This window comes from Kocuria sp. KRD140 (assembly GCF_017168375.1).
Classification (GTDB): Bacteria; Actinomycetota; Actinomycetes; order Actinomycetales; family Micrococcaceae; genus Kocuria; species Kocuria marina.
This window is the reverse complement of the sequence record NZ_JABFAW010000002.1, coordinates 224,990-281,502: the sequence shown is the minus strand read 5'-3', so window position 1 is coordinate 281,502 and position 56,513 is coordinate 224,990. Positions and strand designations below refer to the sequence as shown.

At 69.2% G+C, this 56,513-nt stretch carries 53 protein-coding genes, 1 other RNA gene and 1 pseudogene (1 of these 55 cut by a window edge); 40 read left to right on the top strand and 15 right to left on the bottom strand.

The genetic code is table 11. The features are described 5' to 3' along the window. Positions 1-619, top strand: part of the annotated coding region (locus tag J1M36_RS03520) for a trypsin-like peptidase domain-containing protein (protein ID WP_241246787.1) (this coding region is incomplete at its 5' end). The annotated region extends 683 nt beyond the left edge of the window; 619 of its 1,302 annotated nt are in view. Positions 620-715: 96 nt separating this feature from the next. Here the strand turns inward: J1M36_RS03520 and J1M36_RS03515 are convergent. Next, positions 716-1,180, bottom strand: coding sequence for a tRNA (cytidine(34)-2'-O)-methyltransferase (locus J1M36_RS03515; RefSeq protein WP_064845800.1), 465 nt, complete (start codon positions 1,178-1,180; stop codon positions 716-718). Between the two features lie 158 nt (positions 1,181-1,338). Between J1M36_RS03515 and J1M36_RS03510 the strand changes: the two genes are divergently transcribed. The 10 genes from J1M36_RS03510 to secA all read left to right on the top strand — a co-directional run bounded on the left by J1M36_RS03510 (position 1,339) and on the right by secA (position 14,565). Further along, entirely contained in the window at positions 1,339-2,568 is a 1,230-nt protein-coding gene (locus tag J1M36_RS03510) for a cysteine desulfurase family protein (protein WP_206478667.1), read from the top strand. A 146-nt stretch (positions 2,569-2,714) separates the two neighbouring features. Beyond that, positions 2,715-3,869 carry a tRNA 2-thiouridine(34) synthase MnmA gene (mnmA, locus tag J1M36_RS03505; RefSeq protein WP_064845802.1) on the top strand — a complete coding sequence of 385 codons (1,155 nt, stop codon included), beginning with the start codon at positions 2,715-2,717 and terminating at the stop codon, positions 3,867-3,869. Between the two features lie 67 nt (positions 3,870-3,936). Continuing rightward, a complete protein-coding gene (locus tag J1M36_RS03500) occupies positions 3,937-4,323 on the top strand; it encodes a chorismate mutase (protein WP_064845803.1) in 387 nt (128 codons plus the stop codon). After that, positions 4,320-5,330: a hypothetical protein gene (locus J1M36_RS03495; protein ID WP_206478666.1), complete on the top strand. Its 1,011-nt coding sequence runs from the start codon at positions 4,320-4,322 to the stop codon at positions 5,328-5,330. Before J1M36_RS03500 ends, J1M36_RS03495 begins: the two co-directional genes overlap by 4 nt. A gap of 85 nt (positions 5,331-5,415) precedes the next feature. After that, positions 5,416-6,102, top strand: coding sequence for an MtrAB system response regulator MtrA (gene mtrA / locus J1M36_RS03490; protein ID WP_131332627.1), 687 nt, complete (start codon positions 5,416-5,418; stop codon positions 6,100-6,102). Beyond that, positions 6,099-7,964 (top strand): MtrAB system histidine kinase MtrB, encoded by a 1,866-nt coding sequence (gene mtrB / locus J1M36_RS03485; protein ID WP_206478665.1) that lies wholly within the window; start codon positions 6,099-6,101, stop codon positions 7,962-7,964. Before mtrA ends, mtrB begins: the two co-directional genes overlap by 4 nt. Beyond that, the gene (locus J1M36_RS03480; protein WP_241246786.1) at positions 7,961-9,751 is read left to right on the top strand and encodes an LpqB family beta-propeller domain-containing protein; all 1,791 of its coding nucleotides are present in this window, start codon (positions 7,961-7,963) and stop codon (positions 9,749-9,751) included. The genes mtrB and J1M36_RS03480 overlap by 4 nt, the downstream gene beginning before the upstream one ends. A 94-nt stretch (positions 9,752-9,845) precedes the next feature. Then, complete coding sequence (locus J1M36_RS03475; protein ID WP_206398938.1) at positions 9,846-10,733, top strand: ComF family protein; 888 nt, start codon at positions 9,846-9,848, stop codon at positions 10,731-10,733. 82 nt (positions 10,734-10,815) lie between these two features. Then, positions 10,816-11,520, top strand: coding sequence for a ribosome-associated translation inhibitor RaiA (gene raiA / locus J1M36_RS03470; protein WP_131332630.1), 705 nt, complete (start codon positions 10,816-10,818; stop codon positions 11,518-11,520). A 267-nt stretch (positions 11,521-11,787) separates the two neighbouring features. After that, entirely contained in the window at positions 11,788-14,565 is a 2,778-nt protein-coding gene (gene secA, locus J1M36_RS03465) for a preprotein translocase subunit SecA (RefSeq protein WP_206478664.1), read from the top strand. A gap of 22 nt (positions 14,566-14,587) precedes the next feature. On the opposite strand, the gene J1M36_RS03460 is transcribed toward secA, so the two are convergent. Continuing rightward, the gene (locus J1M36_RS03460) at positions 14,588-15,037 is read right to left on the bottom strand and encodes an Rv3235 family protein (protein WP_131332632.1); all 450 of its coding nucleotides are present in this window, start codon (positions 15,035-15,037) and stop codon (positions 14,588-14,590) included. A 179-nt stretch (positions 15,038-15,216) separates the two neighbouring features. After that, complete coding sequence (locus J1M36_RS03455; RefSeq protein ID WP_206478663.1) at positions 15,217-16,083, bottom strand: hypothetical protein; 867 nt, start codon at positions 16,081-16,083, stop codon at positions 15,217-15,219. Positions 16,084-16,222: 139 nt separating this feature from the next. Here J1M36_RS03455 and J1M36_RS03450 point away from each other — a divergent pair, with 139 nt between their 5' ends. Further along, on the top strand, positions 16,223-16,789 hold the full coding sequence (locus tag J1M36_RS03450; protein WP_085107607.1) for a hypothetical protein: 567 nt from the start codon (positions 16,223-16,225) through the stop codon (positions 16,787-16,789). Between the two features lie 24 nt (positions 16,790-16,813). On the opposite strand, the gene J1M36_RS03445 is transcribed toward J1M36_RS03450, so the two are convergent. Next, a complete protein-coding gene (locus tag J1M36_RS03445; RefSeq protein WP_085107605.1) occupies positions 16,814-17,029 on the bottom strand; it encodes a helix-turn-helix domain-containing protein in 216 nt (71 codons plus the stop codon). A 227-nt stretch (positions 17,030-17,256) separates the two neighbouring features. On the opposite strand from J1M36_RS03445, the gene J1M36_RS03440 reads away from it, so the two are divergent. The 3 genes from J1M36_RS03440 to J1M36_RS03430 are packed head-to-tail and all read left to right on the top strand — an operon-like array spanning position 17,257 to position 21,140. Further along, positions 17,257-17,919 carry an SAF domain-containing protein gene (locus J1M36_RS03440; protein WP_193519909.1) on the top strand — a complete coding sequence of 221 codons (663 nt, stop codon included), beginning with the start codon at positions 17,257-17,259 and terminating at the stop codon, positions 17,917-17,919. After that, positions 17,916-19,535, top strand: coding sequence for a CpaE family protein (locus J1M36_RS12660; protein WP_193519908.1), 1,620 nt, complete (start codon positions 17,916-17,918; stop codon positions 19,533-19,535). Before J1M36_RS03440 ends, J1M36_RS12660 begins: the two co-directional genes overlap by 4 nt. Positions 19,536-19,556: 21 nt before the next feature. Next, positions 19,557-21,140: a sensor histidine kinase gene (locus J1M36_RS03430; protein ID WP_206478662.1), complete on the top strand. Its 1,584-nt coding sequence runs from the start codon at positions 19,557-19,559 to the stop codon at positions 21,138-21,140. 79 nt (positions 21,141-21,219) lie between these two features. Here J1M36_RS03430 and J1M36_RS03425 read toward each other — a convergent pair whose 3' ends face one another. Next, entirely contained in the window at positions 21,220-21,468 is a 249-nt protein-coding gene (locus tag J1M36_RS03425; RefSeq protein WP_019309413.1) for a WhiB family transcriptional regulator, read from the bottom strand. 509 nt (positions 21,469-21,977) lie between these two features. Here J1M36_RS03425 and J1M36_RS03420 point away from each other — a divergent pair. Then, entirely contained in the window at positions 21,978-22,409 is a 432-nt protein-coding gene (locus J1M36_RS03420) for a hypothetical protein (protein ID WP_206478661.1), read from the top strand. A 150-nt stretch (positions 22,410-22,559) separates the two neighbouring features. Here the strand turns inward: J1M36_RS03420 and J1M36_RS03415 are convergent, their stop codons facing one another. Continuing rightward, complete coding sequence (locus J1M36_RS03415) at positions 22,560-26,936, bottom strand: FtsK/SpoIIIE domain-containing protein (RefSeq protein WP_206478660.1); 4,377 nt, start codon at positions 26,934-26,936, stop codon at positions 22,560-22,562. Between J1M36_RS03415 and J1M36_RS03410 the strand changes: the two genes are divergently transcribed. The 6 genes from J1M36_RS03410 (at position 26,935) to J1M36_RS03385 (ending at position 33,669) form a co-directional block, all read left to right on the top strand. Next, complete coding sequence (locus J1M36_RS03410; protein WP_206478659.1) at positions 26,935-27,108, top strand: hypothetical protein; 174 nt, start codon at positions 26,935-26,937, stop codon at positions 27,106-27,108. The two genes, J1M36_RS03415 and J1M36_RS03410, sit on opposite strands and share 2 nt — an antisense overlap. Positions 27,109-27,128: 20 nt before the next feature. Beyond that, on the top strand, positions 27,129-28,310 hold the full coding sequence (locus J1M36_RS03405; protein ID WP_064845818.1) for a glycosyltransferase family 4 protein: 1,182 nt from the start codon (positions 27,129-27,131) through the stop codon (positions 28,308-28,310). Positions 28,311-28,553: 243 nt separating this feature from the next. Continuing rightward, the gene (glf, locus tag J1M36_RS03400) at positions 28,554-29,741 is read left to right on the top strand and encodes a UDP-galactopyranose mutase (RefSeq protein WP_035965266.1); all 1,188 of its coding nucleotides are present in this window, start codon (positions 28,554-28,556) and stop codon (positions 29,739-29,741) included. Beyond that, complete coding sequence (locus tag J1M36_RS03395) at positions 29,738-31,768, top strand: glycosyltransferase (RefSeq protein ID WP_206478658.1); 2,031 nt, start codon at positions 29,738-29,740, stop codon at positions 31,766-31,768. Before glf ends, J1M36_RS03395 begins: the two co-directional genes overlap by 4 nt. A 98-nt stretch (positions 31,769-31,866) precedes the next feature. Continuing rightward, positions 31,867-32,739 (top strand): ABC transporter permease, encoded by an 873-nt coding sequence (locus tag J1M36_RS03390; RefSeq protein ID WP_064845819.1) that lies wholly within the window; start codon positions 31,867-31,869, stop codon positions 32,737-32,739. Positions 32,740-32,742: 3 nt separating this feature from the next. Next, the gene (locus J1M36_RS03385) at positions 32,743-33,669 is read left to right on the top strand and encodes an ABC transporter ATP-binding protein (protein ID WP_064845820.1); all 927 of its coding nucleotides are present in this window, start codon (positions 32,743-32,745) and stop codon (positions 33,667-33,669) included. A 90-nt stretch (positions 33,670-33,759) separates the two neighbouring features. Here J1M36_RS03385 and J1M36_RS03380 read toward each other — a convergent pair whose 3' ends face one another. Then, entirely contained in the window at positions 33,760-35,793 is a 2,034-nt protein-coding gene (locus tag J1M36_RS03380; RefSeq protein WP_206478657.1) for a DUF6541 family protein, read from the bottom strand. Positions 35,794-35,976: 183 nt separating this feature from the next. Between J1M36_RS03380 and J1M36_RS03375 the strand changes: the two genes are divergently transcribed. From J1M36_RS03375 to J1M36_RS03330, 10 genes are all read left to right on the top strand, one after another. After that, positions 35,977-36,642 (top strand): glycosyltransferase family 2 protein, encoded by a 666-nt coding sequence (locus tag J1M36_RS03375; protein WP_239318262.1) that lies wholly within the window; start codon positions 35,977-35,979, stop codon positions 36,640-36,642. 13 nt (positions 36,643-36,655) lie between these two features. After that, positions 36,656-37,147 carry a DUF2304 domain-containing protein gene (locus tag J1M36_RS03370; RefSeq protein WP_098053997.1) on the top strand — a complete coding sequence of 164 codons (492 nt, stop codon included), beginning with the start codon at positions 36,656-36,658 and terminating at the stop codon, positions 37,145-37,147. A gap of 951 nt (positions 37,148-38,098) precedes the next feature. After that, positions 38,099-39,424 carry an ATPase, T2SS/T4P/T4SS family gene (locus J1M36_RS03365; protein WP_241246785.1) on the top strand — a complete coding sequence of 442 codons (1,326 nt, stop codon included), beginning with the start codon at positions 38,099-38,101 and terminating at the stop codon, positions 39,422-39,424. Next, the gene (locus J1M36_RS03360) at positions 39,421-40,278 is read left to right on the top strand and encodes a type II secretion system F family protein (protein WP_064845824.1); all 858 of its coding nucleotides are present in this window, start codon (positions 39,421-39,423) and stop codon (positions 40,276-40,278) included. Before J1M36_RS03365 ends, J1M36_RS03360 begins: the two co-directional genes overlap by 4 nt. Then, positions 40,275-41,219, top strand: a complete 945-nt coding sequence (locus J1M36_RS03355) for a type II secretion system F family protein (RefSeq protein ID WP_064845825.1) — start codon at positions 40,275-40,277, stop codon at positions 41,217-41,219. The genes J1M36_RS03360 and J1M36_RS03355 overlap by 4 nt, the downstream gene beginning before the upstream one ends. A 42-nt stretch (positions 41,220-41,261) precedes the next feature. Beyond that, positions 41,262-41,486: a hypothetical protein gene (locus J1M36_RS03350; RefSeq protein ID WP_094067118.1), complete on the top strand. Its 225-nt coding sequence runs from the start codon at positions 41,262-41,264 to the stop codon at positions 41,484-41,486. Then, complete coding sequence (locus J1M36_RS03345) at positions 41,458-41,868, top strand: TadE/TadG family type IV pilus assembly protein (RefSeq protein ID WP_064845826.1); 411 nt, start codon at positions 41,458-41,460, stop codon at positions 41,866-41,868. The genes J1M36_RS03350 and J1M36_RS03345 overlap by 29 nt, the downstream gene beginning before the upstream one ends. Next, complete coding sequence (locus J1M36_RS03340) at positions 41,846-42,304, top strand: hypothetical protein (RefSeq protein ID WP_241246784.1); 459 nt, start codon at positions 41,846-41,848, stop codon at positions 42,302-42,304. The genes J1M36_RS03345 and J1M36_RS03340 overlap by 23 nt, the downstream gene beginning before the upstream one ends. A gap of 8 nt (positions 42,305-42,312) precedes the next feature. Continuing rightward, positions 42,313-42,885, top strand: coding sequence for a pilus assembly protein TadG-related protein (locus J1M36_RS03335; protein ID WP_241246783.1), 573 nt, complete (start codon positions 42,313-42,315; stop codon positions 42,883-42,885). Positions 42,886-42,991: 106 nt separating this feature from the next. Further along, a complete protein-coding gene (locus tag J1M36_RS03330; RefSeq protein ID WP_206478656.1) occupies positions 42,992-43,129 on the top strand; it encodes a hypothetical protein in 138 nt (45 codons plus the stop codon). Positions 43,130-43,321: 192 nt separating this feature from the next. On the opposite strand, the gene J1M36_RS03325 is transcribed toward J1M36_RS03330, so the two are convergent. Further along, the gene (locus tag J1M36_RS03325; protein ID WP_156523380.1) at positions 43,322-43,483 is read right to left on the bottom strand and encodes a hypothetical protein; all 162 of its coding nucleotides are present in this window, start codon (positions 43,481-43,483) and stop codon (positions 43,322-43,324) included. Between the two features lie 27 nt (positions 43,484-43,510). Beyond that, positions 43,511-44,683, bottom strand: a complete 1,173-nt coding sequence (locus tag J1M36_RS03320; protein ID WP_206478655.1) for a sugar phosphate nucleotidyltransferase — start codon at positions 44,681-44,683, stop codon at positions 43,511-43,513. Positions 44,684-44,763: 80 nt separating this feature from the next. On the opposite strand from J1M36_RS03320, the gene prfB reads away from it, so the two are divergent. Together prfB and smpB are read left to right on the top strand one after the other, a co-directional pair. Continuing rightward, positions 44,764-45,882 carry a peptide chain release factor 2 gene (prfB, locus tag J1M36_RS03315; protein WP_064845828.1) on the top strand — a complete coding sequence of 373 codons (1,119 nt, stop codon included), beginning with the start codon at positions 44,764-44,766 and terminating at the stop codon, positions 45,880-45,882. Between the two features lie 110 nt (positions 45,883-45,992). Beyond that, the gene (smpB, locus tag J1M36_RS03310; protein ID WP_055085472.1) at positions 45,993-46,481 is read left to right on the top strand and encodes an SsrA-binding protein SmpB; all 489 of its coding nucleotides are present in this window, start codon (positions 45,993-45,995) and stop codon (positions 46,479-46,481) included. Between the two features lie 10 nt (positions 46,482-46,491). Here the strand turns inward: smpB and J1M36_RS03305 are convergent, their stop codons facing one another. Further along, a complete protein-coding gene (locus tag J1M36_RS03305; RefSeq protein ID WP_206478654.1) occupies positions 46,492-48,234 on the bottom strand; it encodes an ABC-F family ATP-binding cassette domain-containing protein in 1,743 nt (580 codons plus the stop codon). 275 nt (positions 48,235-48,509) lie between these two features. Between J1M36_RS03305 and ssrA the strand changes: the two genes are divergently transcribed. The 4 genes from ssrA to J1M36_RS03285 all read left to right on the top strand — a co-directional run bounded on the left by ssrA (position 48,510) and on the right by J1M36_RS03285 (position 50,754). Next, positions 48,510-48,877: a transfer-messenger RNA gene (gene ssrA, locus J1M36_RS03300) on the top strand. A gap of 199 nt (positions 48,878-49,076) precedes the next feature. Continuing rightward, entirely contained in the window at positions 49,077-49,397 is a 321-nt protein-coding gene (locus J1M36_RS13145) for a DUF3237 family protein (protein WP_369334587.1), read from the top strand. 76 nt (positions 49,398-49,473) lie between these two features. Continuing rightward, positions 49,474-49,587 carry a DUF3237 family protein gene (locus J1M36_RS03290; RefSeq protein WP_206478652.1) on the top strand — a complete coding sequence of 38 codons (114 nt, stop codon included), beginning with the start codon at positions 49,474-49,476 and terminating at the stop codon, positions 49,585-49,587. A gap of 330 nt (positions 49,588-49,917) precedes the next feature. Continuing rightward, on the top strand, positions 49,918-50,754 hold the full coding sequence (locus J1M36_RS03285; RefSeq protein WP_206478651.1) for a DUF4190 domain-containing protein: 837 nt from the start codon (positions 49,918-49,920) through the stop codon (positions 50,752-50,754). 73 nt (positions 50,755-50,827) lie between these two features. On the opposite strand, the gene hisN is transcribed toward J1M36_RS03285, so the two are convergent. Genes hisN through J1M36_RS03265 form a run of 4 tightly spaced genes read right to left on the bottom strand, consistent with a single transcriptional unit; the run spans position 50,828 to position 54,653 of the window. Beyond that, positions 50,828-51,634, bottom strand: coding sequence for a histidinol-phosphatase (hisN, locus tag J1M36_RS03280; protein ID WP_206478650.1), 807 nt, complete (start codon positions 51,632-51,634; stop codon positions 50,828-50,830). Between the two features lie 4 nt (positions 51,635-51,638). Continuing rightward, a complete protein-coding gene (gene rsgA / locus J1M36_RS03275) occupies positions 51,639-52,754 on the bottom strand; it encodes a ribosome small subunit-dependent GTPase A (protein ID WP_085106370.1) in 1,116 nt (371 codons plus the stop codon). A 4-nt stretch (positions 52,755-52,758) separates the two neighbouring features. Beyond that, positions 52,759-54,099, bottom strand: a complete 1,341-nt coding sequence (gene aroA, locus J1M36_RS03270) for a 3-phosphoshikimate 1-carboxyvinyltransferase (protein WP_206478649.1) — start codon at positions 54,097-54,099, stop codon at positions 52,759-52,761. Positions 54,100-54,116: 17 nt separating this feature from the next. Next, positions 54,117-54,653, bottom strand: a complete 537-nt coding sequence (locus tag J1M36_RS03265; RefSeq protein WP_064845833.1) for a DoxX family protein — start codon at positions 54,651-54,653, stop codon at positions 54,117-54,119. A gap of 210 nt (positions 54,654-54,863) precedes the next feature. Between J1M36_RS03265 and J1M36_RS03260 the strand changes: the two genes are divergently transcribed. Both J1M36_RS03260 and rsrA read left to right on the top strand, forming a co-directional pair. Next, a complete protein-coding gene (locus tag J1M36_RS03260; RefSeq protein WP_064845834.1) occupies positions 54,864-55,544 on the top strand; it encodes a sigma-70 family RNA polymerase sigma factor in 681 nt (226 codons plus the stop codon). Positions 55,545-55,547: 3 nt separating this feature from the next. Continuing rightward, complete coding sequence (rsrA, locus tag J1M36_RS03255) at positions 55,548-55,814, top strand: mycothiol system anti-sigma-R factor (protein WP_064845835.1); 267 nt, start codon at positions 55,548-55,550, stop codon at positions 55,812-55,814. 453 nt (positions 55,815-56,267) lie between these two features. Here rsrA and J1M36_RS12655 read toward each other — a convergent pair. Then, positions 56,268-56,513, bottom strand: a pseudogene (locus J1M36_RS12655) (lysophospholipase); the annotation flags it as partial.

Here is a 56,513-nt window from a genome sequence, read left to right as displayed (position 1 = left end):
CTCCCAGCAGGGCGGCGGCGGGCAGGACTTCTTCTTCAACTTCCCGGACAACGGGCAGTCGAGCTCGCAGTCCGCGAAGTCGAGCGTCTACCTCAACGTCCTGCAGACGGACGCGGCGATCAACCCCGGCAACTCGGGCGGCGCGCTCGTGAACTCGAGCGGTCAGGTGATCGGCATCAACGTGGCGATCGCCTCGGCGGCGGGGTCCTCCTCGAACGACTCCTCCAGTTCGGGGAACATCGGTGTGGGATTCTCGATCCCGTCCAACACGGCCAAGCGGGTCGCGGACGAGATCATCAAGGACGGCAAGGCCACGCACGGCTACCTGGGCGCGTCCGTCTCCGCCTACACGCCGTCCGGGAGCAACTCGGAGCAGTTCTCCTCGGGTGCCCTCGTGCGCAGCGTGCAGGACGGCTCCCCGGCCGCGGACACCGGGTTGCGCGCGAACGACGTGATCACGCAGTTCAACGGCAAGCGCATCACGGACGCGGACGCTCTCACCGCCGGCGTGCGCGAACTCGCGGCCGGGACGGAGGCGGAGGTCACCTACCGGCGCGGCGGGGACGAGCACACGGCCAAGGTCAGGGTGGGCGACGCCGCCGAGCAATCGGGCAAGTAGGCGCCCGCGGCTCCGGCCGCGCCGACGGCGTTCACGACGGCGCTCGCAGGGTGTGCATATGCACGGTACCCGGCGAGCGCCGTCGTCGTGGCGGGATCACACGCCGTCGGGGAAGCCCAACTGCCGCCAGGCCTCGTAGAGTGCGATGGACGCGGAGTTGGCGAGGTTGAGGGAGCGGCGCCCGGGCAGCATGGGGATCCGGACGTGTTCGGTGACGTGCTCGTCCTCGAGGACATCGGTGGGCAGCCCCGTGGACTCGCGGCCGAAGAGCAGGACGTCCCCGTCCTGGTAGGTCACGTCCGTGTGGCGGGTGCTCGAGTGGGACGTGAACGCGAGGACCCGGGCGTCCCCGAGCGCGTCCCACAGTGCTTCCACGCTGGGGTGCACGTCCATGACCGCGAGATCGTGGTAGTCCAACCCTGCCCGGCGCAGGTGGGCGTCCCCGAACGTGAAGCCCAGGGGCTCCACGAGGTGCAGGCGCGCGCCCGTACACGCCGCGAGGCGGATGGCGTTTCCCGTGTTGCCGGGGATCTCGGGGGTGTGGAAGACGAAATGCAGCATGGCTGCGAGTGTAGGCGCGTCCGTGCGGCACGGCACCGGCGGGGCGCGGGGCGTTGTATCGACGCAGCCGGGGGTCTCACCGGCGGTGCGCTGGGGAGGTCGCACCGGAGGTGCGCGGCCGAGGGAGGGCCGCGGTGGGCGCGCCTAGAATTGGACCCATGCCCACACCACGCGTCTACATGGATCACGCCGCCACGACCGACATGCTGCCCGAGGCCGTCGAGGCCTACGTGGCGCAGGCCCAACGCGGCGGCAACCCCGCGTCCCTGCACTCGGGTGGGCGCTCCGCGCGCATGGCCCTGGAGACCGGACGGGACAGCGTGGCCGCGGCGTTGAACGCGGAACCGGTGGAGATCATCCTCACGTCCGGCGGGACGGAAGCGGACAACATGGCCGTGCTCGGGCTGTTCCGGGCGGCCCGGGACGCGGATTCGCGTCGCACCGTGATCGCGCTGTCCACCGTGGAACACCACGCGGTATCCGAGGCCGCCGAGTGGCTCGCCGCGCACGAGGGCGCCGAGCTCGCGTGGCTCGAGGTCGATGCCGACGGCCGGGTGGACCCCGACGATCTGCGGGAGCTGCTCGCCCGCCGCGGCGACGAGCTGGCCCTGGTGACTGTGATGTGGGCCAACAACGAGGTCGGCACGGTGCAACCGATCGCGGAGCTCGCGGCCCTGTGCGACCGGGTGGGGGTGTCCTTCCACGTGGACGCCGTGCAGGCGTTCTGCGCGGTGCCCGTGGACGCGCACTTGCCCGGGATCAGCACTCTTGCGGTGTCCGCACACAAGCTCGGCGGTCCGATGGGTGTGGGCGCGCTGTACGCCCCCCGCACGGTGACGTTGGCCGCCACGAGTTTCGGCGGGGGCCAGGAGCGCAGCGTGCGTTCCGGCACGGTCAACGCCGCGGGGGCGGCCGCGTTCGGTGCCGCAGTGCACGCCGCCCAGCGTGATGCGCACGCCGAGTTCGTGCGTCGCGCACGATTGCGCGACACCCTCGTGGCGGGGATCCGCGAACGGGTCCCGCAGGCCGTGCTGCGCGGGCCCGAGCCCGGCGCACCCGAGGACGAGTGGGCGCGCCCCACGCGGCTGCCGGGCAACGCACACTTCACGTTCCCCGGGTGCGAGGGCGATTCCATGCTCTTCCTCTTCGACGCCGCGGGGGTCGCGCTGTCCACGGGCTCGGCGTGCAACGCGGGCGTCCCGCGCGCATCCCACGTGTTGCTGGCCATGGGGGTTCCCGAGGAGACCGCGCGCGGTGCCCAGCGCTTCTCCCTGGGACACTCGAGCACGCCGGACGACGTCGCCGCGGTGTTGGCCGCCGTGGCGGAGGTCTACGACCGCGCCCACACCGCGGGGCTGTCCGGGCACGTCCCGGGCTTCGCGTCCTGAGCAGTGCCGTCAGGAACCGCGGAGTGGCCGGGAACGGCGGGGTCGGGAACTGCGGCGCCGTCGGGAATAGCCCCGGCGGCGCGCTGGTTGTTAAACCGGTTCGACCAACAATTTTTTTGACCCTCGACGGACCTGGAGGAATTGACGTGCGTGTTCTGGCAGCGATGAGCGGCGGTGTGGACTCGGCGGTGGCCGCGGCGCGCGCCGTGGACGCGGGGCACGACGTCACGGGCGTGCACCTGGCGCTGTCCCGCACCCCGGGCACGCTGCGCACGGGCGCGCGGGGGTGTTGCACGATCGAGGACTCCCGGGATGCATGGCGCGCGGCTGAGAAGCTCGGGATCCCGTACTACGTGTGGGACTTCTCCGAACGGTTCCAGGCGGACGTCGTGGACGACTTCGTGGCCGAGTACGCTGCGGGGCGTACCCCCAACCCGTGCATGCGCTGCAACGAGAAGATCAAGTTCGCGGCCCTGCTCGAGAAAGCGCTCGCCCTGGGGTTCGACGCCGTGTGCACGGGCCACTACGCCAAGGTCGTGACGGATGCGGACGGGCACAAGGAACTGCACCGCGCGGCCGATTGGGCCAAGGACCAGTCCTACGTGCTGGGCGTGCTCACCGCCGAGCAGCTTGAGCACGCGATCTTCCCCCTGGCCGAGACCCCGTCCAAGGCGCAGGTGCGCGCCGAGGCTGAGGAGCGCGGGCTGTCCGTGGCCAAGAAGCCCGATTCGCACGACATCTGCTTCATCCCGGACGGGGACACCCGCGGGTGGCTCGAGGACCACATGGAGCTCGCCCCCGGGAGGATCGTGGACACCCAAGGCACCGAACTCGGTGAGCACCGCGGCGCGCACGCCTACACGGTGGGTCAGCGCCGGGGTCTGCACATCGGCCGGCCCGCCCCGGACGGCAAGCCCCGCTTCGTCCTGGAGATCCGGCCCAAGACCAACGAGGTGGTCGTGGGGCCGGAGGCCCTGCTGTCGATCGACGTCATGGAGGGCATCCGCCCGTCGTGGGCTGGGCTCCCGCCCCGCGAGGTCGCGGCGATGGCCGAGGACGTGGACGGTCGCTCCGATGAGTTCCCCGTGACGGTCCAGGTGCGCGCCCACGGCGATCCCGCGCCGGCGCGCGCGTGGCTCACCCGGCAGGACGGGCAGCAGCGGTTGTCCGTGCGCCTCGACGAGCCCCAGCGCGGTGTGGCCCCCGGGCAGACCATGGTGCTCTACCAGGGCACCCGTGTGCTGGGCCAGGCCACCATCGACGCCGCCTTCGCCGATCGCGCGGCCGCGGCCGCGTCCTGAGCCCCACGTGGGGCGGCATGACCGCCACACGACCGGGCGCCGGGCGCGCCACTATTACAGTGGACGCATGAGTGCAGTCACCGACCCCGCCGACCACGCGCCCGTCGACTCATCGGGAGCCGATTCACCGGGCACCGACCGTCCCGCGGACAGCGCGTTGACGCGCTTGGAAGCCATTCGCGGCACGATCGACAACATCGACGCCGCACTCGTGCACCTGCTCGCCGAACGCTTCAAGGCGACCCAACAGGTGGGCAAGCTCAAGGCGGAGAACGACCTCCCGCCCTCGGACCCCGAACGCGAGAAGACGCAAATCCACCGGTTGCGCCGACTTGCGGAGGCCGCACACCTGGATCCCGAATTCGCGGAGAAGTTCCTGAACTTCATCATCAGCGAGGTCATCCGCCACCACGAGGCCATTTCCGAAAACCACCAGCGCAGCACCGACGCATGAGCGAAGCAGTCACCGCGACCCTCACCCGTTCCCTGCGTGGCACGGACCCCCTCGAGACGTTCACCGTGCTGCGCGGCGAGCTGGGCGCACCGCACCTGGCCACCGTGCCGCTGCTGCCGGAACGGGGTCCGCACGCCGAGCTCGCGGCCCGCACGTGCGCCGTGCTCGATTCCCTCTACGCGGACCGGCAGCCCCACGGGTGGCGGATCAGCGGTGTCCCCGGCGACGACTCCCGCCGTGCACGCCGGCAACTGGAGAGCGACCTCAACGTGGTCGCGGACGTCCTGGGCGCCGAATCCGGCGCGGACACCGGACCGATCGCCTTCTCGCTGCTCGGCCCGGTCTCCCTCGCGGCGACCGTCCACGTGCACAACGGGGAGAAGCTGCAGTCGGATCCCGGCGCTCGCCGTGATCTCGCGCAGTCGTGGTGCTTGGGCGTCGCGGACCTCGTGGCCGTGCTGCGGCGCAACACGGACGGGCGCGGTGTCGTGCTGGTGCTTGAGGAACCAGAGCTGGAACGCGTGGTGACCGGGCGCATCCCGACCGCGAGCGGCTACCGCACCCTGCGTGCGCTGCCGCGCCAGGAACTGCGCGCCACGCTCTCGGACGCCGTGGCCGCGTGCCGTGCGGCGGGGGCGGAGACCGTGGTCCTGGACGCGGGCGCCGTCGGGATCGACTGGACCCCGCGGGTCGGCGCGGACGCCGCCGTGCTTGGTCTGCCGGACGGGCCCACCGAGCAGTGGGAGCCCCTCGCGGCCCTGCACGAGGCGGGGGTGCGGTTGTGTTTCGACACCGTCCCTGTGGCCGGGCGCACGCCCGTGTCCGAGCTCGTGCGGCGCGTGCTGGGCCCGTGGCGTGAGCTGGGCATGGATCCGGCGGCGTTGCTGGGAACCGTGCTGGCGCCGTCGGCGCGGATCAGCGAGCTCACCCCGCCGCACCTGCCGGACGCCCTGCGGCGGGTGACGCACCTGGGCGGCGCGCTCACCGAGGCGTGCAACGAGGGTTGAGCCCGGCCAGGCCGTAGAATCGAGGGCGTACACGGACGCCGATCCCGGCCGCTCCGGGTGTCAGGGACGAGCGCGAAAGCGGGCCATGAAAGCAAGAATCCTGGTGGTGGACGACGACGCCGCGTTGTCCGAAATGATCGGCATCATCCTCGCGTCCGAGGACTTCGAGCCCGTCTACTGCTACGACGGCGCCGGCGCCCGGGACGTGTTCCGCGCCTCCGAACCGGACCTCATCCTCCTGGACCTCATGCTCCCCGGCATGGACGGGATCCAGGTGTGCCAGCAGATCCGCGCCGAGTCGGACATCCCGATCGTGATGCTCACCGCCAAGTCCGACACCGCGGACGTGGTGCGCGGGCTCGAGGCCGGCGCGGACGACTACGTCCCCAAGCCCTTCAAACCCGCCGAGCTCGTGGCCCGCGTCAAGGCGCGTCTGCGCCCTATGGACCGCGGGGCCACCCAGGAGATCACGCTCGGGGACATCGTGATCGACGTGACCGGGCACAGCGTGACCCGGGCCGGGCAGGAGATTTTCCTGACCCCGCTGGAGTTCGACCTGCTCGCGACCCTGGCGCGCTCGCCGCACCAGGTGTTCAGCCGGGACGAGCTGCTGCGTGACGTGTGGGGCTACCCCCACGCCGCGGACAACCGCCTGGTCAACGTGCACGTGCAGCGGTTGCGCTCCAAGGTGGAACGCGATCCGGAGAACCCGGAGGTGGTCCTCACGGTGCGCGGGATCGGCTACAAAGCCGGGGGACACGCGCATAAATGACGTCCGCCCCGGCGCGACCCGTGGCGCACAGCCCCGCCGAGCGGCGTCGACCCAAACGCTTCCGCAGGATCCGGCTGGGTCGGCGCATGCTCATCCGCCGCTGGCGGCAGTCCCTGCAGTTTCGCGCGATCGCCGTGGCGCTCACGCTCACGTCCGTGGCGTTCCTCGCCACGGGTAGCTTTCTGTCCCACCAGATCGCGGACCGGTTGTTCACCGACCGCCTGGACCAGGTGCTCGAGGAGGCCCGCAGCGACATCCGCACCGCCCAGGCGAGCTTCGACGCCTCGGACGCCTCCGACCGCACCGAGGTCCAGGCGCTGATCAACTCCACGCTGGGCGGGCTGAGCCAGGACACGAGCACCACCGACCACCGCTGGATCCTGATCCCCCTGGACCAGGGCGCGGGGCAGTTGTTCGTGGGCGTGCAGACCGAGAGCGCGTGGATGACCTCCGCCACCGTGCCCCAACAACTGCAACGGCGCGTGGCCAATGGGGACGGCACGTACTGGCAACCGGCCTCGGTCCGCATGGCGGAGAACGAGCCGGAGAAACCGGTCATCGTGATCGGGGACGTAGTCCAGCTCAACCAGAACTCTCGCTACGGGTTGTACTTCGTCTACGATTTCTCGGACCCGCAGGCCACCCTGGACTCGATCCACGCGGTGCTGTTGCTGTCCATGGTCGCGCTGTTGCTGCTCGTGGGAACCATCGTGTGGTACGTGACCCGGGAAGTGGTGCGCCCGGTCTCGAGTACGGCGCGCGTGTCGCAGCGGTTGTCCGAGGGTGATCTGGACGTGCGCATGGAGGTCCACGGCAGCAACGAGGCCGCCCGGTTGAGCCGTTCGTTCAACCGCATGGCGGATTCCATCCAGGGGCAGATCACCCAGCTCGAACACCTCTCGTCCATGCAGCAGACCTTCGTCTCGGACGTCTCCCACGAGCTGCGCACACCCTTGACCACTGTGAAGATGGCCGCGGAGGTGCTCTACAATGCACGCGAGGACTTCGATCCCGTCAACCGGCGCTCCGCCGAGCTGCTGCACAACCAGGTGGACCGCTTCGACTCGTTGCTCTCGGACCTGCTCGAGATTTCACGGTTCGACGCCGGCGCGGCCCGCCTGGACATGGCGTCCACGGACATCTTCACCGTCATCTACGACGTCGTGGAGGCGTGCGCGCCGCTCGTGCTCGAATCAGGTTCGGAGCTCACGGTGCGGTCCACCCTGACCCGCTGCGTGGTGCAGATGGACCAGCGGCGGATCGACCGGATCCTGCGCAATCTCGTGACCAATGCGCTCGAGCACGGGGAGAGCAAGCCCGTGGACATCTACGTGGGCGCCAACGAGAACTGTGTGTCCGTGGCGGTGCGCGACCACGGCATCGGGATGACCGAGGAGCAGACGACCAAGGTCTTCAACCGGTTCTGGCGCGGGGATCCCGCGCGCGCTCGCACGGTGGGCGGTACGGGCCTGGGGCTCGCGATCGCCACGGAGGACACGCGGTTGCACGGGGGCGCGCTCACGGTGTGGGCCGAACCCGACAATGGCGCGTGCTTCCGGCTCACCCTGCCCCTGCTGCGGAACCAGGTGCTGGATCCAGAGCAGCCCAATCCGCTGCCCATGCCACCCGTGGAACAGCACAACGAATCCACCGCTCGGGTCACCGACACCGGTTCGTTGCAGCTCACTGCCCCGGCCGTGCGCCCGAGCGAGGACCGGGACACGGGCCAGCTGCTCATGGACTTTTCGGACGCCGACGTGGCCGCCGGGGAGCCAGCCGCGACGACGGATGCGAACGTTTCGGCACAAGAGCGCACGGGCTCGAGCGCCTCGCGACACCGTGATCGGACGGAGGAATCATGAATCCCGCAGACCACGATCGGACCCGTGATCGGGCGGATGCCATCCGGGCCGTCGGGGACACGCGCCGGGTGAGCGACGTCGTGTTCGGGACCACGCGGCGTCGGGCGCGGTACACGGGCCTGGCGTGCGCGATGGTTCTGGGCCTGACCCTCTCCGCGTGCGGGGCCATGCCGCGCTCCGGGCCCGTGCACAAGGTGATCGAGCCTACGGAGCAGACCCAGCAGTCCGCGATGCCCTTCAATCCCCAGGGGCCCCGGGTGGGGGCCACGGCCCAGGAGATTGTGGAGGGGTTCCTGGCCGCCGGGGTGGGCGCGCAGGACGACTACTCCGTGGCCCGCCAGTACCTCACACCGCAGCTCGCCGCGACCTGGAAGCCGGATACCCGCGTGCTCATCCACTCGGGGGAGCCCACCACGGTGCCGCGGCTCAACGACGGCGAATTCCGCACGAGCATGGAGGTCAGCGGGGAGCTCAGTGCCAGCGGCGTGCTCGCCAAGCAGCCCTCGGGCAGCACGCGCGTCCTGGATTTCGTGCTCACCTCGGTGGACGGGCAGTGGCGGATCTCCCGGGCGCCCGACGGCGTGGTGGTCCCGCAAGCGGACTTCGAGAAGATCTTTTCGCCCACCAACCTCTACTTCTACTCGGCTCAGGACAGCAAGTACCTCGTTCCGGATCCGCGGTGGTTCGCGACCCGCTCCACGACCTCCACGGCGGCGGTGCGCGCGCTCATGCGCGGGCCCGCCGCGTATCTGGGCAATGCCGTGACCAGTGCGATCCCGCAGGGTACCGCGCTGTCCCGTTCGGCCGTGCCGGTGTCCGGGGGGACCGCGGCGGTGGACCTCACGCTCGCGAGCTTCGACCCCGCGGAGGTGAACCAGGCACGCCGGATGGAACAACAGCTGCGGGCCACCCTGCGCACCATCCCGAACGTGGACGACGTCGAACTGCGGATCAACGACGCCCCGGTGGACACCTCCGGCGGCAGCGACAACGACCCGATCCAGACCGTGACCGTCCCCAACCGGCAAATCGGGGTCTCCGACAACAAGCTCGCGTTCTACCAGGGCGGCCAGACCGAACTGATCCCGGACCTCACGGTGCCAGAGGGCGTCACGCTCAGCAAACCGGGAATGGGCGTGGAGGCCGGGGCCTTCGGGTTTGTGGACAGCGCCGGTTCCACGGTCTACACCGTGTCCCCCGGACAGCAACCCCGGCAGCGGTGGTCCGGGTACAAGCCCACCCGGCCGAGTTTCGACAACCTGGGGTGGGTGTGGGGCGCGGACCGCTCCGGGACCGTCCGGGTCGTGCGGGCGTCGTCGGAGGGGCAGGGTGACACCGTGTCCGCCTCGTGGCTCGACGACCAGCACGTGGCGTCCCTGCGGATCTCCCGCGAGGGCAGCCGGGCGCTCGTGGTCACGACCGACGCCGCCGCGACGCGTTCCACCGTGTGGATCGCGGGCGTGGTGCGGGACGCCTCCGGCAGACCCACCGAACTCGCGAAGGGCAATGCCGTGGCCACGGGCGTGGACGTGGACACCGCCCAGTGGATCGGCCCGGACGAGTTCGTGTCCAGTGCCCTGGACCAGGACACCAACGCGCAGCCCCGCCGGTACACGATCGCGGGCAAGGTGGACGAGCTGCCTGCCCTGACCGGGGTGACCTCCCTGGCCGGGGGCAACGGGTCCGCCGCGGTGTACGGCGCCTCGGACGGGCGGCTCTACATGCTCACGGGCAGTTCCTGGGCGCTGCAGAGTGAAGAGGTCACGGACACCGCATTCGCGGGGTGAGCACCCGTTCCTGAGTGGGTGCGCCGTGCGCTGCGCGCTGCACATGTCTGCCGTACCGGGGACGGACACCGTCCGCGCACCGTGAACTGGTGCCATGACCCGCTCCCGCCCCGTCGTTCCGTACCGCTCCTCGGCGGTGCCTCGTTCCGCGCTGTACGACGCCGCTCCGGGCAGTGGCACCGTCGGCGCACCGTGGCGTCGCCCGTCGGTTCTCGCGCGGTGGGACCGTCGGGCCGCGGTCGTCAGCGGGTGGTGCACGCAGGCCCTGGACCTGGTGTTACCGGTGTCGTGCGCGGTGTGTGCCGCCCCGGGCGCCATACTGTGCCGTGCGTGTCGGATCGTGCTGCGCCGCGCCACGGCCCGGCCGCACCTGGTGACACCCCCGGCGGCGCTCGCCGCGTCCGGTGTGCGGGTCGTCGTCGCGGGGGAGTACGAGCACGAACTCGCCTCGTGCGTGCTGTCCTTCAAGAACGGCGGCCGTACCGACCTCGCTCCCGTACTCTCCGCCGTGCTCTCGGCAGCCCTGGCGACCGTGGCGCGCGAGCTCGGCGACGACAGGCCCACCCTGTACTTGGTGCCGGTGCCCACGAGCGCCCGCGCGCGGCGGCGTCGATGGTTCGATCCGGTCGCCACCCTGCTGCGCGGCGCGGCCCTGCCCCCGCGGTCGCACATCGCACCCGCCCTCACGCACCGCGCGGTGGCCGGGAGCGGCACCCAGAAGGGCCGCGGGAGGATCCAGCGCACCCGGGCGCTACGCGGGAGCCTGCGCGCCCGGGACATGTCGGGACTCACGTGCGTGGTCGTGGACGACGTGCTCACCACGGGCGCCACGGCCGCCGAGGCCGTCCGCGCCCTGACCGCGGCCGGGGCCAGGGTACCCGCGGTCGTGACCCTCGCGGGGGTGCGCGTAGGGCGTTCACCGGGGGAGAACGCAGGATCATCGGATGTCGTCATCCATGAATTTCCCCGTTGTTTCCTCTAGCGTTAGATCACGGGAAGCATTGAAGGTGTCCCGTGTGGGAGAGCAGCACATCCCGCGTCATCCCCAAGATGTGGAGGGTCTCATGGAACTGAACATCCTAGGCCGCAACGTCACCCTGCCGGACCGATTCAAGGAATACGTCGAGGAGAAGAGCGAGCGCTTCCAACAGCTCGGCGACAAGGTCCAATCCATCGAGGTCAAGGTCACCAAGGAACACGCCGCCTCCGGCCACCAGGGCATGCGGGTGGAGATCACCGTTGTGGGGCGCGGGCCCCTGGTGCGCGCCGAATCGCGCAACGACGACAAGTTCGCGGCGTTCGACGAGGCCTACGCCAAGCTCGTGGAGCGGTTGCGTCGGGCGCGTGACCGCCGTAAGGTCCACCGCACCGGGCACCAGAGGCCCATCGCCGTGCACGAGGCCACGGGATCGCTGCCCGTGGACCCTTCGGGACCGACTCCCACGTATGCCAGCCAGGAAGAACTCGCGGCGGCCGAGGACGAGGCCTTCAGCACCGAGTACCCCCTGAGCGACCCCCCTACCCCCGTGGAGATCCGGCGCAAGCGCTTCCCCGCCCACGAGATCACCGTGGACGAGGCCGTGGACCGGATGGAGCTCGTGGGTCACGACTTCTTCCTGTTCGTGGACAAGGAGACCCAGGAACCCTCCGCCGTGTACCGCCGTAAGGGGTGGGAGTACGGGGTGATCAGTCTCAGCAATGACGGACGCTCCGGGGAGGAGAAGGCGCGGGCCTACCAGCCAGACACCGCGAACTCAGAGGCCTCCTGAGTATTCACAGCACCGCACCGAGGACGGGCCCGCGACCGCGTCGCGGGCCCGTCCCGTGCCCGGCGAGCGGGTAGCGGGAACCTGGTCGTTGCCCGTCCCGCGCCTGCCGAGTGGGCATCGGGGATTCGGTGGCTACCCGTCCGGGGGCCACCCGGTGCCCGGCGCGATGGCACGCGGCCGGCGTCCAGCCTGGCTCACGTACACTGTTCGGCGGTGCACCCAATGTCCTGCCGGTGCCCACCATTGATCTCGGAGGAGCGAACACACGTGGCGTCATTCCTGGAAAAGGTTCTTCGCACTGGGGACAAGCGGGTCCTGAAGCGGCTGAGGACTTACGCCGACGCCGTCAACAGCCTCGAGGACAGTTTCAAGGAACTCTCCGACGCCGAGCTGCGCGCCGAGACCGACTCGTTCCGGGAGCGCATCGAGGGCGGCGAATCCCTGGACCGGCTTCTTCCCGAGGCGTTCGCGGCCGTGCGGGAAGCGGCGTCCCGCACCCTAGGTCAGCGTCACTTCGACGTCCAGATCATGGGCGGTGCCGCTCTGCACCTGGGTTACATCGCGGAGATGAAGACCGGTGAGGGCAAGACCCTGGTGGCCACGGCGCCGGCCTACCTCAACGCGCTCGCGGGCAAGGGCGTGCACGTGGTCACGGTCAACGACTACCTCGCCGAGTACCAAGCCAACCTCATGGGCCGTGTCTACCGTTTCCTGGGGTTGGAGACCGGCGTGATCCTGAGCGGTCAGGACCCTGCGACCCGGCGTGAGCAGTACGCCGCGGACATCACCTACGGCACGAACAACGAGTTCGGCTTCGACTACCTCCGGGACAACATGGCCTGGTCCAAGGAGGAGCTCGTCCAGCGTGGGCACAACTTCGCGATCGTGGACGAAGTGGACTCCATCCTCATCGACGAGGCGCGGACCCCGCTCATCATCTCCGGACCGGCCTCCGGGGAAGCCAACCGGTGGTACCGCGAGTTCGCGACCATCGTGCAGAAGCTCGACCCGGAGACCGACTACGAGGTCGACGAGAAGAAACGCACCGTGGGCGTGCTCGAACCGGGGATCGAGAAGATCGAGGACTGGCTCGGCATCGACAACCTCTACGAGTCGCAGAACACCCCGCTGATCGGGTTCCTCAACAACGCGATCAAGGCCAAGGAACTGTTCCGCGCGAACAAGGACTACATCGTCGCGGGTGGCGAGGTGAAAATCGTGGACGAGCACACCGGCCGAGTGCTGTCCGGGCGGCGCTACAACGAGGGCGTCCACCAGGCCATCGAGGCCAAAGAGGGCGTGGAGATCAAGCCCGAGAACCAGACAATGGCCACCATCACACTGCAGAACTACTTCCGTCTGTACGACAAGCTCTCGGGCATGACGGGTACGGCCCAGACCGAGGCGGCCGAGTTCATGAACACGTACGAGATTGGCGTCGTGGCCATCCCGCCGCACCGCGGCATCGCCCGCGAGGACAAGCGGGACGTGGTCTACAAGAACGAGGCCACCAAGTACGCCGCCGTGGTGCGGGATATCGAGGATCGCCACGAGAAGGGCCAGCCAGTCCTCGTGGGCACTGCGTCCGTGGAGAAGTCGGAGTACCTCTCCCGTCTGCTGGCCAAGCGCGGTGTGCGCCACGAGGTGCTCAACGCCAAGAACCACGCGCGTGAGGCCGCGATCGTGGCACAGGCCGGCCGTAAGGGCGCGGTCACCGTGGCCACCAACATGGCCGGTCGAGGCACCGACATCATGCTGGGCGGTAACGCCGAGTTCAACGCCGTGGAGAAAATGGCCGAACTCGGCCTGGACCCCGAACGCGATGCCGAGAAGTACGAGGCGCGGTGGCCCGACGTCCTCGCGGAATGCGAGGCCTCGACCAAGACGGAACACGAGGAGGTCCTCGAATCCGGGGGGCTCTACGTCCTGGGCACGGAGCGCCACGAGTCCCGCCGGATCGACAACCAGTTGCGCGGGCGGTCCGGTCGTCAGGGGGACCCGGGGGAATCCCGGTTCTACCTGTCCCTGTCGGACGACCTCATGCGCCTGTTCAACCCCGGTGCGGCGCAGCGCCTCATGGCGATCGCCCCGGACGACGTCCCCGTGACGGGTCGTTTGATCACCTCCGGTATCGCCAACGCGCAGAACCAGGTGGAGGGGCGCAACGCCGAGCAGCGCAAGAACGTGCTCAAGTACGACGACGTCCTGAACCGCCAGCGCGCCGTGATCTACCGGGATCGCAAGCGGATCCTCATGGGCGACGACATCGAAGATCAGATCCGGCAGTTCACGGACGAGGTCATCACGTCGGTGATCACGGAGCACACCGGGACGGGTCACCCCGAGGACTGGGACCTGGACGCGCTGTGGACCGCGCTGCGGGCCATCTACCCCGTCTCCCTGACCCGCGACGAGGTCCTCGAGGAAGCGGGCGGCCGCCCGCGGTTGACCTCGGACTTCCTCCAGGAGCAGATCCTCTCGGACGCCGCGGTCACCTATAAGGAACGCGAGGACGAACTCGGTTCCAAGGCCATGCGCAACCTCGAGCGCCGGGTCCTGCTCTCGGTGATCGGGCAGCGCTGGCCCGAGCACCTCTACGAGATGGACTACCTCAAGGAGGGGATCGGGCTGCGCGCCATGGCCCAGCGCGATCCGCTCGTGGAGTACCAGCGCGAGGGCCACGCCATGTTCCAGGAGATGATGGCCGCCATCCGCGAGCAGACCGTGGTGACGCTGTTCAACCTGGAGGTCCGCAAGCAGCGCACCGGCGCGGACGGTGGTGCCGTGGAGCTCACGACGCCCCAGCGTCCCGCGTTCCTGCAGTACACCGCCCCGGACGAGGACGGCACGCCGAGCGCGGCCGTGGAGCCCGAGCCCCGGGTGTCCTCCGACGACGAGCCTGCGGCGGAGACCGAGCCGGCGACGACGAACGGGGCCTCGGATGCCGACGGTGTCACCTCCGCTGGCGAGGGGGCCAACCGCGCCCAGCGTCGGGGGAAGTCCGCCAAGGCCAGCGGCAAGGCGAAGCGGGGCAAGCGGCGCTGAGGCCCGGCTGGACCCGGCGAGATCACCCGACCTCCAGATGGGTGACCCGCCACTGCCGCGCGATCCGCTCGATCCGTAACGCCACGGCGCGCGCCCGGGTGGATTCCTCCACCACGAGGGATGCCTCGTAGCACCCGGGGGCTGGGCTGCACACCCGGATCCGCCGGATCCGGGCGGCGCGGTGCACCTCGAACACGGCGCGCCGGTCCGGGCACTGTTCCTGCACGAGCTTGAGCATGGCCGCGCGCTGGGTGAAGCGTTCCACGACCTCAGGCTCCGTCCACCGGGACAGTTGGTTCGCCGGGCGGGTGCCCGCGAGGATCTCCACCGCGGCTTGCCCGATGCTGCGGGCGATCGCGCCGACCCGCTCCATCTCGTTCTTGCCCGTGAGGGCCGCCACCGTGCGGTCCTGGCGCCACGTGTAACCGCCCGCGGGAGTGCGGGGTGCTGATTCGGGGACGGCGATGCTCATGGTGTGCTCCTCGGTGACGAAGGGTGGGCCGGACGGCCCGGGGACGATGGAGAGAGGTTGTGGCCCCGCCGCGAGGCGAGTTCCCGACGGTGTTCCGGGGCCCGCGTGGGTCGCGGGCGGGTCCTGAAGTGGCCGTGTTTGGAGTCATGGATCCCAGGGCGGACCTGCCTGGGGTAGACCTATCCGGTGCAGCGCTCCTCGTGCGGTGTGCCCGCCGGATCGAGCAGGTGGGGCGGAACGCGTAACTGGTCCCCGGGGCGGATCAGATCCCCCTGGTGCGCCACGGCGTTCAGCTCGAGCCACGCCGGGAGGTTGTGGCACACGGTGGCGTCCGTGGCCCCCGGCCCCAGCAATTGTTCGGTGAGGCCCCACAGGGTGTCCCCGGCCATCACGGTGAGGACGCCATTGGAGACGCGCTGCCCAGCGGGCGGGTTGGCCGGCTCGAGCATCGGGGTCGAGGCCTCCGGGGCCCGTACAGGAGCGGCCGTGGATTCGGGGGTCGCTTCCGGGCCGCTCGTCTGCGCTCCGGGTGCGGTGTCGGGAACAGCTTCCTGAACGGATTCCGGCGCGGGGGCGGAGGGCTCCGCGAGCTGCTCGGTACCGGCGGTGGCCGGGGCCCAGAAGGGGTCGAGGGCGGCGTCGTCGGCGTGGGCGGGCGCCACGACCACGAGCTGCACGCCCACGAGGGCGACCGCGGTGCGCGCAACCAGGGCGGGCGTGAGGCGCGTGGCCCACCGCTCCAGGCCGTGCCAGCGCAGTCGCCGGGCCGCCCGGGCGAGGGCGAGCATCACCAGTCCACCGACCCACCACCCGGCCACGGCGAGGCACGCACCCGCCGCGATCACCGCGACCAACAGGTCGGGGTCTTGACCGGATCCTGTGGCGCGCAGAGTCTGCGCATATCCGAGGCCCAGAACCCCCAGCGCCCCGGCCAGCACGGGGACGCCGAGCCACGCGACGGCCAAGCGGGTGCCGGTGGAAGGTGCCGATCGATGGATCGCAGACATCTTTGCCTCCGAATAGTGCTGTTTGATGTCGTTTGACATTTTTAGATCATTCAGCGGTCTCACTCGGCTGTCAATCATCGTTGCAATTGCATTCATGTCGGCATGACATCCGACGCGGAGCCGGCCCCTGCACGCCGTAGCGTGACCTCAGGACCACGAGACCCAAGGACGGTGGCGGATGCGCTGGGACGACCTCTTCGAGGACATGGAGGCCCAACTCGAGCAGGCCAGGGTGCGGCTCGTGGAGCAGGAGGCCGTGGAGACCGCGCGGGCGGAGCTGTCACGGCTCACGCTGCTCGAGCGGCTCGCGGCACACCGCGGCGGTCCCGTGCGGTTGCGCCCAGCGCGCGGTGACACCCTGGAGGGAGAGCTCGCGGACGTGGGCTCCGGCTGGGTCGTGGTGCGCGAGCGGCACCTCCAGCACCTGGTCCCACTGCACAGCGTGGTGTGGTGGGAGGGACTACCGCGTCGCTTCGAAGTGCTCCCGGAACGTTCGACCATCCGCAGGCTCGGCATGGGCCACGTCCTGCGCGCCCTCAGCACCGCGCGCGTGCACGTGCGGGTCGTGCTGCAGGACGAATCCCGTCACGGGGAGATCGAGGGCACGGTGGACGCCGTGGGTCAGGACTTCTTCGACGTCGCGGTGCACCCGCAGGACCAGTTCCGCCGACGTAGCTCGGTCACCGCGGTGCGCACGGTGGGGTTCCATGCCGTGGCGCTGGTCTCGTCCCTCGATGCGGGGTGAGTCGCCCGGCGTCCCAAGGGTGTGTCAGTGCAGGGTGCCCTCACGCACCGCTTGCTCGGTGCGCTCGTAGCCCTGTTGGATGTACTCCTCCAGCTTGACCGTCTCCACGCGCCACTGCCCCCGGCCGCCCACCTGGATCGCGGGAAGCTCCCCCGAACGCACCATGGCACGCGCTTGCGGGACGGAGATCGAGAGGATCTCGGCGACGTCCGCGAGTGTGAGGAATCGCTGCTGGGACATTCCGGTCCATCACTTTCTTAGGTGCCGTTGCATGCTGTTTCATTGGGGTTCGCTCGTCATTGTCCCACGTGAGGGGGTAGGCGGCGGGTTATCAACAGGTCCTGGGCGGAATGAACACGTGGCCACCTCCGTCCACAGGTTGTTCGTCACACTTCCCAGCGCGGTGTGCGACGCGGCACACTCGGGTGCAGCCGGCGGGGGCCGGCGCATCACGAAAGGATGTCAGCATGGGGAGCACCGCGGCGCTCGAGCGCTCGGGACGGTCCACGGCCGCACGATTCCGCAAACCGTCCTGGCGGGATCCGCGGCTGCTCGTGGGGCTGCTGCTGGTCCTGCTCTCCGTGCTGGGGGTGACCCTGCTGGTCGCCACGGCCAACCGTACCCAGCCGTACTACGTCGCGGCCAACGACCTCTCCGTGGGGCAACGGATCACGCGGGAGGACCTGGGCACGGTGGACGCACACCTGCAGGATTCCTCCGCGCAGTACGTCCCGGACGGGCAACTGCGGGAGAACGCGGTGGTGACCCAGCGCGTGGCGCGCGGGCAACTCGTGCCGGCTGCGGCGGTGGGCACCGCGGACGAGCTCGACCGCACACCTGTGGGGGTCGCCCTGACCACCCCCATGCCGGCCCAGGCGGAGGCGGGGTCCCGCGTGGACGTGTGGGTGGCCGAGCCCAAACCCACGGGGCGCGGGTACGGGGCGCCCGAGAAACTCGTCACGGGCGCGGAAATCGCGCGCGTGGACACCAAGGACACGGCGCTTGGCGGTAACGCCTCGGCCACGGTCTACGTGCTCGTCACGCAGGCCCAGGTGGGTCCGCTCGTGGACGCGCTCGGCAACGACGCCAAGGTGACCCTGGTGCTCAACACGGCGGGTTCCGGCTCGTGAGTATCTCAGTGGTGACGCTCGGGACGAGCACGTGGCCGCTCGTGGACCGGCTCGAACGCTTGCACGGGGACGTCACGGTGGTGCGGCGCTGTCTGGACCTCGCCGAGCTGCTCGCGTGCGCCCACACCCGCATGGCCCACGTGGCGCTCGTCGCGGAGGGCGCCGAGGAGCTCACCGCGAGCCTGCTCGATCAACTCGAGACCGACGACCTGCGGGTCCTGGTGGTCGAGGGACACGACGAGTCCCGCGTGCAGCGTCTGGGTGTCGGCAGCGTACCCCCGGACGCCACCGGGGAGGAGCTGGCCCGGATCATCACCCGCGCGATGCTCGGTCCCGCACGCTCGCCGTCGTCGGTGCGGGACGACGGCGCTGCGGCGCCGGGCGAACGCCCGGCACCCGAGCGTAAAGCGGCGTCGAGAGGAACGTCGTCAAAGGGAATGGCATCGAAGGCAGCGGTATCGAACGGCGCGGCGGCGACTGATGCACCCGCGGACGGGCCGGCGTCGCGCGAAGGAGCAGCCGGGCGAGCCGCGGGCCGAGCAGTCGCAAAGTCCGCATCCTCCCCGGACAGCACCCATGGGGAAGGTCACATCGGCCCCGACGCCGCCGGACTCGGCTCGGGGGCTGCCGTACCCGGTGGGTCATCCGGCGATCCCGCGACGGCGCACGACCTCGATGACTCAGACGCCCTCGACCATGCCGAAGCCTGCCGGGTGATCGCCGTGTGGGGACCGATGGGGGCCCCCGGCCGCACGGTCACCTCGCTCAATCTCGCCGCCGAACTTGCCCTGCTCGGGCGGCGTGTGCTGCTCGTAGACGCGGACACCTACGCCGCCTCGGTCGCGGCGAGCCTCGGGATGCTGGACGAAGCCGCGGGGCTGGCGCAGGCGTGCCGGCTCGCCGATCAGGCGCGGCTGGACCGGGAGGGATTGCGACGCTGCGCGAGCACGGTGTCCGTCGCGGGCGCCTCGCTGGACGTCCTGACCGGGATCACCCGCTACGACCGCTGGCCCGAGATCCGGGGTTCCGCCCTGGACCTCGTGCTCGACCGTGCCCGGAAGGACTACGACGCCGTGGTCGTGGACACCGCCTCCGGCCTCGAGTCCGACGAGGAGATCAGTTCCGACTTCATGGCCCCGCGGCGCAATGCCGGGACGCTGACCGCGGTCGCGGCCGCGGACGTGGTGATAGCACTCGGCGCAGCGGACACCCTCGGCGTACCGCGGCTCGTCAAGGCTCTGCCGGACCTGTTGGACGCGGCACCGGACGCGCGGATCGTCGTCGTCATGAACAAACTGCGCGCCGCCGCCACCGGTCGCTCCGCGGCCGAGTCCGTGCGGGAGGCCTGGGAGCGCTTCTCGCCCGGGCACCCCGTGGCCCACACCCTCTCGTGGGACGCCAAGGCGTGCGACGACGCCCTGCTCGCCGGTGCTGTGCTCTCGGAGACAGCGCCACGCAGCACGCTACGTCACGAGATGAGTGGGCTCGCGGAGCTCGTGCGGCGGATGCGTGAGCCCGATGCACACGAGGGCGCGGCAGAACCCGTGGGCGCGGGAGCGGGTCCGGCGGGGACTAGGCTGGGGCGTCGGATGGGCGCGTGGTTGCGCCGCGGTTGAGCATCGGAAAGCGAGCGTTCCATGGCCTTCACGGATCCGTTGCGATCTGTCCCGGACTTCGACGCCGGGGACGCCGAGTGGCTGCACCTGCTCGTGGGGGACTGGCAGATGGTCGCGGACCTGGGCTTCGGGGACCTGCTGTTGTGCTTCCCCGCGGACGCGATCCCCGCCGCCGAGAGCCCCACGGGGGATCCGATCCCGGGTGAGGGCAGCGAGTTCCTCGTGTTGGCGCACGCCCGGCCCACCACGGGACCCACCGCTTACCAGAAAGACATGGTGGGGGAGGTCGTGGGTGGCGAGGCTGCGTTCACACTGCGCAGGGCGTGGGTGGACCGGCGGATCGAATGGGCCGGTCCGTCCGAGTGGTCGAGCCTCGCGTCGCGGTCGGTCACCCTCGTGCCGCTCGTGCGCAACAACCGCACGATCGCCGTCCTCAGTCTCACCGCGGACCCCCAGCACGACCGCTTGCCGTCCCGCATGGAACTCGTGTACCACGAGCTGGCTTCGGCCCTGCTGCGCATGGCGAACCAGGGGACGTGGCCGGATTTCGCGGTGCGCACCGATTCCCGCCGGGGCGCCCCGCGCGTGGGCGACGGCATGATGCGGCTCAACGCCGAGGGGAGCGTCGAGTTCTGTTCCCCCAACGGTCTGTCCACGTTCCGGCGGCTGGGTCTGGCGGGGGACATCACGGGGCAGAACCTGTTGCACGTGGCACGCCAGTTGCCCCTGACCGCCCCCGGCGTGGACGAGACCCTGGCGCCCGTGCTCGCGGGGACCATGCCGTGGCGCGCGGAACTGGCCACCGGCAAGGCCTCCGCCACGCTGCGTGCGATCCCGCTGCGGGAGGGCCCGGAACGCACCGGGGCGCTGTTGCTGTGCCGGGACGTCACGGAACTGCGGCGCCGCGACCTGCAGCTCGTGTCCAAGGACGCGACGATCCGGGAGATCCACCACCGGGTCAAGAACAACCTGCAGACGGTCTCCGCCCTCCTGCGCCTGCAGTCCCGGCGCATGCATTCCGACGAGGGACGCAACGGCCTGCAGCAGGCCATGCGGCGCGTGAGTGCGATCGCGCGCGTGCACGAGTCCCTGTCCCACGAGATCTCGGAGGACGTGGACTTCGACGACCTCATCCGCCACCAGGTCAAACTCGCGGTGGAGACCGCCTCCGCGGGCCAGCACGTGCGCACCCGGGTCAGCGGCCGGTTCGGGCGGTTGCCGTCCAAGAGCGCGACGTCCGTGGCCCTCGTGGTCAACGAGATCGTGGCCAACGCCGTGGAGCATGGGCTCAAGGACCGGGACGGCACCGTGGAGCTCGCGGTGACGCACCGGCAGGACGAGGTCACGGACGCGGGAGAGAGGTACCGCGTCGTCGAGATCGCGATCAACGACGACGGGCGCGGCATGGGGGACGCCGTGATCGAGGAATCCGGTGTGGACGCCTACCGCCCACCCGCGGAGGGCGAGGGACTCGGGATGCAGATCGTGCGCACGCTCGTGGCCGGTGAGCTGCAGGGCGGCATTCGGTGGCAACCCGCTGACGGGGGTGGGACGAGCGTGATCATCACCGCCCGGTTCCCGCGGGCGACGTCCGGGCGCTCCTGACACGCCCAGCCGGCCGCGGACGACGGCGGCCCGTGACCTGCTCGTGGGAACAGGTCACGGGCCGCCGTGGGGAACGGACTCAGGAGGCGCGGCGGGCGCGGGCGGCGCGGCGCTTCAACGCACGCCGTTCGTCCTCACTCATACCGCCCCACACACCGGCGTCCTGACCGGATTCGAGGGCCCACTGCAGGCACGTGTCCATGACCTCGCACGTGCGGCACACGGCCTTGGCTTCCTCGATCTGCAACAGGGCGGGGCCGGTGTTGCCCACCGGGAAGAACAGTTCGGGATCCTTTTCGAGGCAAGCTGCGCGACTACGCCAATCCATGACGGCACGGCTCCTTTCGGGTTCGTGGGTGCGGGCCCGTGCGCATCCCACGCAATGCGGCAGCGGGCCGCGTCGCGGATTTCCGGGGGGAATGACACACAGAAAAGGCCCGTGAATGTCGGGCCTTGGGGATTCTGCCCACTATTTTCCCACGTAAACACACAGTAAACAAGGGTGTGAGCGCTATATCACATCCCAAGGCGCCCCTCGCAACGATTGCCGCCGGATGTCCGTGCGCGAGGCCGGCCCCTGTACCGGCGGCTGGGACCCACCGATGAGACGGACCCGTGGGGCCGGTTGCTCGGGCCGCTGCCCGCGCGGCCGACGGCCGGCATCGGTGGCCGGGACCGAGTGTTAGGACCGGTCTCCCGAATGAGCCGCGGCACCGACTGGTGGCATCGGCCTCCGGCATCAGCGGACGGGACAGGTTCCCGGCATCCGTCACCGGCCGCGGGCCGATGCGGTCACTACAGTGGGAGTGCTCCCGTTCCCGCCGAAAGGTTTTCCGCATGGCCGCCCCGGATCGTCGTACCGCCCCCGGAGCCGCGAGCTCCCGGCCCTGGACCGCATCCGTGATCACCGTGCTGGTGGCGTTGGAGGGTGCGGCATTGCTCGCGGTTGCCGTGGGCCTGGTCGTCTCCCTGTTCTCCGTGCATGTCCTACCCATCGCGGGGATCATCTTCGCGACCGTGGTGCTCGCCGCGGGTGCGTTGTGGCTCGGCGCGGCGGCCCGCGGGACCTGGCGAGGTTTACGCTGGCCGCGCGCCGCGGTCCTGGTGTCTCAGGCGTTCTTGTTGATCGTCGGACTGTCCTTCCTGCAGCTCACCGTGGGCTTCTGGGGGATCGTGGTCGCGGCGATCGCGGTGGTCACCGTCCTGTGCTTGTTCGCACCGCGCACCGTCGCCTGGATGCATCGCACCCACGACGACGTCGCTCGCTGACCTCGTGGGACCTCCCGCGGAGCACGCCGGGACCTCAGGCACCGATGCTCGCGCGAGCCGGCAGTGATGGCGTCCACCGCAACGGCCCCCGGGTGACCGGACGGTTGCGGGGCGTGGCCCGCCGAACGGGGCCGAGCGTCGTCGTACCTCTCACCCTGTGACCGCCTGCGCGGGCGCGGGCAGCTGCACCGGTTCCGCGAGGCCGCGGTGCACCCAGACCGCGCGGCCGGGCGGCCCGCCCAGCGCAAGGCCCGTGAGGGACACGCCGAACACGTCACCGTCGAACACCCGCCGTGGACGCACCAGGAGCGTGTCCGCGTGCTGTCGCCACGCGAGTAGCGGGGGAAAGGTCCCCGCGAGCGCATCCGTGAGGCGCACGCCCACGATCATTCGTGCCCCGGGCTGGGCCGAGGCGGTGGCTGAGCTGTCCGCCGCCTGGTGGGACTCGACCGGGGAAGCATGCGCGGACCACGCGGTGGCCAGTGCCCGAAGGACATCGGAGGTGAGGTGGTCGGCGTCGTCGATCACGATCGTGGCCGACCGATCAGCTGACCTGGCGGCGTGCAGGAGCTCCTCGGCCTCGGCTGCGGTGCTGGGGGAGCCGGCGAATACGAGATGTCCAGGCCCGCCGTCTCCGGATGCGCGTGCAGCCAACCCGGAACGGGCGGCGTCAAGGAACGTGGATCGCCCCGACCGCGCCGGGCCGGCGACGATCAGGGTCGAACCGGGACCCCACGGGTGAACGGCGCATTGCCCGTCCCGCGTGACACCCAGCACCAAGCCGGCCACGGACCGATCGGGGACATGCCACACGGTGGGCAAGGGGAACGACGTGGGCCACGGGTTCGCCGGCTGGTGCGTCGGGCCGTCGGTGCGCCGTGCGTCCGGGGAATCCTGGGACGCGGCGGCGAGTGCACCCGCAGGTTCATCGGGCCGTGGCGGAACGAGCCGGGCATCCCGGAGGCCCGTGGGCACGGTGGGTCCGGGCGGGGCACTGTGGGCGACCGCGGGCGCGTTGGGTCCGAGCCACCTGGCGAGCTGGACGACCGCGAGGTGCCCCGAAGAATCCTCCACGCCCCACGGCGTGCAGCGGGCGGCCATCGGGCCCGCGAGGGCGGCTCGCTCGGGATGCGGCGTGAACGGGGGCAGGCGGGGCCACTGCACGAGGGCATCGTTGCTCTGTCCTTGTGGGAAGTACAAGCGGTTGGAGCCGAGGTGGGAAGCGCGTCCCGCAACCAGCGCGCGATCCCCCGCGACCACGCAGGACAGCCCGCCGGACGCACCCGTGGCCATGAGAGACACCAGCTCGTCCTCCAGATGCGCCCACGTGCTCGCACGCAGGACCTGGCAACAGCGATCCCAGTCGTCCACGGCGAGGACGGCGCGTGACGGGGGATCCCTGGGAACGGTGGACGCGTGCTCGAGCCCCTCATGGAGTTGTCGCACCAGGTGGGCCACGTCCCCGGGCTGGTCCGCACGGGCACAGCCGCGGACAGCGGGGTGCAGGGGCCGACCGCCCGCCGTGGTGAGCCCCTCCACGGGCTGGCCCGAGGCGGTGAGGACGTACACCGCCACCCCCGTGTGTGCCTCGTCCGTGGCGGTCGGGATTCGGATGTGGGCGCAGCGCCGCAGCACATCGCGCAGTCCCTTGCGCGTGGCCTCGGGACGTCCGATCAGCAACAGCGGCCCGTCCTGCCACGGGTGCCACGAGACCCGCCCGCACCAGTGGGCCGCCGGATTCTCCGCGGCACCCAGATCCACCTCGTCACCGTCGGTGCGCACCGCGGGCACGTGGCGGGGCAGGGGCGGTGGGACAGCGGCGTCGGCGGGAACGCGAGACGATGCCATATCAGTGGAGGTGGGCGGCGGATACCCGTGCCAGGCGCGGGAGACGTCGCGCACCGCGGCGGTGACCCCGGCTTCCCGCTCCGAGGACGCGGTGAGGCGGACGTGCCCGGTTCCCGCGGCGGGCGGGCTCGGAAGGGGTCCGGGATCGAAACGAAGCACCAGGGGCTCGGGCCGCGGTGGGATCATACGGGTCAGGACCGCCGCCTGCACCTCCACGGGCCGCCCGTCCCCGCGGTCCAGGAACCCGCGGCCCGGGATGCCCGGGGCGATGCGGGCCGCCGCGGCGGTTCCGAGTACGTCCATCGACTCCTGATCACTGCGCACGCGCAGACACAGTGCCTGGGTGATGTTGGCGCGCACGTCCGCGCTCAATGCACCCTGGGGACGCTGGGTCGCGAGCACGAGGTGCACACCGAGGGAACGGCCCACCGCGGCAATCACCGCGAGCTGTTGCCCTGCATCCGGGAAGGCATCCGTGAGCATCCTGGCCTCGTCCACCACGACCACGAGCTCCCGTAGGGGAAGTGCACCGCTCGCGGCGCACAGCAGCTGCGCCATATCATTGAGCCCGAGGGAGCACAGGACCCGCTCGCGGCGCTGCACCTCGGAGCGTAGGAAGGCCAGGGCGCGGCGGACCTCGTCGGGTCCCAGGTCCGTGAGCAGGGTCGTGACGTGCGGTAGCCCCGTCAGCGGGGCCAGGGCCGCCCCGCCCTTGAAGTCGATGAACACGAATTCCAGGCGCTCGGGTGGGAATGCGTGTGCGAGCCCCGTGACGAGGGTGCGCAGCACTTCCGACTTCCCGCATCCCGTGGTGCCCGCGACGAGCAGGTGCGGGTTCTCGTCGTCGAGCCGGACGTCCTCCGGCCCCGCGGATGACACGCCGAACACCGCGGCCAGCGCTGCGTTCGACGTCGCGGGCTGGGGACGAGCGGCGGACCCGCCACGGCACGTGCCGACGAGCGAGGTGGAGGTCGGACCGAGGTGCGCGGCCACCAGCTCGTGCGAGCCCACGCGGCGAGGCAGTGGCCCACCGTGAGCGCCTCCCGCGGCTCGTCGCCACGCGCGGATCGCCGCCTCTGCGGTGTCGAAGGTCACGGTGTCCGGCGTGAACGCGAGGTGCGTCCCGAGCCCGGTCTCCGCAAGCCCCGGAACGGCATGGACCACTCGGCTGCTGAGCCGCAGGCCGTCCGGTCCCGCGGTGACGACGGTGTCCCCGGGGGCACCCTCCGGGTCTGCCGTCACGATGATGCGAAGCGTCCCGGGCGTGGCCGGCGCGGTGGCGGCCCACGCCGGTGTCACGACCTCCAACGCGACGTCCCGGTCCGGTGAAGAGGCCGTGGGATTCTCGCGGGGTGCTGCGAGCAGATCGTGGGCCACGGGCGGGCGCCATGTGATGCCCGGGGACACGCGCAATGCGGCGAGCGCCGCGTGCCCCGTGAACAACTGCACGGCCAGGGCATGGAGAACACCCTCCGCGCGTTCCCGGTCGAGAACCAGGGTCAGGCTGCCGATCCCCGCCAGATCCAGTAACACAGGAGCGTGGGAGTGGAATGCCGCGCGAGGCGCCGTCGCACGGTCACCGACGATGTGCGCGGACCGTGCCGCGTGACCCAGCCGGACCCACCGACGTGTCCGCTCAGCAGGGGCGCCGATCCGTCCGGGCATTGTGGCGTCATGGGACAGTGCGGTGGCCGGGCGGGGTCCGCCGCCGTCACTCCGGGACGGGCTGCGCACCGCCCGGCCGCGCGCCACGATCTCCGCGGCCGACGGCGCCGCCTTCTCACAGCGGCGCAGGTCCCGTTGGAGTGCCGCGGCCAGGCGACGTCGATGATCGCGCCGCGCGCCGCGCTCGCCGAACCAACCCACCGCGGACGTGACCGCACCAAGGGCACTGAAGACCAGGAAGAACCACCAGTGGGTGACCACCGCGATACCGATCCCGGCCAGGAGGGGGAGCAGACCCGTGATCAGGGCGATCCGGGACTTCCCGACCGCGGGGGAATCCACACGCAAGGGGTGGGCCGGATCCGCCTCCTGGGCGGTGAATCCTGCCGGGGGCACCGCCGGATCCGGCCAGGCCAGGTCCTCGGTGTGCGCCGGGGGGAACGAGACCCGCAGGGTGCACGCGCGACCGTCCGCCCGCACGCGGACCCGGTCGCCGTGCCGCAGTGCTGCGCCTCCCGGGAGCACCCGCAGGCCCACGTCATCCATGATCAGGGTCGGTTGGGCGGGGTCTTTCCCTAGCTGCGACGCGGGGAGCAATCGTGGCTCGTGGGGCGTGAGGCCGAGTTGATGCGTTCCGCGGGCCAGCGGGAAGCGCGTTCCCACCCCGACGCCCTCCACGGCCACGAGATACGCGGTCTCCTGTGAATCCGCGAGCGGCACGACCGGGGATGGGGGACCCGGCGTCGAGGCCCGAGCGGGCCCGGCCGGCACGTCCGCGTCGTCGAGGGTCCGTGCCTCCGGGGTCAGGACCACCGTGGCACCATCCGTCAGGGGCGGGGTGCCCACGCGCGCGGCCGCGAGATCGACGCCCGAGACCACGGCGGTGCACGGCGTCCCCAGGAGTCGGGCGAGTTCGGCGTGCAGGTCCGCCCCGCGCGCACCCGATGCGGCGGTGAGGTGCGCAGTGTGGACCACGCCGGAACCGGCCCACGTGATCCGGAGACTCAACTGCATGACAGCACTTCACCCGCCGGTGACCGCCCGCGGCGAGGACACGTCCCGCCGTGTGGATCCGCGCGGCGCGGGGGAGTACAAGGGCTCGCTCGTGCAGTGGGCTTACCGCGGGCCGATCTTCCCACCGAACGCCCATGCACGCGCCGTGGACGCGGTCCGGAGTGGGGCGTGAATCATGAGACAGTAAAGGCCATGAGACCCCGCAAGGTTGTCATCGTCAGCCGAATCTTCCTCCCCGAACCGGCGGCCGCGTCCTTCCGTCTGGCCGCCCTGGCCAGGGGCTTCGCCGCCGAGGGGGCCGACGTCACGGTCCTGACCACGAACCCGCCCCGCGCCATGGCTGCGGCCACCGTGGACGAGCCGTACCGCATCGTGCGGGTCCCCGTTCTGCGGGACAGCGAGGATTACGTCCGCGGCGTCGCCCAGTACCTGAGTTTCGACGTCCAGGCCTTCGCCCGCCTCCTCACCATGGACGCGGACATTGTGGTGAGCGAACCACCCCCCACCACGGGACTCGCGGTATGGCTGTCGAGTGCACTGCGGCGTCGTCCGTACATCTGGTACAACCCGGACGTGTGGACCTCCGCGACCCTGAACATGGACGTCCCCTCGGTGGTGACGCAGCTGATGCGCGTCGCGGAGACCGTGTCCGCCCGGCGCGCCGGCGGTGTGATCACGGTGTCCGAGTCGATGGGCGAGGAACTGCGCCGCGTGACCGGGGTCGGGCGGGACAAGATGTTCCTCGCCGAGAACGGGATCGACACCGACACCTTCACCGCGGACGGCCCCGCCGAACCGTGGGACGGACCGTATTTCGTGTACGCGGGGTCCGTGTCCGAATGGCAGGGTATGGACATCTTCATCGAGGCGCTCGCCCGGATCCTGCCGCGCCACCCCGGGGTGACCCTGCACGTCCTGGGGCGCGGGTCGGACCTCACCCGCGTCCAGGAGGTCGCCGCGCGGCTGGCCCCGGACAACGTCGTGTTCCACGGCGTGCAGCCCCCGGCGCGCACCGCGGCGTTCCTGCGGGGTGCCGTGGCCGCCCTCGCCTCCGTCATCCCGCACACCGGGTACGACTTCTCCAAGCCCACCAAGCTCTATGCGGCCGCCGCGTGCGGCATACCGTCCATCTACGCCGGGGTGGGCGCGGGTGCCCGCCTCGTGTCCGAGAACCGGTTGGGAACGCCCGTGGAGTTCACCCCCGAGGCGGTCGCGGACGCCATGGAACGCGCGCTCGACGACGCCCGCTCGGGTGAGCGCGAGGGCGCGCGTGAGCGCCGTCGGACGTGGGCCCGCGAGAACGCGTCGCTCGCGGCGTCGGGGCGAGCCGCCGCCGCGTGGGTGCTCAGCGGCTTCACCCGGGACGCCCGCTGAACGCGGAGCGCGCGCCGCGCTGTCATCCCGGCGCCGCGGTACGTGGACCCCGCCGTCCTCCGAGCTGCGGCGCCGTCGCCGAAGCGGCCGAGCGGCGTCGCACCCCGCGCACGACGCCGCCGTGTGACGGCGCTCATGAGGCGCGGCGCTGTGCGGGTCACACAGGGCGCACGGGGTGGTGTCCGGTATTTTTAGGCCAGACGATGTCCGTGCATGAATCGCGGAAGATGCTAGGAGAAACACATGAACACTGATCTGGTGGTCGTGGGCTCGGGTCTGTTCGGTTTGACCGTGGCGGAACGAGCGGCGCGAGAAATGGGTCTGAAGGTCACCATGATCGACCGGCGTTCCCACCTGGGCGGCAACGCCTACAGCGAGAACGAGGAGCGGACCGGGATCGAGGTGCACCGCTACGGGGCCCACCTGTTCCACACCTCGAACGAGCGCGTGTGGGAGTACGTGAACCGCTTCACCGCGTTCACGAACTACGTGCACCGGGTGTACACCCGGCACAAGGGGGAGGTGTTCCCCATGCCCATCAACCTGGGCACGATCAACCAGTTCTTCCGCGCGGCGTACTCCCCGGGGGAGGCGCGCGATCTGATCCGCGAGCAGGCCGGTGAACTGGCGGGCACGGATCCGCAGAACCTCAACGACAAGGGCATCCAGCTGATCGGGCGCCCGCTGTACGAGGCGTTCATCAAGCACTACACCGGCAAGCAGTGGCAGACCGATCCGAAGGACCTGCCCGCGTCCATCATCTCCCGGCTGCCCGTGCGCTACACGTACGACAACCGCTACTTCAACGACACCCACGAGGGCCTGCCCGTGGACGGGTACACCGCGTGGCTCGAGCGCATGGCGGACCATCCGAACATCGACGTGCGCCTGGACACCGACTTCTTCGACGACTCCCAGGAGTTCTCCAAGTCGAACGTGGTGGGCCAGGTCCCCGTGGTCTACACGGGCCCGGTGGACCGGTACTTCGACTACGCCCAGGGCGACCTCTCGTGGCGCACGATCGATCTGGAGGAGGAGGTCCTGGACATCGAGGACTTCCAGGGCACCTCGGTGATGAACTACCCGGACGAGGACGTCCCGTTCACGCGCATCCACGAGTTCCGCCACTTCCACCCGGAGCGTGATTACACCAAGGACGCGACCGTGATCATGCGAGAGTTCTCGCGTTTCGCCGAGAAGGGTGACGAGCCCTACTACCCCGTGAACACGCAGGCGGACCGCGAGAAGCTGCTCGCGTACCGGGATCTGGCCAAGGAGGAGTCGTCGGTATTGTTCGGCGGCCGCCTAGGCACCTACAAGTACCTGGACATGCACATGGCCATCGGCTCGGCATTGTCCATGGTGGACAACAAGATCGCACCGCATTTCACCTCCGGTGCGCCCCTGAGCAGCGGAGGAGTGGACGAGTGAGCAGCGAACGCGTGGAACAGGCCAGCCAGCCCGAACCGCAGACCACGGATGACCAGGAGTACCTGGCCAAGATCAACACGGAGCCCAGCACGGCGGAGGACCTGCGGGAGGTGGCCCGGGTCGTGTTCCCCGCGAACAAGGACTTGGACGCCCTGCCGCTGTACATCGACGGTCCCATCAACCGGGACGGCCCGTCCTCGGCCGGCGCCGACACCGCCAACCAGCACCCGGACGACATCCTCTCGCGCCGTTCGGTGCGGATCCGGGCCGGGCGACGCGTCTCGTTCGGCTCCTACTTCAACGCGTTCCCGGCGTCCTACTGGCGCCGCTGGACCGTGGCCGAGTCCGTGGTGCTGCGTGTGCGCACTACGGGTGCCGGATCGCTCATCGTGTACCGCACGAATGCTCGCGGGGTCGCGCAGCGCGTCGAGGACCGCCGGGTCAGCGGGAGCGCCACGTGCGAGTTCGAGCTCACGCTGGCCCCGTTCGGTGACGGCGGCTGGTACTGGTTCGACCTGATCGCGGACGAGGAGGGCATGGTCCTGGACGCGGCGTCCTGGCTCGTGCCGTCCCATGGCCGCCCGGTGGGTCGCGTGACCCTGGGTGTGACGACGTTCAACCGCCCGGACTACTGCGTCAACACGATCAAGACCATTGCCGAGGCGGACGGCCTGGACGAGGTCCTCGACGAGCTGATCATCGTGGACCAGGGTAACAAGCTGGTCCAGGACGAACCCGATTTCTCGCAGGCCGAGAAGGCCATGCGCGGGAAGCTGCGGATGATCCGGCAGGGGAACATGGGAGGTTCCGGTGGTTTCGCCCGGAACATGTACGAGGTCGTGCGCGGCCGGGACACCCCGAACGGCGTGGAGAAGTCCGACTACGTCCTGATCCTGGACGACGACATCCTGCTCGAGTCCGAGGGCGTGCTGCGGGCTACTGCGTTCGCGGACATGTGCCACACCCCGTCCATCGTGGGCGGGCACATGTTCGACATGTACAACAAGCCCCTGCTCAACGCGTACGCGGAGGTCGTGAACCCCTATCGGTTCTTGTGGGGTCCCATCGACGGCCTGGGCGGCGTGGACTTCGCCGAGCGCGGTCTGCGTTCGCGTCCCCAGCTGCACCGGCGCTGGGACGCCGACTACAACGGCTGGTGGATGTGTTTGATCCCGCGCGTGGTCCTCGAGGACATCGGGCTGTCCCTGCCGGTGTTCATCAAGTGGGACGACTCCGAGTACTCGCTGCGCGCCAAGGCCGCCGGCTACCCGACCATCTCCCTGCCGGGTGCGGCCGTGTGGCACGTGTCGTGGGCGGACAAGGACGACGCCGTGGACTGGCAGGCGTACTTCCACGAGCGCAACCGCCTGATCGCGGCCCTGCTGCACTCGCCGTTCGCCAAGGGCGGGCGGATGCTGCGCGAGTCCCTGACCACGGATACCAAACACGTGGTGTCCATGCAGTACTACCCGGCCAAGTCCGTGTTGCTCGCGATCCAGGACGTCCTGGACGGCCCGGACGGGCTGCACGCCATGCTGCCCACCCGCATGCCCGAGATCCGCGCCATGAAGGACGAGTACTCGGACGCGCGCGTGGTCAAGGACCCGGCCACTCTGCCGCCGGTCCGGCGCAAGAAGCCCCCGCGCACCATGGGGGCTCCCAAGTCCCCGACCAAGGCGCAGCTGATCCCGTGGGCGCTGCGCACCGTGCTCAAGCAGACGCTGCGCCCCGTGCGGGACATGGCCAAGGAGTACCCGGAGGCCAGCGTGGCGCACATGGACAGCCACTGGTCCTACCTGGCGTCCCTGGACTCGGCGATCGTCTCCAACGCGGACGGCACCGGGGCGTCCTGGTACCGCCGGGATCCCGCTCAGGTCCGTGAGCTCATGATGGAGAGCGTCAAGCTCCACGCCGAGTTGCTCTCCCGTTGGGACGCGCTGAGCGAGCAGTACCGCGCCGCCCTCCCGGAGATCACCTCGGTGGACGCGTGGGCGCGGACTTTTGCGGAGAACGGCCCCGCGCAGTAATTTGGCCCCTGCACGACGCCGCACGCAGACTTCCGCGTGCGGCGTCGGCGTGTATCCGGTCACGGCGCACAACGGCCCGTGCGAGGAAAGGACGGCAGATGGAAATGCAAGCCCCCGCGACGCAGTTGCGGCCTCCGGGGCAGGACCGCGGCCTGCGGGACGTGTTCGCCAACAGGTTCCTGCTCAAGCTGATCGTGGACAAGGAGATCCAGATCAGGTACCGCGGCACGGTGCTGGGTCTGTTATGGTCCTACCTCAAGCCGGGCGTGCAGTTCCTGGTGTTCTACATCGCCATGGGCGTGTTCCTGGACCTGAACCGGGGGATCGAGAACTTCGCGGTCTACTTGTTCTCCGGGATCGTGGTGATGAACCTGTTCGGTGAGGTCTTCGGCAACGCATCGCGTTCGGTGGTGGCCAACGGCGGTCTGCTCAAGAAGATCTACCTGCCACGGCAGTTGTTCCCGGTGTCCAACCTGCTGGTCGCGTTCATCCACTTCGTCCCGCAATTGGCCATCCTGCTGCTCGCGTGTCTCGTGACCGGGTGGCGCCCGGACCTCAAACAATTGCTGGCCGTGGTCGTGGGGACGCTGATCATCGCCCTGTTCTCCCTGTCCCTGGGCATGTTGTTCACCACGTTCAACGTGTTCTTCCGGGACGCGGAGAACATCGTGGACCTGATCGTCATGGTCTCCACGTGGGCCTCGCCCGTGCTCTACATGTGGACCATGGTGCGGGAGAAGCTGTGGGACTGGGTGTATTACGTCTACATGGTCAACCCCCTCACGGTGGCCGTGGAACTGTTCCACTACGGGTTCTGGTTCCCCACCACGGATAACCCGCAGATCTGGCACGTCCCGCCCCACCTGATGACGGGCTGGACCCCGTTGGCCATCGTCACCAGCCTGATCCTCTTCGTGATCGCGGACCGGCTCTTCCGGTCCCAAGAGGGCAACTTCGCGCAGGAGCTGTGAATCATGTCTAGTTCAGTCACCCCGCACACCCCCGGGCGCACCGAGGCGGACGTCGCCATCCGGGTCAGGCACATGACCAAGGAGTTCGTGCTGCGCCACACCCGCTCCATGAAGGAGGCCTTCGTGTGGCTCGTGAAGGGCCGTAAGGGGGACCTCACGGCCAAGTTCACGGCACTCAACGACGTCTCGTTCGATGTCTACGACGGTGAGACCGTGGCCCTGCTGGGCTTCAACGGTTCGGGCAAGTCCACGACCCTGAAGATGATCTCCGGGGTCATGAACCCGGACTCGGGGGAGGTGCTCACGCGGGAGCGCGTGGCGGGGCTCATCGAGGTGGGCGCGGGGTTCCACCCGGATCTCACGGGCCGCGACAACGTCTACCTCAACGGCGCCATCCTGGGGATGGACAAGGCGGAGATCGACGCCAAGTTCGACGACATCGTGGCCTTTTCCGAGATCGCCGAGTTCATCGACACCGAGGTCAAGTTCTACAGCTCCGGCATGTACTTGCGCCTCGCGTTCTCCGTGGCCATCCACACCGACCCCGAGGTCTTCCTGGTGGACGAGATCCTCTCCGTGGGGGACGAGCCGTTCCAGAAGAAATGCATCGGTCGGATCAAGGACCTCGTGCGCCGGGGCAAGACCCTCGTGGTGGTCAGCCACGACCTCAACCTCGTGATGGACATCTGCGAACGCGGGATCGTGATGGACCACGGCAACAAGGTCTTCGACGGCAACGTCTACGGCGCCGTCGCCCACATGCGCAACCAGCCCGAGGAGGAGGTGCGCCGCGAGCACGCGGAAGGCCTCGCGCGCGCCCTCGAGGACAAGCGTCGCAAACGCGAGTGGCAAGCCCGCGAGGCCGCCGAACGCGGCGAGGAATTCGTACCCCAGTACGACCCGGACCTGGACGGGCCCCTGGCTGGCTGACCGGGCAGGGTCCGTGCCCGGACCAGAGAACGACGGCGCCGCGAAGGTCCTGCTCTCGCGGCGCCGTCGTTCCCCGTGGTACTGCCGGGCTCAGTCGCCGCATCCGGTGATCTTGTAGAGCTTCGCCTCGGGGCCGGTCTGGGCTACGAGCTCGAAGCCGTTCTGCGGTGTGAGCTGGTCGTAGCCCTTCGTGTCGAAGTAGCCGTACGGGTTGACCTGGCGGGTGCCGAAGTCCAGGACGAACTGGACGTCGTGCTTCTTGAGGGCGGGGCAGACCGCGGGGTTCGTGGTCAGCTCGTCCAGGTGGTGGGCGATGGTGGAGGCCTCTTTGTCCGCAACCAGGCCGTTGTGGGGGAAGAGCACGCGGGTGCCCGAGACGGCGTACGCCTGGGAGGTGCCGGTGAGCGGGTTGCCGAACACCACCGCGTCCTGGGGAACGTACCGGGGCAGCTCTTCCAACAGCGCCTGCTCCTCGGGGGAGACCAGGGCATACGGGTAGTCCCCGTAGCCCGCGTACTGGTGCTTGCCATAGTTCACCGTGTCCGTCATGGGCTGGGTCTGCAGCAGCTGCCAACCCACGAACACCGCCAGCAGGCCCCCGAGCGCCCTGACGGCGGGGGAACGCAGGGCAGTCGATGCGCGATCCCCCGCCAGCCGTAGCCGCCCCGAGGCGCGGGGGCTCCGGATCGCGCGGGTTACCGCGCGGCGCGCGTGCGAGAGCAACCAGCGGAGGATAGCCACGGCCCCGGCGGTGGCGAGGGGCACTGCCAGGACGGGGATCAGCGCGAGGATGCGATGGACGTCGTTGTACCAGACACCCCCCCAGTCGTAGCGCAGCTCCACGTCCCGGGACGAGGCCACGAGCACGTAGAGCCACACGAGAAATGCCCAGGCGCCGACGACCCACCGGGAGGTGTGGCGCAGCAGACTGCCCGCTCCCACGAGCACTACGATCACCAGCGCCCACGGTAGATGGGGGGCATCGGGATGGACCGTGGCCAGGGCCTCCCCGAGGGCCTGGGGCTCCGTGGCGTGGGGTGCCCACGTGGAGGCGGTCTGGGAAGCGCGCGCCGCGAACCAGATCTGCTGCAGCACCGCGGGCCACGCCACGAGACCTACCGCGCCGAGGAGCGTGAGCCACCAGGGACGGGAACGGCGCACACCGCGCCACCAGACCGTCAGAAGCATGATCCACAGCAGCGCCAGGCCCACCACCACGGTGGAGGGGTGTGCCAGCCCCATGGCGCCAGTGACTGCGAGGACGGTCAGCCACAGCGCACTTCGTGAGCCCGCATGCGGCTCCCGGGAGAGGCTGAGAGCTTCTGCGAGGAGGCCCAGCCAGGTGGGGAGGAATGCGATGGACATCGCGTTCGGGAAGAGATTGCCGTAGAAGCTGAGCAAAAAGGGGAACGCGGGAAAGGACGAGGCCAGGAGTCCCGCCGCCACCGCGATCGCCGGCCTGGATCCGAGCAGCCGGGTGGTGAAGTAGAGGCACCCCAGCACCCATGCCACGCCGCACACCATCATGGTCATGGCGTTGGCTGTGAGAACCACCGGGAGGTGGCCCACCTGCGTGACGAACGCTGCGGTGTCGTGCCACGCGGCAGGGTAGAAGGAGGGCGTGCCGACGCCCAGACCACCCAGGGTGAGGGAGGATGCCTGTCCGGTGTCGTGAATGTAGCGCACAGCGTTGTAGTGGAAATTCGCGTCATAGGTCTGCGAGTAGGCGTCCGGAACCTGGATGATCAGATGCAGCCGCTGCACCACGATCCCGATGCCCAGCAGCGCACCGCACCACAGCCCCACCGTGGTGGCAGTGACGCGTTCCCGCCCGAAGGCGGTGCCCACCCGCGGCCCCGCCAGGTGACGTCGTGCGGGGATCAGCGCGACCCACAGCACGAGGGCGACAACCACGAAGGCCGCCGCCACGGTGAGCGGGTTCCACGGCACCCCCACGAGGCCGTAGATCACGGCCGAGGCGCTGAACCCCGCGACCGACAGGGGAATGATGGCCGCGCAGCGGGCGAGCCCGCGCAGACCCAGAGCGACACTGAGCAGGATACCCGGCAGGACCATGAGCAGCCCTGCGAGGGCGTAGGGGGGAAGGGCTTCTGTCCAGCTCACGGGACCGGTGACTCCAAACGGCAGGGGGTTGGGTACGTGCGAAGTTTAGTGGACGCCGCCCCGGGAGGTGCCCCCACCGGCTGCTTGCCCTGGGTCCCCTCGGTGCGGGGACGGGCCGGAGGGAGACCCGGGGATGCCCAACCCGGGACTGGGGGGTGCCGCGCGCTATGGAACAATGGTCGGGTGAGTCGAGCGTGGATTGTGATGCCCGTGTACAACGAGGCCCAGGTGGTGGGGGAGGTCCTGGAGAACCTCCGCCGGACGTTCCCGCACGTGGTGTGCGTGGACGACGGCTCCCGTGACGACTCCGCACGGATCTGCCGCGAGGCCGGCGCCGTGGTGGTCCAGCACCCCATCAACCTCGGTCAGGGTGCCGCCCTGCAGACGGGTTTCGAGTACGCCTTGCAAGACCCGGAGATGGACTGCGTGGTCACGTTCGACTCCGACGGCCAGCACCGGGTGATCGACGCGTACGACATGGTTCAGCGCATCCGCTCCGGTGAGGCCGAGGTGGTCCTGGGCTCCCGGTTCCTGGACGACCGCACGCAGGTCTCACCGCTAAAACGCCTCGTATTGCGCACCGCGGCGTTCGTGTCCAAGTTCACGAGCGGGATGGACCTCTCCGACGCCCACAACGGGTTGCGGGCCATCGACCGGGGGACCCTGGGCAAGATCCACCTCAAACAGAACCGCATGGCCCACGCCTCCGAGATCGTCAACCAGTTCGCGCAGATCCAGCCCCGGTGGGTCGAGCACCCGGTGGAGATCATCTACACGGAGTACTCCAAGGGCAAGGGCCAGTCTCTGCTCAACGGTGTGAACATCCTGACCGAACTGTTCGTGAAGTAGCGGGAGCCCCCACATGACCATCGTGGTCCAGATCGTCCTCATCCTCGCCGTGGCGTACGGTGCGCTCACGCTCGTGCGCGGCGGGGCCAACGCCAAGCACCAGGCGATCCGCCGGCTCGCGGCCGTCGCGTTCTTCGTCTTCGCGGCCATCTCGATCCTGGTCCCGGACCTCGTCACGAACGTCGCGCGGTTCCTAGGCATCGGCCGTGGTACGGACCTGGTGCTCTACGCGCTCGTGGTGCTGTTCATGGTCACGCAGTACACCACAGCGCAGCACCGCCGTGCGGAGGAGGTCAAGCTCACCCGCATCGCCCGGCACATCGCCATCTCGGAGACCGAAAAGCCCTGGGAGCCCGACGCCGCCCACGGCGAGCGCCGCTCGGTGCGCGCCTTCCGCCGCACCTCGCCGCTGGGTCGGCCGGTGGAGGCGCCATCGTCGGGGTACTCGTCCGGGCACAACGCCGCTGGGCCGGGTTCCGCACAGCAAGAAAATACCGGGCTATAGGCCAGAGGCCCACACCCGGTACATAGTCATTTTACTCCCCGACATCGGGCCCAGCGATGCCGGGCTGGGAGGCATGGTCATACATCCTCAAGCCGAGGCACGCAGTCTTCCTCTCGGTCAGGAAATCGGGCACACACATCGTTTGGCGACATGGTCTGCGAGCAGGGCCTTGGGCGACCGGGAACCGGCGAGTCCCGCTGTGAGACGTTATTTATCCCGGTCGGATCGCCCCTATGAGTAACCGTTCGAACAACTTCAGGTAGGCCGTCCACGGATCTGCGAACCGTGCCACCGGGTCGGCAGGATCTCGAGCAGCGACGCAACAGAAGAAACGGAAGTCTCTGTCGGCCAAGACGGTGTCCACGAAGCCCTTGTAAGTATTGAGGGCGCCCTGGGTGAGACCCGTGAGGTGGAACTTGCCGTAGTCATGGGTTCGGTCTCGGTACTTCTGCATGCTGCGCAGAACCCGGGGAGGCTCGGGGTGAAGGAGAAGGCTGACAGCGAAGAATCTGTCTCGAGAGATCGAGCCTGTTTCGTCGAGAAAAGCGAGAGAGGGGATGGGCTCTAGGCAGAAACAGGTGCTTGGCCACTCTTCCCTCCTTCCATCGGTGGCGTCACCTTAAGGCGGGCGGATCGCACGCTCATTCTCAACTTGCGCCGTTGGCCCCGCACGGAGCTCGTGCTGCAAAGGACCAAGTCTCTCAGTCACGTCACGGCGACCAGCTCGGCCGGACTAGCGAGTCCTGCCCCATTGGTCGTGATGCCGATCACACTCGATGCAGTTGCATAGTGGGTCGAAACATGACGCCCATGGCCGGGTTCATCGGTGCACGTCAGCGGGATTATCCACAGACCGAGTGCCGTGTCGTGTCGATCAGCTGCGATTTCCCCTAGCGTTCCCTGCAGAGTTGACCAGCCGGTAACGGGTTCGGGGGAATCCCAGGGGGAGTCATGGCCGTAGGGGTCGCCGAGGACGCGATCGGGTTGATCGAGGCGGATGTGCGTGAGCAGATCCGGCGCAGCGGGTTGGATCCGTTGCATGAGGTGGAGCCCACCCGTCAGATCGTGGCCGCTGTGGTGGCGGAGTACGACGTGCGTTCGGCGCGTGCGGGGTTGCCGCGGGTGCAGGACCTTGAGGCTGCCCGTAAGACGGTGCTGGACCTGGTGGCCGGGTACGGTCCGTTGCAGCCGTTCCTGGATGATCCCGAGGTCGAGGAGATCTGGATCAACGGCCCGACCGAGATCTACATCGCCCGCGACGGCGAATCCGAGCTGACGAGTCTCGTGCTGAGCGAGTCACACGTGCGCACCCTCGTGGAGCGCATGCTCAAGTCCTCGGGGCGCCGCCTGGATCTGAGTTCCCCGTTCGTGGACGCCTCCCTGCCGGACGGTTCCCGATTGCACGTGGTGATCCCGGACGTCACCCGGGCGCATTGGGCGGTGAACATCCGCAAGTTCGTGGCACGGGCCCGCCGCCTGGAGGATCTGGTGGGGTTGGGCTCGCTCACCACCCAGGCCGCGCAGTTCCTGCATGCGGCGGTGGATGCCGGGTTGAACATCCTGGTGTCGGGGGCCACCCAGGCCGGGAAGACCACCCTGCTCAACTGCTTGTGCGCGGCGATCGGCCCGCGGGAGAGGGTGATCACGGTCGAGGAGGTCTTCGAGCTGAAGGTGGCGCTGCGCGACGTCGTCGGCATGCAGTGCCGCCAAGCGAACCTCGAGGGCACGGGCGAGATCCCGCTGCGCCGGCTCGTGAAGGAGGCGCTGCGCATGCGCCCGGACCGGTTGGTCGTGGGGGAGGTGCGCGAGGCCGAGAGCCTGGACATGCTCATCGCGCTGAATGCCGGGCTGCCGGGGATGTGCTCGCTGCACGCCAATTCGGCTCGTGATGCCGTGACCAAGATCTGCACCCTGCCGCTGCTCGCGGGAGAGAACATCAGTAACGCGTTCGTGGTACCCACCGTCGCCTCGTGCTTCGACCTGGTCGTCCATTGCCACCGCGCGCCCTCGGGTCACCGGTACGTCGCCGAGATCCTGGGCATCGGTAACCGGGTGGAGAACGGCGTCATCGAGACGTACCCGATCTTCCGCTTACAGGACGGTGCCCTGCGCGCGGTGGCCTCGGAGCTGCCCTCGGCCCACAAGTTCACGCGCGCGGGCTATTCTCCGGCGTCGCTGATTCACGACGACGCTCCGGCGAGTACCGCGTCCGACGACGCCGGCCGCATCGCCACGCCCGCGGACAACGCGTCGCGAACGGGGCGGCGAGACCCATGAGTGCGTTGTTCGGAGTACTGCTGGGAACCGGGGTGTTCCTCGTGTGGTGGTCGTGCTGGACCCGGCCACCCGCCGCGCGGACCAAACACGCGCGGGCAGGCTACCTCCGCACCCTGTTGTTACGGGCGGATCTCCCGGGCCTGTCACCCGCGGCGTTCATCGGGCTGAGCCTGCTCCTCGCTCTGGTGGCGGGGGTGTTGATCCTGGCGCTGACGTCCGCCGCGGTGTTCGGCCTGTGCGTCTTCCTCGTGACACTGTGCCTCCCGCTGTGGCTCGTCAAACGGCGCGCACGACGCCGCACGGCCGTCCTGCGCGAGGTCTGGCCCGACGTCGTGGACCATTTGCGCTCCGCGATCCGCGCGGGGATGGGCCTGCCCGAAGCCCTGATGCAACTGCAGTACCGGGGACCGGAACCCCTGCGACCCGCGTTCGCCCAGTTCGCGGCCGACTACCGTGCTAGCGGTCAGCTCCACGGGTCGCTGACCATGCTCAAGCAGCGGCTCGCCGATCCCGTGGCGGACAACATCGTGGAGGCGCTGCGCGTGACCCGCGAGGTGGGCGGCACCGATCTGGGGAAGTTGCTGGGCACCCTGTCCGAGTTCCTGCGGGAGAACGAACGAACCCGCAGTGAACTGGAAGCCCGGCAGTCCTGGACCGTGAACGCCGCTCGGCTGTCCGTGGCGGCACCGTGGCTCATCCTCGCGCTCATGGCCACCCAACCCGCAGCGGTCCGCGCCTACAACACGGCCACCGGCGCCGCCGTGCTCCTGGGTGGGCTCGCGATCTCGGTGCTGGCGTACCAGCTCATGCTGCGCCTGGGCGCCTTACCCACCGAGCGGAGAGTGCTGCGATGAACCTCACCGTGCTGTCCGGGGTGCTCGGACTTGTCCTCTCGCTGGGACTGTGGCTCATCCTTGCCGCGGCCAAGGCCGTGGGAGCGCCCAGCTTCGCGGACCGGATCGCCCCGCAACTGCGTGCCGCGGAGCTCTCCGCCGGACTCGGGGACAACCCCTGGCGCTCACGGCGCTCCCGCGGCCAGTCCCTGACGGGTGCGGCGGGCAACGCCCTCATGCACTGGATCCTTCAGCGCGCAGCGCCCCTGTTCTCCAACGCGGACGTCCTCGCCCGACGACTCGTGCGGGACGGTTCCCGTAAGGATGTCATGGACTACCGCGCCGAACAGGTGCTCTTCGGTGTGGCCGGAGCGGTCGTGGGCAGCGTGATCGGAACGGCCCTGGTGCTGCGGGCGGACGTGAACATCGCGATCCTCGCCGTGGGTGCCGTCCTCGGCGCGGGGACCGGTGTATGGCTGCGTAACTACCTCTTGAGCCGCAGTATCCAGCGCCGGGAGAAGCGCATGCTCGCCGAGTTCCCCGCCGTGGCAGAGCTCATGGCGCTCGCGGTAGGCGCCGGGGAAAGCACCGTAGGCGCGCTCGAACGGGTGTGCCGGGTCGCGGAGGGCGAGTTGGTCGGGGAATTCCGAGCGGTGCTCGCCCAGACGCACGCCGGGTCCGGATTGACGACGGCGCTGCAGGACTTCTCGGCGCGCACCGACGTCGTGGCGCTGGGCAGGTTCGTGGACGGCATCGTCGTCGCCATCGAACGGGGCACCCCGCTCGCTGACGTGCTGCGAGCCCAAGCTCAGGACGTGCGGGACCACGACAAACGGGTCCTGATGGAGATCGCCGGCAAGAAGGAGATCGCGATGCTCGTCCCGGTCGTGTTCTTCATCCTGCCGTTGAGCGTGATGTTCGCGGTGTTCCCCGGACTCGCGGTGCTGGACCTGGGGTTCTGACGGATCGGCTCCCGAACCCACTGACTACACAAGGAGAAAATCATGAAACACCTGATGCGCTGTCATGCGGCCACCGTGTGGCTGCTGACCGTCTCCCTGCCCGCCCGGCTCGCACCGAGTGATGACCACCCGGATCGGGGGGACGTACCCGGCTGGGTCATGCTTACGCTCATGTCCGCGGTGCTGGTGGCGGGGTTGTTGCTGATCGCCCGGCCCGCCTTGGAGGGGCTGTTCCAGGATGCCATCAACCGCGTCTCGGGCCTCTGACCCCGCGCTCGACCTGGACGCCGGCAACGCGGTGGCCGAATACGTCATGGTCCTCGCGCTCGCGATCGTGCTGTTCGGCCTCATTCTGCAGGTCGGATTCGCGCTGCACGTGCGCAACACCCTGATCGACGCCGCCGCGGCCGGGGCCCGGTACGCGAGCCTCGCGGACCGCACCGACGAGGACGGCATCGCCCGCACGCGCGGGATCATCACCGACACCGTGGGCGCGAATTATGCGCGGGACATCTCCGTGTCCCGTACCAGCGTGGGGTCACTGCCGGCGGTCGAGATCCGTGTGGTCTCGCCCCTACCGGTCGTGGCCACGCTGGGCCCGCCGCGCGCGCTGGAGGTGAGTGGGCATGCGGTCGACATGGATTCGTGAGGTCCTCGCGCGGCGCGGTTCCGGGGACGATCCGGACCGGGGGAGCGCGATCGTGGAGTTCATCGGACTGGGCCTGCTATTGCTCGTGCCCGTGATGTACCTGGTGGTCACGGTGGCCCGGGTCCAGGCGGGCTCGCTCGCCGTGGTCGCGGCGGCGGACCAGGCGGCTCAGGCCGTGTCCGTTCTCGAGGCCAAAGACCTCAACCGCGTAAGGGTGCACGACGTCGCCGCGGTCGCGGCCCAGGATCACGGTTTCGACCCGCGGGACCTCGCTGTGACGGTGAGCTGTTCGGACGGGACATGTGAGACACCCGGTTCGGTGGCCCGGGTTCACGCCACCGTCACTGTGGAACTCCCCTTGATACCGGGGTTCGTCACAGCCAGGATCGCCACGCTGTCCTCGGACGTCACCGTGATCGCGGGGCGGTACTCATGATGCGCGCGATGCTATCCGGCCGCGACGTGATGCGGCCCATCATCGGTATCGCGACTGCGCAGATCGACGACCTCGACGGGCCGCGGCCACACGAATGCCCGGCGCAGGGGACAAGCCGGGACCGCGATGAACCGCATCGTGCGAACCCCGAGGATCCTGACTCCGGACAGACCACGATCGTGATGATCGGTTTCGCCCTGGTGACTCTGCTCCTGGTGGTCACAGTCATGGCGATCACCAGCGTGTACGTGGGGGAGCGGCAACTTCAATCGCTCGCCGATCGGGCGGCGGGGGCCGCCGCGGACACGTTCACGAACGTGGACCGCTCCGGTTCGGGTCCACCCACACCCATCCTCACGAACGGGGCGGTGGCCGCCTCGGCCACGAGTTACCTGGGGACCGTGGGGGCTTTCCACGATGTCAGCGGGCTGTCCCTCGCGGCGCCCACGGGATCGGCGGACGGGACGACCGCCCAGGTCACGCTCTCGGCCGTGGTGCATCCGCCGGTGGTCAACGTGTTCATCCCGGCGGGTGTCCCGATCAGCGCCACGGGGGACGCGCGAGCCGTCATGCAGCGGTGATTCACCTCACCCGGTTTGCCGTCTGACCAGAGGTTTTACAGGTGACGTGTTGTGTACCGTTGACGCGTCACTGGCGGAGTGACTTTCCGCGATAAGTAGGACTGCCATGACCGAAGCTCCGACCACCACGACCGACACCGCACGCGCAACCTCCTGGGCCGTCGTCCAGCACGACGGCGCTCCCTCGGTGTCCGTGGGCCTCCTGATCCTGCGCCTGGGCCTGATGCTCCAAACGGCCCGATGACGGGTGCCGTGACGAGTGACGCTCCGCCATTAGCGAGGCCCCGCTACAAGCGAGGTGTCGCTATGAACCACGCACCGCTAGGAGCACGGCCACGCTACGCGTGATGCACCGCACTGAACGAAGCACCGATATGACGAAGACACGGCCGGGAGATTCCCGGCCGTGCCTTCGTCACATCGCAGTAGGCATGACTCAGCGGCGCAGCATACGCAGCAAGCGACGGGCGGTGGCCACCCGGCGGTATGCGGCCACGGGAGGCACCACGCCGATGAGGCGGCGGGTGGCCTGGCGACGCACGGTGGAGCGCAGCACCTGGCGCAGCACGGGGCCCAGGGTGGATCGGGAACGGCTCATGACAAGACGACCTTTCGAAGGAGGAGATCAGTACTGTTCGTGGTTCCGTGGCAGGACCGCGGAGGTGTCGAACGCTTCTCGCTGGCTCACGGTACCGGTGCGGTCGATCACCGTGACGTGCTGCGCGGAACCGCGCTGCGAACCGCCGGTGATGTCCGCACCCGAATCGGCGACCACGTTGATGAGCTCCACCGTGGGACCCACGTGCACGTCGTCGAGCAGCACGGAGTTGCGCACCACGGCCCCGGCCTCGATCACGCAGTTCTGGCCGATGATCGAGTGTTCCACGGTGCCGGCCACACGCGCCCCGGGGGCCACGTACGAGCGGGAGACCGCGGCGTCGTCGGTGATGAACGCGGGCGGGGGAGCAACCTGGCCGCTCCAGATGGGCCATGCGGGATCGTCGAGGGTCGCGCCGTCGCCGTCGATCAGTTGCATCTGCGCGGTCCAGTAGGACTGGACGGTCCCGAGATCCATCCAGTACCCCAGGTGCCGGTGCTCGACCACCCGGTGGTGTTCCAGGACGTAGGGGATGAGGTCCTCGCCGTAGTCGCCCAGCTCGCCCAGTTTGGACTGCAGGGTGTCCAGCGCCGACAGCAGCACGTCCGTGGAGAAGAGGAACATCTCACCGGCCACAAGGTTGCCCTTGGGCTCCTCGGGCTTGTACGCGAACTCGGTGACCTGGCCGGCTTCGTTGGTGCGCACCACGCTGTAGCGGGAGGGATCCTCGGGGACCTCGGTGGTGACCATGGTCAGATCAGCGCGCTTGGTCAGGTGGGTGTCCACCACGGACCGGAAATCGATCGTGTAGAGGTGGTCCGCGGAGAGCACGAGGACCAGATCCGGGTCCGCCTCACGGATGATCGTGCTCTGGCGGTAGATGGAGTCCGAGTTGCCGCTCGCGAAACCCTCGCCGTGGGACCCCTCGTAAGGCGGCAGGATCTGCAGCCCGCCGTGGGAGCGGTCCAGGTCCCACGGGCGACCGCCGGCCATGTAGGCGTTGAGGTCGTGGGGCAGGTACTGCTGCACCATCCACACGTCCGGGATGTGCGAGTGCGCCAGGTTGGACAGGGACACGTCGATCAAGCGGTACGTGCCGCCCACGGGCAACGCGGGCTTGACCACGTAATCGGTCAGGGCGCCCAGTCGAGACCCCTTGCCTCCCGCCAGGATGAGTGCGAGTTCGGTGGGGCGTTCCATTGGCGGGCTCCTCAGCAGTGGGGTCGCAGGGAATCCTACCGACTCACGGACCCGGGGGCCATGACGTAAAGTGATGTGTCATGGCCTCCATTGACTACGCTGCAGAAATCCGTGCCCTCCGAGCCACCTACGACTCCGTGGCGGCGGTCAGCGACGTCGAGTCCATGAAGAAGCAGATCGCCGTCCTATCCGAGCAGGCCGCGGCCCCGGACCTGTGGGACAACCCGGACGAGGCCCAGAAGGTCACCTCGCAGCTCTCGCACCAGCAGAGCAAGCTGGACCGGCTTAGGAAGATCTCCGGGCGCATCGACGACCTCGAGGTCATGGTGGAACTCGCGGAGGAAGAGGACGATCAGGACACCCGGGACGCCGCCGCGGAGGAACTCGAGTCCATCCGCAAGGCGCTGTCCGAACTGGAGATCCAGACCCTGCTGGCCGGCGAGTACGACGAACGCGAGGCCGTGGTCACCATCCGCTCGGGCGCCGGTGGTGTGGACGCCGCGGACTTCGCGGAGATCCTCATGCGCATGTACCTACGCTGGGCGGAGCGCCACGGGTACCCCACCAAGGTCCTGGACACCTCCTACGCGGAAGAGGCGGGTCTGAAGTCGGCCACGTTCGAGGTCAAGGCGCCCTACGCGTTCGGGACCCTGTCCGTGGAGGCGGGTACGCACCGGCTCGTGCGGATCTCTCCGTTCGACAACCAGGGGCGGCGCCAGACGTCCTTCGCCGCGGTGGAGGTCATCCCGCTCATCGAGTCCGACGACACGATCGAGATCCCGGAGTCCGAGCTGAAGGTGGACGTGTTCCGCTCCTCGGGTCCCGGTGGTCAGTCCGTGAACACGACCGACTCCGCGGTGCGCATGACCCACATCCCCACGGGCATCGTGGTGTCCATGCAGAACGAGAAGTCGCAGATCCAGAACCGCGCGGCCGCGCTGCGCGTGCTGCAGTCCCGCTTGCTGCTGTTGCGCCAGCAGGAAGCGGACGCCAAGAAGAAGGAGATGGCGGGGGACGTGAAGGCATCCTGGGGTGACCAAATGCGCTCGTACGTGCTCAACCCCTACCAGATGGTCAAGGATCTGCGCACCAACTACGAAGAGGGCAATCCCAGTTCCGTGTTCGACGGCGGGATCGACTCGTTCATCGACGAAGGCATTCGCTGGCGCGCGGACGCCCGCCAGCACGACGAGGACTAAGGATTCCACGCCGCACGACGACGCCGCCCCGCCCGGCAGGTGCCCCGCGCACCCCGGGCCGGGACAGCGGCGTCGTCCCCGGCGGGACCCGGTGAAGGAAGAACAGGCCGATGGCCAAGAAGAACGCTGATGACGGCCGCCAGATCGTGGCCAACAACAAGAAGGCGCGCCACGACTACAACATCTACGACACCTACGAGGCCGGACTGGCGCTCATGGGGACCGAGGTGAAGTCGCTGCGCATGGGGCGGGCGTCCTTGGTGGACGCGTTCTGCCAGTTCGACAACCGCGGCGAGCTGTGGCTCGAACACGCCCACATCCCGGAGTATCTGCAGGGCTCGTGGACCAACCATTCCGCGCGGCGGCGGCGCAAGCTGCTGTTGCACCGCTCCGAGCTGGATAAGATCGCGGGCAAGACGCGCGAGGCCGGTTACACCATCATTCCGCTGTCCCTGTACTTCGTACACGGCAAGCGCGTGAAGGTGGAGATCGCGGTGGCCCGCGGCAAGCGCGAGTACGACAAGCGTCAGACCCTGCGCGAGAAGCAGGACAACCGCGAGGCCCAGCGCGCCATGCGCTACCGCAACATGCGCGGTTGAGCCCTTCGACTCACGGCGTCCCGGCCGGTACCTCCAGTGCGAGGTGCCGGCCGGTCCAGTTCCTGCGCAACCAGCGGTCGTGGGAGGCCACGAGCACGGTCCCCGGGTAGTCGGGCACCGCCGCCTCGAGCTGCGTGGCGAGCACGAGTGAGAAGTGGTTGGTGGGCTCGTCCAGCAACAACACGTGCGGCGGGTCCGCGAGCAGCACCGCCAGGGCGAGCCGACGCCGCTGCCCCACGCTGAGCTCACCGACCCGCCGGTTCTCGTCCCGCCCGGCCAGCAGGCCGAACGTCCCGAGGGGAACGGTCTCCGCGCGACTCTCTCCCACGAGCTCATGGTAGATGTAAGCCGCCGTGCGCTCCGGGTCGGCGCCGGGCAGTGTGGCGTCCTGATCCAGTAACCCCACGCGTACGCCGGGTGCGACGTGCACGGAACCGCGCGTGGGTTCCAGTCGCCGGGCGAACAGGCTCAGCAGGGTGGATTTGCCCACGCCATTGGAACCCGTGATGAGCCACGACTCACCCGCGCTCACGGTCAGGGACGCGGGTGCCATCCGTCCCGCGACCTCGGCCGCGGAGGCGGTCAGTACCGGACCCGTGCGGTGCAGTGCGGCCTCCGATCCAGTCAAACCCGCGGTGAGTCCCTGGAAGTACAGCTCGCGGGGTGGCTTGCGGATCTGCTCGTTTTCGACGGTGGCCAGGCGGGTCCGCGCGTCGTTGACCCGTCGGGAGACCACCGTGGCGTTGCGGTCCGCGTAGAACTTCTTCGCCGCACGACCCTCCGTCTTGGGGGACCGGTCGCTGTGGCCCACGGTCTGCTGTTCCCGCACGGCCGCGCGGAGCTTCTTCAGTTGCGCCTGTTCGTCCCGATACGTGCGTTCCCAGCGCTCGCGGGTATCCATGCGGGCGAGCACGTACTGGGAATAGGTACCGCCGAAGCGGGTCACGCCGATGCCCGTCCCGGTGCCGTCACCCACGAGATCGGAGGTGACGGCATGCGGTCGGGGTGTGGGGTCCAGGTCCACGAGCGAGGTCACGGCGGTGTCCAGGAATGCGCGGTCATGGCTCGCCAGCAGCACCGGTCCGTGCCACGACCGCAGGGTCGCGCGCAGGAATTCCGTGGCGGCGTCGTCCAGGTGGTTCGTGGGTTCGTCGAGCAGCAACACGTCCGGGGTGGAGAGCAACAGCCAGGCCAGAGACAGCCGTGAGCGCTGTCCGCCGGACAGGGCACCCGTGGGCCGGTCACGACCCACGCCTCCCAGGCCGAGCCCGCCCAGAGTGACGTCGATGCGGGTGTCCACGTCCCACGCGCCGATCCGTTCGGCAGTGTCCAGGGCGGCGGCGTACGCGGTGGCTGCGCCCTCGTCCTCCGGGGCGCGGGCGAGGGCGTCAGCTGCGCGGTCGACGACGGATGCTGCGTCCCGCACGGTCCGCACCGCCGACTCCACGGCCTGGGCCACGGTGTCGTGCGGCGCGAAGGGGGGTTCTTGGTGCAGCAGGCCCACGCGCAGCGAATCGTCGGGGCCGACGGCGCGGACCTCACCGGTGTCGGGCGCGTGCAGGCCCGCCATGATGCGCAGCAAGGTGCTCTTGCCGGAACCGTTCTCTCCGATCAGACCCGTGGGATCACCCGCGGTCACGGAGAAGCTGATGTCCGTGAGCACCCGGTGGGAGCCGTAGGAGGCGGAGACGCCGGACACGCGGATGTGCGCGGCCGTATTAGGGGTGGCGGGAGAATGCGGGGGATGAGCCATGGGGTGTCCTCGGATAGCCGGGATCCCCGCCGGGCAGCGGCCACGGGCGCGGGGAGGTCGAATGGCTCATCGGAACACGCGTTACACCCTAGGGCATCCCGCGGGGGAGGGCCAGGGCAGGGCAGCACGGGTGGAGCCAGCGCAGTCCGAGGAGCCCGGTCCGCAACCCCTGCCGATTTGACGGTGTGGCTAGGGCGGGCGTAATCTGATGTATCCATGAGCGGGCGAGTCACTGAGATCCGCTGGCACGTGGAAGCTCATTGAAAAATGAATACGGGGATGATCGGTTTCGACGATGTGAGTTGAGACAGGGGAAGCGGGTCGAGGACGCAGAGTTATCTCGTAAACGCTCTCTGTAAAACAATAAGTGCCAAATCCAAGCGCACTGACTTCGCTCTCGCTGCGTAAGTAGCGACAGCAGTCTGGCAGCCCAGGTTCACCTTCGACCTGGATCCTGCCATCAGCTAGAAGGTCACTGCTGCGGACGCAGGTTACGGGCGTTCGTGGGACTCTTACGTAACTGAGTTCGGCGGTCACTCGTGTGCGAGATGACCGGAACTGAGAAACCTGTAAGCACACTGCACCCGGAGAAGCCCTGACAATGCTGCATCGGACGGGGGTTCAATTCCCCCCATCTCCACTGTCGTCCTGTCCCAGGACGTGAGAAGACCCTGAACCATTGGTTCAGGGTCTTTTTGTTTGCCTGAGCCCGGGAACATCTGAGTCCCAAAAAAGCACGCGGCCGATGGCTCCGAGTGCGTTATCGGGACATATTTGTGTCCAGGGGTCCGCGTTCGGAGGGGCGAGCACGGGAGTCCGGCGGACCCGAGGTCCATGTCCGCATGCGTGCCCGACCGGCGGGAGTCCCTGGACCTAGGGTGGAGGCAGGACGGACCCCACAGTCCCCAGTCCTTCGGCACGCGTTCACCGTGCGGGTGGAAGTGGCCGCACCCCTGACCGTGGGCCGGACCGCCGCCGGGATACGCAGGGTCGTACCGATCACCGGCGGCGCAGTGACCGGTCCTCACGGCTCCGGGCGTGTGCTGCCCGCGGGAGCCGATTACCAGGTGGTTGGTACCGAGGCTCCTGGCTCGAGGCCAAGTACGTCCTGGAACTCGCCCACGGTCACCTGGTCTACGTGGACAACCGCGCCGTGCGGGTGACCAGCGCGGAGGACTCCCGGGCCATCGCCCAGGGGATCCCGGTGGACCCACAGCGGGTGTACTTCCGATGCGCCCCGTGCTCACCGCGGACGAGGACGGGCCGTGTACGTGGCTCAACCACACCGTGTTCGTGGGATCGGGGGAGCGGGACCCGGACTGTGTCCGCCTGGAGATCTCTGCGGTGCAGTGAGGCGTGGAGAAGTGCGGTGAGGTGAGCCGACCTTACCTGGGGGCGGAGGTCCCTGGCAGGGGCCTTCCGCACCTTGCAGCGGTGGGCCCGGGTCTGTGCAGTCCGCACATGGAACGAGGGCCAGGACCCACGCCCGCGCCCCGGGAACCTCTGTGCTGCGATAAAACCGTGTACCGGCCGGTACATGTGCGTGGTGCAGCACAGTGGTTCAAGGCGGCCGGAAGGAGCGTGCCCGAGCGGGGTGGGCTGGGGCGTCCCCCGGTGTTCCCGGCGCGATGTGAAAGACTTGAGCCGGAAACCCATCATCGAAACCGAGAGGTAGGCGCTTCCATGAGTGAGCGGTCCAACGATCAGTCGGGTTCGTCCTCGGCCTCCCACCGGGACCAGCCGCAGTACGGTCAGTACTCCGACGACCGGGTTCAGAGTGCGGGCGGGACGCAGCAGCCCGAGTACGGCCAGTACAGCGATCCGTCCGCTCAACAGGGCGGCCAGGGCTACGGGAACAACGCCTCTCAGGCCGGCGGCTACGGCACCACCGGCCAGTACGGCACGTCCGATCAGTACGGCTCGTCCAACCAGTACGGTGTCTCCACCCAGTACGGCGGTGACGACCAGTACGGCCAGTCCGGTCAGCAGTCCTACGGCGGCCAGGCTTACGGTAATCATGGCTACGGCAACCAGGGCTACGGCGCCGGCGGCTACCCCCAGCAGGGTTACGGCGTCCAGGGCCAGGACACCCAGGGTGGCTACCCCACCCACTACCAGAACGAGTACAACCAGGGCGGGTACGACAACCAGGACGGCTACGGCAACCCCTACGCTCCGGTGCCGGGCCGCGGGCTGGGCATCGCCTCACTGGTGCTCGGTATCCTGGGCATCCTCACGTTCTGGCTCGCCGGTCTGGGCGGTGTACTGGGCCTCGTGGGCCTGATCCTCGGCATCATCGGCGTGGTCAAGATCCGTAAGTCGCGCCGTGGTTCCCCGGCACTCGCGGTCGTGGGCATCGTACTCTCCGCACTCGCGCTGCTGGGAGGCATCCTGATGGCCGTGCTGTTCGCCTGGGTCTTCGGTCAGGCCGCCGACTGCATGGACCTCGCGGTGGCCGGAAACGACGCCGCGTACCAAGAGTGCGTGCAGAACGCCCTCAACGATTCCTTGAACTCCTGAGGTCCCCGCGGGTGATCCCGCCCCTCGGATGAGACGGACGAGCCCGGTGTCACGCACGTGACACCGGGCTCGTTCAGTCCTGGGGGGCGCCGGTACCGAGGACGTCCAGAGCGGCGTCGTGCAGGAGACCGTTGCTGGCCAGGGCGTTGTCCCCGAAGGGACCGTCCTGTCCGGCCAGGGACGTGAAACGCCCGCCGGCCTCGGTGACGATGGGCACGAGCGCGGCCATGTCGTAGAGGTTGAGTTCGGGTTCGCACGCGAGGTCCACCGCGCCCTCGGCGACCATACAGTAGGACCAGAAGTCCCCGTAGGCCCGCGTGCGCCACACGGAATCGGTGAGCTCGATGAACTGCTGGCGCACACCCAGATCCCGCCATCCGCTCAGGGACGAGTAGGACAGCGATGCGTCCGAGAGCTGGTTGACTGAGGAGACCGACAAGCGCGTGGCCTGCGAGAGTGAGCGCCCCGTGAAGGCCCCCGACCCGGCGGCGGCCCACCAACGGCGGTTGAGCGCCGGCGCGGACACCACGCCCAACACCACCTCACCGTCCTCGACCAAACCGATCAGCGTGGCCCACACGGGTACGCCGCGCACGTAGTTCTTGGTGCCGTCGATCGGGTCGATGACCCACTGGCGGCCGCCCGAACCCGTGGTCCCGAACTCCTCACCGATCACGGCGTCCCGGTTGCGTACGCGCCCCAGTTGCGCGCGGATCACCTGTTCGGCCTCGCGGTCCGCGTCCGTCACGGGTGTGAGATCGGGTTTGGTCTCCACGGTGAGGTCCTGGGACTTGAACCGTTTCATGGTCAGTCCGTCCACGGAATCCGCGAGGATGTGGGCCAGGCGGAGGTCGTCCGTGTAACTGCTGGGTGCACGCATGCGTCTACGTTATCGCTTGTCCGAGCTGCTTCTCGCTGTCCCCCCGCTGTGTCTGCCCGCGCGACGCCGCGAGCAATCTGCGTAGCGATTCGAGCCGCTGCGGGGCCGCCGGGGAGGCCCCCGGGCGGTGCACCCACGCGTCCAGCGCGCACCCGGGGGAATCCTCCGTGTGCAGGCACCCGCGAGGACAGTCCGCGGTGGCGGGGACCAGGTCGGTGAACGCGTTGAGCAGTTCCTCCTCGGGCACGTGGGCCAGACCCAGGGAACGGATCCCGGGGGTGTCCACGACCCAGGTCCCGGGGCGGGTTCCGGGCACCGTGAGGGCACGCGCGGAGGACGACGTATGCCGGCCACGGCCCGTGACGTCGTTGACGCCGCCGGTGGCCCGCTGCGCTCCCGTGAGGGCGTTGACCAGCGTGGACTTGCCCACGCCGGAGGGCCCCAGGAACACGCTCACATGACCGTCCAGCAACGACCGCAACCGCTCGAGGGAATCGGGGGACACGGCCAGGGACTCCTCGTGGATGCCGGCCTCGGGTCGTTCACCGCGGTCGGTCGCGCGCTGCGTGCTGAGGGTGATCACATCCAGGTCGTGGAGGTAGTCCAGGAACTCCGTGGGATCGGCCAGATCGGACTTGGTCATGCACACCACGGGGGTGATTCCCGCGTCCCATGCTGCCACCAACCCGCGGTCCACGAATCCCGTGCGGGGGGTGGGAGAGGCCGCCGCGAGCACGAGCACGAGCCGGTCCGCGTTCGCCACGATCACGCGTTCCACGGGATCGGTGTCATCGGCACTGCGACGCAGCACGGTGGTGCGCGGTTCGATCCGCACGATGCGTGCCAGGGTGTCCGGGGCACCGGTGACGTCACCCACGACGCCCACGAGATCCCCGGGCACGATGGGCCGGCGCCGCAGCTCCTTGGCGCGCACGCACGTCACCGTGCGCGGTTGTTCCTCGTCCTCTCCCACCACGCACGTGTACCGGCCGCGGTCCACGGCCACCACACGTACGATCACGGCGTCCTCGTGCGTGGGTCGCTGCTTGGTGCGAGGGCGGGAGCCGCGCTTGTTCGCGCGGATCCGGACGTCGGACTCGTCCCAGGTCCTGCGGGCCACTGCGTCAGGAACCCCGCCGCACGAGGCGGTCCCACATGCCCGGGAAATCGGGAAGCGTCTTGGCGGTGGTGGCGACGTTCTCCACCCGGATCCCGGGCACGCGCAGGCCCAGGATGGCTCCCGCGGTGGCCATGCGGTGGTCGTGATAGCTGTGGAAGACTCCGGCGTGCAGCTCAGCGGGGGCGATCAGAAGTCCGTCCGCGGTCTCCTCCACGTTTCCACCCAGCGCGTTGAGCTCGGTGCTCAATGCGGCGAGCCGATCGGTCTCGTGCCCGCGCAGGTGGGCGATACCGCGCAGCACGGAGGGGCCGGTGGCTAGCGCGCAGATCGCGGCCACGGTGGGCGCGAGCTCGCCGGCTTCCGACAGGTCCAGGTCCACCCCGGCGATCTCGTCCGGACCGGTCACGGTGAACGTGCCGCCCTGCACACGGACGTCCGCGCCGAACAGGGGCAGGATCCGCCGCCACTGGTCCCCGCCCTGCGTGGTGTGGGCGGGCCAGTCGGGGATGCTCACGGTCCCGCCCGTGACCACGGCCGCCGCCAGGAACGGTCCGGCGTTGGACAGGTCCGGTTCCACGGTCACGTCCAGGCCGGCGACGTCGCTCGGGCTGACCCGCCACGCGGCGTCACCGATGCGCTCGGCGGCCACACCGGCGTCGCGCAGCACGGACACGGTCATGTCCACGTGCGGTAGCGAGGGCACACCGGAGCCGCCCTCGTGGTGCAGTACAAGCGGGGATTTGAAGCGCACCGCGGAGAGCAGTAGCGCGGAGACGAACTGGGACGAGCCGCTCGCGTCGATCGTCACGGTGCCCCCGGTCACCGATCCGGTGCCGACGACGCGCAACGGCAGCGTGCCCCGGCCGTCGTCCTCGACGGACACGCCGAGCTCGCGCAACCCCGCGATCACGGGACCCATGGGTCGGACGCGCGCTCCGGCGTCGCCGTCGAAATCCACGACCCCGGAACATAGCGCCGCCAGGGGCGGGACGAAGCGCATCACGGTACCCGCAAGACCGCAGTCCACGGCCACGGGCCCGGTGAGAGTGTGCGCGCGGGGCAGGGGGGTGATCCGCAGATCCGGACCGAACGGCCCCGGGTCCGGTAGCGCTTCGATCACCGCGCCCAACTGCTCGAGCGCGGTGATCATGAGCCTGCTGTCACGCGAGTGCAACGGCTTGCGCAGCACGGACGGTTCGTCGGCGAGGGCCGCGAGGACCAGATACCTGTTGGTCAGGGACTTGGAACCGGGGACGGCCACCGTGCCTCTCACGGCGGCCCCCTCCGGGAAGGGGGCCCGCCAGTGAGCGGCATCCAGGGCTTGCGGTTCGCCGTTGCTCGGCATCACGTGGGGCGGTGCTCCTAGTTGGAAACGGCGTCCTGGACGGCCTTCTCGGCCTGCTCCAGCTTCTTCTTGGTGTCCTTGCCGACCTTGACCGCGTTCTTGCGGACGTCGTCGGCGAGGTGGCTCGCGCGCCACACGAGGGACGGGTTGCCCGAAGTGTCCACGGCCGCGATCATCACGGCACCCAGCAGGGACACGTTCTTGAGCAGGTCCGACCTGCGGGCGGCCTTGCCCTCGGTGGTGCTCGCGTCCGCGGAGCGGTATTGGGTGTAGCCGTTGAGCGCGGTGGTGCCGAGCAGCACGGTGGACGACAGGCGCGGGAGCTTGCTCGCGGCGAGCAGCGACGCCGCGACGACCTGGGCGGCGGCGATGCCCTGCGCGACCTGAGCGCGGTTGGCGGTCACGGGGCGCACCTGCGGGGCGGCGCTCTCGAGGGCCTTGAGGACCGGGTCCAACTGCTTCGCGGCAGCGGACGAGTTGCGGAACGCGTTGACGCCCCCGGCGATGTAACCGGTGGCGAGCAGCGGGCGGGCGAGACGACGAACAATGCTCATGGTTCTCCTCCTTACGGCCCCGGCATCTCCGGGTACGCACTGTAGCCATCCTATCGGCCCGAGTTCGCGCCGCCGCCGGGAATACTCGCACGGCGCGTGCGTGTTATCCACGGTGTACAGAAGCGCCACATATGTGACGTAACACTCGGCAACGACCAGGGAAGTGGGTGACGGCGGAGGATGACGGCCCCCACCTTAGACTGGGACGTGATGAACGATCAGCGAACTCACGATTCCCATCCGGTGGAACACCCCGAAGAGGTGCCCTCCGGAGCGGAAACCACTCAGCAGCGCCGTGAGCGTTTCGAACGCGACGCCATGCAGTACGTGGACCAGCTCTACGCCGCGGCATTGCGCATGACCCGCAACCCGTCCGATGCCGAGGACCTAGTGCAGGAGGCCTACACCAAGGCGTTCTCCGCGTTCCACCAGTACAAGCCGGGGACCAATCTCAAGGCCTGGTTGTACCGGATCCTGACCAACACGTACATCAACCTGTACCGCAAGCGGCAACGCGAACCGCGCCAGGCCAACACGGACACCGTGGAGGATTGGCAGCTGCACCGCGCGGAGTCGCACACCTCCACGGGACTGCGTTCTGCCGAGGCGGAGGCGTTGGACCACCTGCCGGACTCGGACGTCAAGCGAGCCCTGCAGGAGTTGCCTGAGGAGTTCCGCCTGGCGGTGTACTTCTCGGACGTGGAGGGATTCGCGTACAAGGAGATCTCCGAGATCATGGACACGCCCATCGGAACCGTGATGTCCAGGTTGCACCGTGGCCGCAAGCTTCTGCGCGAGAAACTGGGCGACTACGCCCAAGAACGAGGATTCGACACGTCCAAGGTCCAGAAGAAGACCAAGGACGGCGCACGAGCGAAGGATCGAGGCTAGAGCATGACCGCGAAACCGTGTCACAACGGCTGCACCGACGAACGCATCCAGCGGATCTACGAGTACCTGGACGGGGCACTGACCACCGAGGACCTCGCGGAGATCCACGAGCACCTCACGGACTGCGCCGACTGCGAGCGCGAGTACAACCTGGAGTGCGTGATCCGCTCCGTGGTGAAGCGTTCGTGCTGCGAGACCGCGCCGGACGAGCTCAAGCGCTCGATCCTCGCGCGCATCGACGCCCAGTGCAACGAGCACCCCGCTGCCTGAGGACCGGGCGGCGCCGGTACCGGGCGGGATGAGTCGCCGGCGGCGCCCAGCGGCGTGAGTGCTCAGCCGCGCAGAGACCCGGGGAACGAAGTACCCGATGACGCGGATCCCTCGGACAGAGCGAAGCCCCCGTGACCGATGACGGTCACGGGGGCTTCGTGATGCGTTCGCCGAACCTCAGGAATTGGGCCGCTTGCCGCGGTTTGCCGAGTTCTTGCGACGATCCTTGCGCTTACGTCCACGCTTGCTCATGATGTACCTCCTGCGATGATTGGCTGGGACATCGTCTGTCAGTATCTCACATTCCGGGCGGTGCTCATGCCACCGCTCCGGTGCCGCCCATGCCATAGGGGTGCCCCCGGACCCTGCGGCCAGCGCCGCGGGTGGTGTCACCCGGAACCGCCGCCCGCATTGCGGCGGTCGCCGCGGTCGCCACGGTGAGAGGCGAGAGCCTCAGCGCGGCTCGGGCAGCTGCAGCCACTCGTACCACCCGCGGTGCAGCACAAGCCACGCGATGAGCCCGTAGCCGGCCTGACCGGGGTTGCCGTGGTTGGCGGCGAGGTCCTTGCGCCACTGCTCGTGGTGCTGCAGGGGGTTGAACGTGTCCACGTACACGTGGTTGCGCCGCGTGGTCACATCCCCGTAGGCCGCGGAGAGGTCCGCGATCTTGCGGTTGCGCTGCGGGTCCAGGGTGGGCGG

Excerpts from the sequence above, each read along its gene's own strand:
- J1M36_RS03515 (WP_064845800.1), bottom strand. The coding sequence starts at position 1,180 with ATGCTGCATTTCGTCTTCCACACCCCCGAGATCCCCGGCAACACGGGA.
- J1M36_RS03510 (WP_206478667.1), top strand. The coding sequence starts at position 1,339 with ATGCCCACACCACGCGTCTACATGGATCACGCCGCCACGACCGACATG.
- J1M36_RS03500 (WP_064845803.1), top strand. The coding sequence starts at position 3,937 with ATGAGTGCAGTCACCGACCCCGCCGACCACGCGCCCGTCGACTCATCG.
- J1M36_RS03495 (WP_206478666.1), top strand. The coding sequence starts at position 4,320 with ATGAGCGAAGCAGTCACCGCGACCCTCACCCGTTCCCTGCGTGGCACG.
- mtrA (WP_131332627.1), top strand. The coding sequence starts at position 5,416 with ATGAAAGCAAGAATCCTGGTGGTGGACGACGACGCCGCGTTGTCCGAA.
- mtrB (WP_206478665.1), top strand. The coding sequence starts at position 6,099 with ATGACGTCCGCCCCGGCGCGACCCGTGGCGCACAGCCCCGCCGAGCGG.
- J1M36_RS03480 (WP_241246786.1), top strand. The coding sequence starts at position 7,961 with ATGAATCCCGCAGACCACGATCGGACCCGTGATCGGGCGGATGCCATC.
- J1M36_RS03475 (WP_206398938.1), top strand. The coding sequence starts at position 9,846 with ATGACCCGCTCCCGCCCCGTCGTTCCGTACCGCTCCTCGGCGGTGCCT.
- raiA (WP_131332630.1), top strand. The coding sequence starts at position 10,816 with ATGGAACTGAACATCCTAGGCCGCAACGTCACCCTGCCGGACCGATTC.
- J1M36_RS03460 (WP_131332632.1), bottom strand. The coding sequence starts at position 15,037 with ATGAGCATCGCCGTCCCCGAATCAGCACCCCGCACTCCCGCGGGCGGT.
- J1M36_RS03455 (WP_206478663.1), bottom strand. The coding sequence starts at position 16,083 with ATGTCAAACGACATCAAACAGCACTATTCGGAGGCAAAGATGTCTGCG.
- J1M36_RS03450 (WP_085107607.1), top strand. The coding sequence starts at position 16,223 with ATGCGCTGGGACGACCTCTTCGAGGACATGGAGGCCCAACTCGAGCAG.
- J1M36_RS03445 (WP_085107605.1), bottom strand. The coding sequence starts at position 17,029 with ATGTCCCAGCAGCGATTCCTCACACTCGCGGACGTCGCCGAGATCCTC.
- J1M36_RS03440 (WP_193519909.1), top strand. The coding sequence starts at position 17,257 with ATGGGGAGCACCGCGGCGCTCGAGCGCTCGGGACGGTCCACGGCCGCA.
- J1M36_RS03430 (WP_206478662.1), top strand. The coding sequence starts at position 19,557 with ATGGCCTTCACGGATCCGTTGCGATCTGTCCCGGACTTCGACGCCGGG.
- J1M36_RS03425 (WP_019309413.1), bottom strand. The coding sequence starts at position 21,468 with ATGGATTGGCGTAGTCGCGCAGCTTGCCTCGAAAAGGATCCCGAACTG.
- J1M36_RS03420 (WP_206478661.1), top strand. The coding sequence starts at position 21,978 with ATGGCCGCCCCGGATCGTCGTACCGCCCCCGGAGCCGCGAGCTCCCGG.
- J1M36_RS03410 (WP_206478659.1), top strand. The coding sequence starts at position 26,935 with ATGACAGCACTTCACCCGCCGGTGACCGCCCGCGGCGAGGACACGTCC.
- J1M36_RS03415 (WP_206478660.1), bottom strand. The coding sequence starts at position 26,936 with ATGCAGTTGAGTCTCCGGATCACGTGGGCCGGTTCCGGCGTGGTCCAC.
- J1M36_RS03405 (WP_064845818.1), top strand. The coding sequence starts at position 27,129 with ATGAGACCCCGCAAGGTTGTCATCGTCAGCCGAATCTTCCTCCCCGAA.
- glf (WP_035965266.1), top strand. The coding sequence starts at position 28,554 with ATGAACACTGATCTGGTGGTCGTGGGCTCGGGTCTGTTCGGTTTGACC.
- J1M36_RS03390 (WP_064845819.1), top strand. The coding sequence starts at position 31,867 with ATGGAAATGCAAGCCCCCGCGACGCAGTTGCGGCCTCCGGGGCAGGAC.
- J1M36_RS03385 (WP_064845820.1), top strand. The coding sequence starts at position 32,743 with ATGTCTAGTTCAGTCACCCCGCACACCCCCGGGCGCACCGAGGCGGAC.
- J1M36_RS03370 (WP_098053997.1), top strand. The coding sequence starts at position 36,656 with ATGACCATCGTGGTCCAGATCGTCCTCATCCTCGCCGTGGCGTACGGT.
- J1M36_RS03365 (WP_241246785.1), top strand. The coding sequence starts at position 38,099 with ATGGCCGTAGGGGTCGCCGAGGACGCGATCGGGTTGATCGAGGCGGAT.
- J1M36_RS03360 (WP_064845824.1), top strand. The coding sequence starts at position 39,421 with ATGAGTGCGTTGTTCGGAGTACTGCTGGGAACCGGGGTGTTCCTCGTG.
- J1M36_RS03355 (WP_064845825.1), top strand. The coding sequence starts at position 40,275 with ATGAACCTCACCGTGCTGTCCGGGGTGCTCGGACTTGTCCTCTCGCTG.
- J1M36_RS03350 (WP_094067118.1), top strand. The coding sequence starts at position 41,262 with ATGAAACACCTGATGCGCTGTCATGCGGCCACCGTGTGGCTGCTGACC.
- J1M36_RS03345 (WP_064845826.1), top strand. The coding sequence starts at position 41,458 with ATGCCATCAACCGCGTCTCGGGCCTCTGACCCCGCGCTCGACCTGGAC.
- J1M36_RS03340 (WP_241246784.1), top strand. The coding sequence starts at position 41,846 with ATGCGGTCGACATGGATTCGTGAGGTCCTCGCGCGGCGCGGTTCCGGG.
- J1M36_RS03335 (WP_241246783.1), top strand. The coding sequence starts at position 42,313 with ATGCTATCCGGCCGCGACGTGATGCGGCCCATCATCGGTATCGCGACT.
- J1M36_RS03330 (WP_206478656.1), top strand. The coding sequence starts at position 42,992 with ATGACCGAAGCTCCGACCACCACGACCGACACCGCACGCGCAACCTCC.
- J1M36_RS03325 (WP_156523380.1), bottom strand. The coding sequence starts at position 43,483 with ATGAGCCGTTCCCGATCCACCCTGGGCCCCGTGCTGCGCCAGGTGCTG.
- J1M36_RS03320 (WP_206478655.1), bottom strand. The coding sequence starts at position 44,683 with ATGGAACGCCCCACCGAACTCGCACTCATCCTGGCGGGAGGCAAGGGG.
- prfB (WP_064845828.1), top strand. The coding sequence starts at position 44,764 with ATGGCCTCCATTGACTACGCTGCAGAAATCCGTGCCCTCCGAGCCACC.
- smpB (WP_055085472.1), top strand. The coding sequence starts at position 45,993 with ATGGCCAAGAAGAACGCTGATGACGGCCGCCAGATCGTGGCCAACAAC.
- J1M36_RS03305 (WP_206478654.1), bottom strand. The coding sequence starts at position 48,234 with ATGGCTCATCCCCCGCATTCTCCCGCCACCCCTAATACGGCCGCGCAC.
- J1M36_RS13145 (WP_369334587.1), top strand. The coding sequence starts at position 49,077 with ATGCGTGCCCGACCGGCGGGAGTCCCTGGACCTAGGGTGGAGGCAGGA.
- J1M36_RS03285 (WP_206478651.1), top strand. The coding sequence starts at position 49,918 with ATGAGTGAGCGGTCCAACGATCAGTCGGGTTCGTCCTCGGCCTCCCAC.
- hisN (WP_206478650.1), bottom strand. The coding sequence starts at position 51,634 with ATGCGTGCACCCAGCAGTTACACGGACGACCTCCGCCTGGCCCACATC.
- aroA (WP_206478649.1), bottom strand. The coding sequence starts at position 54,099 with ATGCCGAGCAACGGCGAACCGCAAGCCCTGGATGCCGCTCACTGGCGG.
- J1M36_RS03265 (WP_064845833.1), bottom strand. The coding sequence starts at position 54,653 with ATGAGCATTGTTCGTCGTCTCGCCCGCCCGCTGCTCGCCACCGGTTAC.
- J1M36_RS03260 (WP_064845834.1), top strand. The coding sequence starts at position 54,864 with ATGAACGATCAGCGAACTCACGATTCCCATCCGGTGGAACACCCCGAA.
- rsrA (WP_064845835.1), top strand. The coding sequence starts at position 55,548 with ATGACCGCGAAACCGTGTCACAACGGCTGCACCGACGAACGCATCCAG.